The organism is Planctomycetota bacterium, assembly GCA_035384565.1.
Lineage (GTDB): Bacteria > Planctomycetota > PUPC01 > DSUN01 > DSUN01 > DAOOIT01.
On record DAOOIT010000048.1, the window covers coordinates 1 to 45,223 of the forward strand.

General features: G+C 68.5%; 33 protein-coding genes. 24 read left to right on the forward strand and 9 right to left on the reverse strand.

What is annotated here, in order from left to right; genetic code table 11:
* Positions 1–51: 51 nt before the first annotated feature.
* Positions 52–432 (reverse strand): phosphoribosyl-AMP cyclohydrolase, encoded by a 381-nt coding sequence (locus PLE19_16665; GenBank protein HPD16588.1) that lies wholly within the window; start codon positions 430–432, stop codon positions 52–54.
* 272 nt (positions 433–704) lie between these two features.
* On the opposite strand from PLE19_16665, the gene PLE19_16670 reads away from it, so the two are divergent.
* The 14 genes from PLE19_16670 (at position 705) to PLE19_16735 (ending at position 22,032) form a co-directional block, all read left to right on the forward strand.
* Positions 705–1,670 carry an RluA family pseudouridine synthase gene (locus tag PLE19_16670; protein HPD16589.1) on the forward strand — a complete coding sequence of 322 codons (966 nt, stop codon included), beginning with the start codon at positions 705–707 and terminating at the stop codon, positions 1,668–1,670.
* A gap of 89 nt (positions 1,671–1,759) precedes the next feature.
* Positions 1,760–3,973 carry a protein kinase gene (locus tag PLE19_16675; GenBank protein ID HPD16590.1) on the forward strand — a complete coding sequence of 738 codons (2,214 nt, stop codon included), beginning with the start codon at positions 1,760–1,762 and terminating at the stop codon, positions 3,971–3,973.
* A gap of 18 nt (positions 3,974–3,991) precedes the next feature.
* Positions 3,992–6,598 (forward strand): FAD-dependent oxidoreductase, encoded by a 2,607-nt coding sequence (locus PLE19_16680; GenBank protein ID HPD16591.1) that lies wholly within the window; start codon positions 3,992–3,994, stop codon positions 6,596–6,598.
* 233 nt (positions 6,599–6,831) lie between these two features.
* Positions 6,832–9,213 (forward strand): VIT domain-containing protein, encoded by a 2,382-nt coding sequence (locus tag PLE19_16685; protein ID HPD16592.1) that lies wholly within the window; start codon positions 6,832–6,834, stop codon positions 9,211–9,213.
* The gene (locus PLE19_16690) at positions 9,210–11,015 is read left to right on the forward strand and encodes a hypothetical protein (GenBank protein HPD16593.1); all 1,806 of its coding nucleotides are present in this window, start codon (positions 9,210–9,212) and stop codon (positions 11,013–11,015) included. The genes PLE19_16685 and PLE19_16690 overlap by 4 nt, the downstream gene beginning before the upstream one ends.
* 80 nt (positions 11,016–11,095) lie before the next feature.
* Positions 11,096–12,364 carry a hypothetical protein gene (locus tag PLE19_16695; GenBank protein ID HPD16594.1) on the forward strand — a complete coding sequence of 423 codons (1,269 nt, stop codon included), beginning with the start codon at positions 11,096–11,098 and terminating at the stop codon, positions 12,362–12,364.
* Between the two features lie 96 nt (positions 12,365–12,460).
* Complete coding sequence (locus PLE19_16700) at positions 12,461–13,840, forward strand: prenyltransferase/squalene oxidase repeat-containing protein (protein ID HPD16595.1); 1,380 nt, start codon at positions 12,461–12,463, stop codon at positions 13,838–13,840.
* A 59-nt stretch (positions 13,841–13,899) separates the two neighbouring features.
* Positions 13,900–15,723 carry a mucoidy inhibitor MuiA family protein gene (locus PLE19_16705; protein HPD16596.1) on the forward strand — a complete coding sequence of 608 codons (1,824 nt, stop codon included), beginning with the start codon at positions 13,900–13,902 and terminating at the stop codon, positions 15,721–15,723.
* 75 nt (positions 15,724–15,798) lie between these two features.
* Complete coding sequence (locus PLE19_16710; protein HPD16597.1) at positions 15,799–16,506, forward strand: response regulator transcription factor; 708 nt, start codon at positions 15,799–15,801, stop codon at positions 16,504–16,506.
* The gene (locus tag PLE19_16715) at positions 16,503–18,278 is read left to right on the forward strand and encodes a HAMP domain-containing sensor histidine kinase (GenBank protein ID HPD16598.1); all 1,776 of its coding nucleotides are present in this window, start codon (positions 16,503–16,505) and stop codon (positions 18,276–18,278) included. The genes PLE19_16710 and PLE19_16715 overlap by 4 nt, the downstream gene beginning before the upstream one ends.
* Before the next feature lie 198 nt (positions 18,279–18,476).
* Positions 18,477–19,157, forward strand: a complete 681-nt coding sequence (locus tag PLE19_16720) for a hypothetical protein (protein ID HPD16599.1) — start codon at positions 18,477–18,479, stop codon at positions 19,155–19,157.
* Between the two features lie 11 nt (positions 19,158–19,168).
* Complete coding sequence (locus PLE19_16725) at positions 19,169–19,597, forward strand: hypothetical protein (protein HPD16600.1); 429 nt, start codon at positions 19,169–19,171, stop codon at positions 19,595–19,597.
* A gap of 11 nt (positions 19,598–19,608) precedes the next feature.
* Positions 19,609–20,532, forward strand: a complete 924-nt coding sequence (locus PLE19_16730) for a hypothetical protein (GenBank protein HPD16601.1) — start codon at positions 19,609–19,611, stop codon at positions 20,530–20,532.
* A gap of 21 nt (positions 20,533–20,553) precedes the next feature.
* A complete protein-coding gene (locus tag PLE19_16735) occupies positions 20,554–22,032 on the forward strand; it encodes a radical SAM protein (protein HPD16602.1) in 1,479 nt (492 codons plus the stop codon).
* A 241-nt stretch (positions 22,033–22,273) separates the two neighbouring features.
* Here the strand turns inward: PLE19_16735 and PLE19_16740 are convergent, their stop codons facing one another.
* Complete coding sequence (locus tag PLE19_16740) at positions 22,274–22,828, reverse strand: phospholipase D family protein (protein ID HPD16603.1); 555 nt, start codon at positions 22,826–22,828, stop codon at positions 22,274–22,276.
* A 206-nt stretch (positions 22,829–23,034) separates the two neighbouring features.
* Here PLE19_16740 and PLE19_16745 point away from each other — a divergent pair, with 206 nt between their 5' ends.
* The 7 genes from PLE19_16745 (at position 23,035) to PLE19_16775 (ending at position 32,919) form a co-directional block, all read left to right on the forward strand.
* The gene (locus PLE19_16745; protein HPD16604.1) at positions 23,035–24,387 is read left to right on the forward strand and encodes an FIST N-terminal domain-containing protein; all 1,353 of its coding nucleotides are present in this window, start codon (positions 23,035–23,037) and stop codon (positions 24,385–24,387) included.
* 66 nt (positions 24,388–24,453) lie between these two features.
* Entirely contained in the window at positions 24,454–25,818 is a 1,365-nt protein-coding gene (locus PLE19_16750; protein HPD16605.1) for an extracellular solute-binding protein, read from the forward strand.
* A gap of 91 nt (positions 25,819–25,909) precedes the next feature.
* The gene (locus tag PLE19_16755; GenBank protein ID HPD16606.1) at positions 25,910–26,815 is read left to right on the forward strand and encodes a sugar ABC transporter permease; all 906 of its coding nucleotides are present in this window, start codon (positions 25,910–25,912) and stop codon (positions 26,813–26,815) included.
* Between the two features lie 3 nt (positions 26,816–26,818).
* Complete coding sequence (locus tag PLE19_16760; GenBank protein HPD16607.1) at positions 26,819–27,640, forward strand: carbohydrate ABC transporter permease; 822 nt, start codon at positions 26,819–26,821, stop codon at positions 27,638–27,640.
* A gap of 157 nt (positions 27,641–27,797) precedes the next feature.
* Positions 27,798–28,625 carry a creatininase family protein gene (locus PLE19_16765; protein HPD16608.1) on the forward strand — a complete coding sequence of 276 codons (828 nt, stop codon included), beginning with the start codon at positions 27,798–27,800 and terminating at the stop codon, positions 28,623–28,625.
* Complete coding sequence (locus PLE19_16770; GenBank protein HPD16609.1) at positions 28,622–29,614, forward strand: formylglycine-generating enzyme family protein; 993 nt, start codon at positions 28,622–28,624, stop codon at positions 29,612–29,614. The genes PLE19_16765 and PLE19_16770 overlap by 4 nt, the downstream gene beginning before the upstream one ends.
* 176 nt (positions 29,615–29,790) lie before the next feature.
* On the forward strand, positions 29,791–32,919 hold the full coding sequence (locus tag PLE19_16775; GenBank protein ID HPD16610.1) for a glycoside hydrolase family 20 zincin-like fold domain-containing protein: 3,129 nt from the start codon (positions 29,791–29,793) through the stop codon (positions 32,917–32,919).
* Positions 32,920–32,945: 26 nt separating this feature from the next.
* Here the strand turns inward: PLE19_16775 and cysK are convergent, their stop codons facing one another.
* The 7 genes from cysK to cysD all read right to left on the reverse strand — a co-directional run bounded on the left by cysK (position 32,946) and on the right by cysD (position 42,901).
* Complete coding sequence (gene cysK / locus PLE19_16780; GenBank protein ID HPD16611.1) at positions 32,946–33,872, reverse strand: cysteine synthase A; 927 nt, start codon at positions 33,870–33,872, stop codon at positions 32,946–32,948.
* Positions 33,873–33,951: 79 nt separating this feature from the next.
* Positions 33,952–36,459 (reverse strand): hypothetical protein, encoded by a 2,508-nt coding sequence (locus PLE19_16785; GenBank protein ID HPD16612.1) that lies wholly within the window; start codon positions 36,457–36,459, stop codon positions 33,952–33,954.
* Positions 36,460–36,532: 73 nt separating this feature from the next.
* Positions 36,533–38,362, reverse strand: a complete 1,830-nt coding sequence (locus PLE19_16790) for an alkaline phosphatase family protein (protein HPD16613.1) — start codon at positions 38,360–38,362, stop codon at positions 36,533–36,535.
* Positions 38,359–38,613 (reverse strand): hypothetical protein, encoded by a 255-nt coding sequence (locus tag PLE19_16795; protein HPD16614.1) that lies wholly within the window; start codon positions 38,611–38,613, stop codon positions 38,359–38,361. Before PLE19_16795 ends, PLE19_16790 begins: the two co-directional genes overlap by 4 nt.
* Complete coding sequence (locus PLE19_16800) at positions 38,610–40,796, reverse strand: sulfatase (GenBank protein HPD16615.1); 2,187 nt, start codon at positions 40,794–40,796, stop codon at positions 38,610–38,612. Before PLE19_16800 ends, PLE19_16795 begins: the two co-directional genes overlap by 4 nt.
* 45 nt (positions 40,797–40,841) lie before the next feature.
* Entirely contained in the window at positions 40,842–42,074 is a 1,233-nt protein-coding gene (locus tag PLE19_16805) for a GTP-binding protein (protein ID HPD16616.1), read from the reverse strand.
* A 23-nt stretch (positions 42,075–42,097) separates the two neighbouring features.
* Positions 42,098–42,901: a sulfate adenylyltransferase subunit CysD gene (cysD, locus tag PLE19_16810; GenBank protein HPD16617.1), complete on the reverse strand. Its 804-nt coding sequence runs from the start codon at positions 42,899–42,901 to the stop codon at positions 42,098–42,100.
* A 215-nt stretch (positions 42,902–43,116) separates the two neighbouring features.
* Here cysD and PLE19_16815 point away from each other — a divergent pair, with 215 nt between their 5' ends.
* The 3 genes from PLE19_16815 to PLE19_16825 all read left to right on the forward strand — a co-directional run bounded on the left by PLE19_16815 (position 43,117) and on the right by PLE19_16825 (position 45,152).
* Positions 43,117–43,374, forward strand: a complete 258-nt coding sequence (locus tag PLE19_16815) for a hypothetical protein (GenBank protein ID HPD16618.1) — start codon at positions 43,117–43,119, stop codon at positions 43,372–43,374.
* A 12-nt stretch (positions 43,375–43,386) separates the two neighbouring features.
* Positions 43,387–44,604 carry a DegT/DnrJ/EryC1/StrS family aminotransferase gene (locus tag PLE19_16820; GenBank protein ID HPD16619.1) on the forward strand — a complete coding sequence of 406 codons (1,218 nt, stop codon included), beginning with the start codon at positions 43,387–43,389 and terminating at the stop codon, positions 44,602–44,604.
* A gap of 101 nt (positions 44,605–44,705) precedes the next feature.
* Entirely contained in the window at positions 44,706–45,152 is a 447-nt protein-coding gene (locus PLE19_16825; protein HPD16620.1) for an Hsp20/alpha crystallin family protein, read from the forward strand.
* Positions 45,153–45,223 lie beyond the last annotated feature (71 nt).

Genomic DNA, 45,223 nt, shown 5'->3' on the forward strand with positions numbered 1-45,223 from the left:
ACCGTCACGGACTTCGCCCTCCGGCTTCCTGCCTGATGGCGAAAGTCGAGCCTAGTAGACCTTGCCCGGGTCGAACACGGGTTTGCCCTGCGCCTCCAGAGCGTCGGTGGCCTGGTTATAGCGGCGGTAGTAGCAGGTGTAGTAGCCTGCGTGGCAAGCCGCGACCTTCTGTTCCACGGCGATGGCCAGCGAGTTGCCCTCGCAGTCGGCAAACACGTCCACCACGCGCTGGGTGTGGCCCGAGGTCTCGCCCTTGAGCATGACGCGGCCCTTCGAGCGGCGAAAGACGTGGACGAGGCCCGTCGCGAGAGTCTCCTCGAGGGCGGCGCGGTTCATGTAGCACAGCGTCAGGGGCTGATGGTCCGCCGCATCGAAGATGATGGCGGGTATCAGGCCCTTGTCGTCGAAGCGAAGCTGATCGGCCAGAGGCATTCGGGTTCTCCTGGTTCGGCGGCCTGCTGCATTTTAGCACCTTGCCTGAACCCGCGCCAATCCGATATACTACTCTCGCCGCCAATCAGTTTGCAGTGGCCGCAACCAGCGTGTATCTGTTAGGGCCTCAAGCGTAGCTGCAAGCGTCCCTCTTGCGGGGGTCTCCGACAAGCGAGACGCTTGTAGACGCTTGCCGCTACACGGAAGATGTCAAACTGATTCGCGGCCAGAGCAGTAATTACACGCGGCATTGCGCCGAGGGAAAGGTTGCCATGGCCCTGATCGAACTCGAGGTGGACGACGCGTACGAGGGGATCATCGAGTTCCTCGCCACCGCGCTGCCTTCACTGCCGCTGACGCGCATCCGCCGCCTAGTGGCCCACGGCCACGCCACGGTAGGCGGCCGCCGCGTGGACCACCGCTGCGTGCCGCAGCCCGGCCAGGCCGTGGCCCTCGATGTGCCCGACACCCCCATCGTGCGCTACGAGCCGGCGCGGCTGGATTTCGATGTCCTTTATGAGGACGCGCACGTGCTGGCGATCAACAAGCCGGCCGGCGTGGGGGTGATCCCGGCGCCCGGCACGCTCGACGCCACGCTCATCAACGGCCTGCTCTGGCACGTCCAGCACGAGTCACCGTCGCCATGCCGCCGCGTGTTTGTGATCCACCGCCTCGACCGGGACACGACCGGAGTGCTTCTCGTGGGCAAGGACCTGCCGGCGGCCCGCCACCTCAGCGCGGCCTTTGAGGAACGGCGGGTCGCGAAGCGGTATCTTGCTCTGGTTCGGGGGGAAGTGGGCGAGGAGGAGGGCGAGATGGACATGCCCATCGCCGCGGCCTCGCGGGGCAAGATGCGCCTGCGGCGGCGCGAGGGGCGGCCCGCCAAGAGCCACTATCGCGTGCTCGAGCGCTTTCGAGGGTTCACCCTTGTCGAGGTGCGTCCCCTCACCGGCCGCCAGCACCAGGTGCGGCTGCATCTGGCCGGCATCGGGCACCCGCTGGCGGTGGACCCGCTGTACGGCGGCGCCGCTGCGTTGTTCCTCTCGGAGATCAAGCCCGGCTACCGCCGGAAGGAGGACCACCCCGAGCCGCCGCTGATGCCTCGCCTGACCCTGCACGCGAGCCGCCTGGAACTCACCCTCGCCGACAACACGCCGCTGGCGGTCGAGGCCCCGCTGCCTGCCGACTTCGAGCGTCTGTTACGCGCCCTGCGCAAGTACGCCGTCCGGCGGCGCTGAGCGGAGCGCGCCCGTCGCTTTCGCAGAGGTTGCGGGGGCGGCAGCGACGTGCTAGAATGCGCCGGGGAGGCTCGAGTGGAGCATCCGCATTGAAGATCGTCTGCGGCCGGTGCTCAGCCGAGGTGGAACTGCCCCGCAACGGGGAGAGCACGCAGGTTCGCTGCCCGTCCTGCGAGGCGGTGTTCGTGCTGCCCTCGCTGGCCGATGGCGAGGAACTGGTGCGTCCCGACACCTTTCCCGGCTACCGCGTGGTGGCACTGGTGGGCCACGGCGGAATGGGGGCCGTGTACCGCGCGATCCAGCTCTCGATGGACCGCGAAGTGGCCATCAAGGTGCTGTTGCGCAAGTACGCCAAAGTGCCGCGCTTCGTGGCACGCTTCACGCGCGAGGCCGAGGCCCTGGCGGCGCTGAGCCACCCGAACATCGTGGGCGTGATTGACCGCGGGTGCGTGGGCGACCGCTACTACTTCGTGATGGAGTACGTGCACGGCCGCACCCTCCGGTACCTGATCCGCAACGGCCAGGTGACCGTGCGCTCGGCCGTCGAGATGGCGATCCAGATCTGCCGCGCCCTGGAAGCCGCCCACGCCGCCGGCGTGGTGCACCGGGACATCAAGCCGGGCAACATCCTCACGCAGGAGGAGGGCGGCCTGGTGAAGGTGGCCGACTTCGGCATCGCGCACATGGTGGAGGAGGAGCCGACCGATGAGCGGCCGCGCCGCTCGCGCCTCGGCACCGCCAAGTACATGGCGCCCGAGCAGCGCGGCACCGGCGAGGCCGTGGACGCGCGGGCCGATATCTACGGGCTGGGCGTCACCCTGCACGAGATGCTCACCGGTGAGCTGCCCTCGGGCTCGCCGCCCAGCGCGGCCAATCGCCTGGTGCCGAAGGAGCTGGATGCGATCGTGGAGCGCGCCACGCGGCCCGACCGCGCGGAGCGCTTCCAGTCCGCCGCTGAGATGCGGCAGGCCCTGGAGGCGGCGCTCCAGGCCGTGAAACGCGAAGAGACCTCGGCCACCGAGGTCCTCTCCAGCGCCCTGGCCGAGCAGATCGCCTGTCCTGTCTGCCACCAGACGGTGTCGGCCGCCGAGTGGGCCTGCCCGGCCTGCCACACGACGCTCAGCGAGCCGTGCTACCGCCCAGGCTGCGAGGGCGTGAACCGGGCGGGGGCGGAGGTGTGCTCGCGGTGCGGGGGGCACCTGCGGATTCTCGAGCGCCAGCGGCGGGCCGAGCTCGAGGAACTCCTCGAGCGCGCAGAGGCCGAGGTGGCCTCGGGCGAACTGATCCGCGCAGGCCGCCTGCTCGAGGAGATCGAGGCCGACCATCACGCGGCGTTCGCCGACCTCCACGCGCGGGCGAAGGAGCTCGTACGCAGGCTGCTGGTCGCGCGCCCTGTCTCGCCGCTGCGCAGCTTCGCCTGGGGCCTGGCGGCGCTGGTGGCCGTTGGTCTGGTGGCCCTGGCCGCCTGGCGGCTGGCGAAGGCGCTGGCGCCGCCACCGGCGCCCCAGGGCGACCCGAGGCCGACCACGACCGAACTCGTGACTACGCGGGTCTCCGTGTCAACCGTGGTCCCGCCGCGACCCCCCCGCGCGGTGGTCACACCGCGCGAGGCGCTGAGAGGGTACCTGCTGGCCGTGACCGACCCTGCGTGGGCGTCCCGGGCGCCCGGGCTCCGCCTCGCGGCTGCGTGCGATGCCGCTCAGCTCATCGCGCCCGGCAAGGGCGAGGCGCAGGCCCAGGCAGCCGTCGCGCTAGCGAAGAGCCTGGCCGAACTCGACCGGGCCGTCGCGCCGGAACCCGAGGCGCTGCGTGTATGCACGGCCGCGGCTCTGGATGTGCTCATTGATGTGCTGGCCAGGGAACTGGCCCGGCAGCGCGCGGCAGCCCGTGTGCGCGCCATCGCGGCCGAGTATGCCGTGGCGGCGCGCGCCGCCAGCGACCCCGGGCGCAGGGTGGATCTGGCGGCCTCGGCCCTGCATGATCTGCTGGTGGAGGGGGAACGCCAGGGCAATGCGGCGCCGGACCTGCCGGGCCGCCTCCTGCTGCTGGAGGCCAGCCTCGATGCCGTGGCCGAGCGGCGCGTGCGCCCTGGGGCCGAGCGCGTGGTCCGGGCGGGCGACCTGCTGCTGCGGCACCTGCGGCGCGACGCCGCGAGCGCCGCGTTCCCCGAGATTCTCCAGGATGCCGACGGCAAGCTCGCGAGGGCGGAGCACTCGCAGGAGCCGCTCGTGCGAGTGGCGCTGGCCCTGGAAGCCATTGTGGAAGCCCTCGCCGCGCGGGCCGTCGCGCGCGGCGCCGAGTGAGCAAAGGAGCACGCTGCTTTGGCCTCCCTCCGCACCCGATATGTCGGGCTGGATCTCGATTGCCCCATCGTGGTGGCCTCCGCGGGGATCACCGAGACCGTCGAGCGCATGCGCCAGTGCCAGGAGAACGGCGCCGCGGCCGTGGTGATGAAGTCGTGGTTCGAGGAGGAGATCGCGCGCCAGTCGCCCACGCCGCGCTTCGCCGTGCTGCACCACGATCTCAGCCCGGCCGAGAAGACCTTCACCCTGTTCTCCTACGAGCAGGCCAGCGAATGGGACCTGGCGCGGTACGCGCAAGAGGTGGCCGACGCAAAGGCCAAGCTCTCGATCAAGATCATCCCGAGCATCAACTGCCTCACCGACGAGGGCTGGGCCCGGGCTGCGGCCGAGATGCAGGCCGCGGGCGCCGATGCCATCGAGCTGAACACGTCGTGCCCCCACGGTTCGATCACGTTTCGGGGCAGGGCCGTCGAGGAGACGATCTTCCACACGGTGGAGGTGGTGCGCAGGGCGGTGACAATCCCCGTCATCGCCAAGCTGAGCCCGATGATCACGTCGCCGCTGGGCGTAGCCCAGGGGGTGGAGGCCGCGGGCGCCAATGCCGTCACCATCTTCAACCGCATGACGGCGCTGGAGATTGACGTCCAGGAGGAGCGCCCCGTCCTTCACGGGGGCTATGGCGGGCACGGCGGGCCGTGGGCCATCCAGTACCCGTTGCGCTGGATCAGCGCCCTTCGACCGCAGCTCAAGATTGACATCGCGGGCTCGGGCGGCGTGGCCTCGTGGGAAGACGTGGTGAAGTACCTCCTGGTCGGAGCCACGGTGGTGCAGACCTGCACCGTCGTTGTGATGAACGGCTATGGCGTGCTCCGCGAACTCCGCGAGGGCCTCGAGCGCTGGATGGACAAGCGGGGCTACGGGAGCCTGGACGACTTCCGGGGCAAGGTGAACCCCCGCATCGTGGGCACACACGAGGTAGACCGCCGCAAGCACCGGCGCGCGGTCAAGCGCTATGAGGTGCTGGCGCCCTGCAAGGCGGCGTGCCCTCTGGGGGTGTCCGCCCAGTCCTACGTGCGTCTGGTGGCGGAGGGCCGCTATGAGGAGGCCGTGCGGGTCGTCCGGGCCAGCAACCCCTTCCAGTCCATCTGCGGGCGCGTGTGCTACGCGCCGTGCGAGGACGCCTGCACGCGCCGGCCTCTGGGCGGGCCGATCGCCATCCGCGCCCTCAAGCGGTTCGTGGACGAGTGGGGGCGCCGCCACCTGCCGCTGCTCCAACAGCCGCTCGCAGCCGTTCCGCCCACGGGCAGGCGGGTGGCCATCGTAGGCAGCGGCCCCGCCGGGCTCACGGCCGCCCACGATCTGGCCCTCGCCGGCCACGCGGTCACGGTGTTCGAGGCCCTGGACCAGCCGGGCGGCATGCTGCGCGTGGGCATCCCAGACTACCGCTTGCCGAAGGGCATCGTGGAGGAAGAGATCGAGGCGATCCGCCGCCTGGGCGTCGAAATCCGCACCGGCCAGGCCCTGGGGCGCGACTTCACCCTCGCCGCGCTGCGCCGGGATGGCTTTGAGGCGGTGTTGCTCGCCACGGGCGCTCACCAGGGCGGCAAGCTCGGCATTCCGGGCGACGACGCGCGTGGCGTGGTGGACGCCGTGGGCTTCCTGCGGCAGTTGAACCTGGGCAGGCGGCCCGATGTGGGCCAGCGCGTGGCCGTCGTGGGCGGGGGCAACACCACGCTGGATGCGGCGCGGTGCGCGCTGCGCCTCGGGGCCAAGGTGGCCTATGTCGTCTACCGCCGCACGCGCGCCGAGATGCCTGCGCACGAGCGCGAGATTGCCGACGCCGAGGCCGAGGGCGTGCGCATCCTCTACCTCTCCATTCCGCACAGCGTCGTGGTGGATGACGGGCGGGTGGTCGGCCTGAGGTGCGCGGCGGGCTATCTGGAGCCCCAGGCCGTCCGAGGCCGCCGCCCAAGCCAGGCCGTGGCGGGGGCCGAGTTCACGCTGGCCGTGGACATGGTGCTGGTGGCTGCCGGGCAGCGGCCCGATGGGCCGATGCTCGCCGGGGAGGGGCTTGCGGCGATGGGCGACGGGGTCGTGGTGGCCGACAAGGCCACGTGCGCTACGAGCATCGAGGGCGTGTTTGCCGCCGGCGACGCGGCGGGGCGGCCGGGCTCGGTCGTCGTGGCCTTCGCAGACGGGCGGCGGGCCGCCGCCGCCATCGAGCGTTATCTGGCCGGCGAGCCCCTCGAGCCGCCCAAGACCGAGCGCGAGCCGAAGCAGGTGGACGCGCGCCAGGCCTTTGCGCGGCACGTGGACAAGCCGGAGGAGCCCCGCGTCATCCTGCCTGTGCGCGAGGCGTCGGTGCGCGTGCTCGACTTCTCCGAGGTCGAACTTGACCTCGACGAGGAGTCGGCCCGACGCGAGGCCGCCCGCTGTCTTGCGTGCGGGTGCGGCGTCGGATGCGGCCTGTGCCAGAAGGTTTGCATCTACTCCGCCGTCAAGCAGGAGGGCGCCAGCTACGTGGTGGATGCCGAGAAGTGCGACGGCTGCGGCCTGTGCGCCGTGCGCTGCGCCAACCACGCCATCGAGCTGCTGCCCGTGGAAGTGCGAACCTCCCCAGACTGAGAGCTTCCGTGCGAGCCGGGCGCGCGAGGAGCAACCCTCAGTGAAGCGCTCCGAGGCATCGGTCGCGTCGCCGCGCCCAGGATGCGGCGTGCGAGTGCCACCCCGAACTCTCCCCTGATCACGCTGAGGGGGCGCGCGATACCTTGTTACAATGGGCTTACGATGTTCTGGCCCGTGGTGCGGTAGAATAGGCGCACGACGGCCGGTGTGGGGCTGGCCAGGGAGCGTGTCGGATGGGTGCATCGTCCCGGAGCGTGCTCGGGTGGTTGGCGGGCCTGGCGGTTGCCGCGCTGGCGCAGGCGGGCGGCGTCGCCCGCGGCGAGCCGTCCGGCGCGCGCCCGCTGGCATCGAACCTGGTGGTGCCGCAGCGCCGCGTGTTCGCCATCGGGGCGCGGCAGCCCGTGCACATGGCTGAGGTTGCCGTAGCGGTCGCCATCGTCGAGCAGGTGGCGACGACGACGATGGAGATCGCGCTGATGAACCCCGCCGGCGCCCGCCAGGAGGCCGAACTGCTCGTGCCTGTGCCGGAGGGGGCTGTCGTCCGCGGCTTCACCTTCGAGGGCGCGGGCCAGGAGGCCGCGGCCGAGCTGATGCCGAAGGACGACGCGCGCAAGGTCTTCACCGCGATCGTTTCGCGCCTCCGCGACCCTGCGCTCCTCGAGTTCGTCGGCTCCGGCGCCGTTCGCTCGAGCCTCTTCCCCTTGGAGGCCCGCAGCGCCCAGAAGGTGCGCCTGACCTACGAGACCCTGCTGCCTGCCGACGGATGCCGCGTGGACTACGTGCTGCCCCGCACCGAGTCGGTCGCATACATGATCCCCTGGAAGGTGAGGGTGGGCATCCGGTCGAGGGCGCCCGTTTCCACCGTGTATTCGCCGAGCCATAAGCTCGACGTGCGCCGCATCTCGCGTCACGAGGTGGCTGCCGAGATTGCCGCGGAATCGCAGGCGGACCCCGGCGCGTTCCGCCTGTCGTATCTCGTCGAGCACGACGGCATCGCGAGCACCCTGTTCGCCTGTCCTGAGCCGCAGGGAGGCGGCGGGTACTTCCTGCTGCTCGGCGGCCTGCCAGCGCGGCCAAGGGAGGGACGCGAGGTCCCTGCCATCCGGCGCGAGATCACGATGGTCCTCGACCGCTCGGGCTCGATGAGCGGGGCGAAGATCGCGCAGGTGCGCCAGGCGGCCTCGCAAGTCATCGCCGGCCTCGAACCGGGTGAGGCGTTCAACATTCTGGTGTATAACGAGCGGGTGGACCGCTTCGCGGACCGCGCGGTGCTGAAGTCGGGCGAGACGGAGGGCAAGGCTCGCGAGTTCCTGGACGCGGTGAAGGCGGGGGGCGGCACCAACCTGCGCGACGCGCTGGTGGACGCCCTGCGGCCGAGGCCCATCGAGGGCTTCCTGCCGATCGTGCTCTTCCTCACCGACGGCCTGCCCACCGTGGGCGAGACCTCGGAAGTGGCGATCCGGGACGCGGTTCTGAAGGCGAACCCCCACCAACGCCGGGTCTTCACCTTTGGCGTCGGCACCGACGTCAACACTGCGCTGCTCGAACGGGTGGCGCGGGAGACAAGAGGCACGTCCACGTTCGTACTGCCGAACGAGGATGTGGAGGCGAAGGTGTCCGCCGTGTTTCGAAGGCTGGCCGGCCCTGTGCTGGCCGACGCAGCGCTGGAGGTCGTTGGCCCCGACAAGACGTCAGCCCCCGGTCGGGTCCTCGACGTGATTCCAGCCAGGCTGCCCGACCTCTTCGAGGGCGATCAGCTTGTCGTGCTCGGCCGGTATGTGGGCGGCCAGCCCGTTACATTCTGCGTGAAGGGGAACTACCTGGGCGAGAAGCGCGCGTTCTCCTTCACGTTCGACCTATCGGGTGCGACAATCGGCAACGCGTTTGTGCCGCGGCTGTGGGCGAGCCGCCAGATCGCCGTGCTGGTGGACGCCATCCGCGCCCTGGGGGCCGACCTCGGCTCGCGGCGCGTCTATGCCAAGGCGCAGAATCCTCGCGTCCAGGAGATCGTCGCCGCGGTGAGCAAGGCGGCAGGCCTCTCCACGGAGGCGGATGAGGCCCGGCTGGGCGAACTGGTGCGCGAGGTGGTGCGCCTCTCCACCGAGTTCGGCGTCCTCACCGAGTACACGGCTTTTCTGGCGCGAGAGGGCACCGACCTCACCCGTCCCGAAGCCGTTGCGGGCGAGGCACGCGCCAACCTCGAAAACCGCGCGATGAACGAGCGGGTCGGTCTGGGCTCGATCAGCCAGGAGGTGAACCGCCAGGCCCAGCGCAGCCAGCTCACGCTCAACTACGCCAATGCCTACTACGACCCGAACATGGAGCGCGTGGCCCCTGCCGGAGTGCAGCAGATGAACGACCGGGCGTTCTTCCGCAGGGGCAATCGGTGGATTGACGCCCAGGCCGTCGCCGACCACAAGAAGGGCCTCAAGGCCGAGGCCACCATCGAGTTCGGCTCGCCTGAGTACTGGAGACTCGTCGAACGGCTGGCGACCGAGGGCCGCCCGGGGGCACTGGCGCTCCCGGGCGAGTTGCTGCTGCGGCTCGACGGGCGAAACGTCCTCATCACCGCGCCCGACGGCCGCGCGGCCAAGACGCAGGAGGCGACCAAATGAGAACGTGGCAGGGGCTGGTGGGCTTGCTGGTCTCCGCGGCCGCGATGGCGGCGGAGCCGCCGGCCACCGCGATGAAGGTGACCGACGTCACGGTGTTCAAGGACGGCCACGCGCTGGTGATGGCCCGGGGCGAAGCGACGCTCGACGCCGGCTGGTGCCGAACGCGCGACGTGCCGGCGCCCGTGCTCGGCACCTTCTGGGCCTTCGCCACGGCACCCGAGGCCAGGGTGGACCTTGTGCGGGCCGGCTTCGTGGACGCCGTCGAGACGGCCCCCTGCCTGAGCTTCGACCAAATGCTTCAGGCCAACAAGGGCAAAGAGGTCACCATTGTCGAGCAATTCAAGGACGCGCCGCCCACGCCGCACACAGGCATCCTGCGCGGCATCCTGGAGCACGAGGCCGAACGCGAGACCCCCGCCGCCCGCAACGCTCCCCCCGGCCGCGACCGCTGGGGCCGCTACGTGGAGGGCGGCGCCGTGCCCGAGACGCGCGAGGAGCGCGTGAAGGCCCTGGCCTCCTTCGTCATGCTCGAGACCAAGGAAGGCTTGCGGCTCATCCAGCGCGACGGCGTGCGCAGCGTCACCGTGGCGGGCAAGGACCCCGTCACCAGCTTGAGCGAGACGAAGAAGGTGCGCGAGATCGCCCTGCGGGTCAGCGTCAAGGGCAAGCCGGCGAGCGGGAAGCAGGAGGTGGGAGTCGTCTACCTTCAGAAAGGCATTCGCTGGATCCCCAGCTACCGCATCGAGCTGCTCGATGGCGGCAAGGCCAGAGTATCGCTCAGCGGCACGATCATCAACGAGCTGGCCGACCTGGACAATGCCAACGTGCGGCTGGTCGTGGGCGTGCCGAGCTTCGTGATGAAGGACACGCTCTCGCCCCTCGCCCTGCGCGAGGCGGGGCTGCACCTCAGCTCGTACTTCCAGCCGCCCAGCCCGACGGGGCGCGGCGGCGGGTTCGACTACCTGAGTAACGCCCTCATGGGGCAGCAGGCTGCGCAGGTGATGGAGGCGCCGCCGGCAGGTGGCCCAGCCGGCGGCCCCGACATCCCCGCCGAGGGCCAGCAGGAGGACCTGTTCCTCTACGCCCTCAAGGGCCTCTCGCTCCGGAAGGGCGAAAGTGCGGCGGTGGATATCCTCGAAGTCACCGTGCCCTACGAGGATGTGTATGTGTGGGAGGTGCCCTGCCTGCCCCCGATGGAGATGTGGCGCAACATTGACCGCAGCCAGCAACAGCAGCTCATGCGCGCTCTCACCGGCGCGCGGGCCATGCACCAACTCCGCCTCACGAACACCGGCGACACCCCCTGGACCACCGGCCCCGCCACCATCTTCAAGGGCGCTACAGCGCTCGGCCAGCAGCTCCTCACCTACACCTCCGTGAAGAGCAAGGTGGACGTGTCGGTGACCATTGCCACCGACCTGAACACGAAGAAAGAGGAGACAGAGACGGGACGGGTGCCCAACGCTATCAGCATTGACGGCAATCAGTATGCCAAGGTGACCGTGCAAGGCAAGTTCGCAGTGACGAACTTCAAGGACCGCGACGTCAGGGTCACGGTCCGCCGCAGCTTTCTGGGCACGGGCGTGAAGGCCTCGCACGAGGGGAAGCTGGTGGCCAGCAACCCGCTGGAGGCGAGCGCCGCCGAGATTGGCGCCGACCCGTACCCCTGGTGGTACTGGTGGAATTGGCCCTGGTGGTGGCTGCGGGCCAACGGCTTCGGCCAGGTGTCGTGGGATGTCACCGTGCCCAAGGGCAAGGCCGTCGAGCTGGAGTACGAGTACTTCTATTACTGGCGGCCATAGGACCCCGCGCGAACTTCCCGCACTCCGTGCGCGTCTAAGGAGTCAATGGACGCGTCGAAGGGCGCAGAAAGGAGGCGACGATGAACTGGCACAAGGCTCTGGGGGTGGCGGGGCTGGCCCTGGCGGTCGCCGCCGCGGGCTACCTGGGCGTGCTGGCCGAACCCACGACCACCCCGACCGTGGGCGAGGAGACCAAGACCGCGACCACGTGGGCGCCGGCTGTCAAGCCAAAGCCCCTCAGCGACAACGTCAAGAGGGGCCTCGAGTTCCTGGCCAAGACTCAGCTCAAGAACGGCGGCTGGGGCCAGGGCGAGGAGTCGCCGCAGATGGGCGGCGGCGCCCAGATGAGAGACGTGCCGAGCGTGGCCGACACGGCCGTGTGCACCCTGGCCCTCATCCGCTCGGGCAGCACGGCCAGCGAAGGCCCCTATGCCGCTCAGGTGCGCAGGGGCATCGAGTACCTCTGCGCCGAGATCGAGGAGGCCGACTCCCAGTCGCTCTTCATCACCAAGACACGCGGCACCCGGGTGCAATCGAAACTCGGGCAGTACGTGGACACGTTTCTGGGCGCCATGGTTCTCGCCGAGGTCAAGGGCAAGATGGGCGACGCGGCGGCCAACAAGCGGGTGCTCGCCGCACTTGACCGGGTGATGGACAAGATCGAGAAGAACCAGAAGAGCGACGGCACGTGGGCGAGCGACGGCTGGGCGCCGACCATCGCGCAGGCCATGGGCGCCAAGGCGCTCAACAAGGCCGCCCAGGCCGGCGTCGCGGTCAGCGAGCAGGCGCGGGCCAGGACCGAGACCTATGCGCGCGAGCAGTACGATGCGCCGACCGGCAGGTTCAAGGCCGCGGGCGACGCGGGCGTGGCCCTCTACTCGGGCGCCTCCAGCCTCACGGCCATCCAGGAGTCGGCCAACACCAATGCCGCGTTGCGAGCGGACTACGAGAGGAAGGTCCGCAGCGCCCCCACGGCGGCGGAGCGGCAGGTGGCCGCCGATACCCTCCGGCGGTTCGACGAGAATGAGAAGGCCCTCAAGGACGCCAAGACCGCCATCGTCAAGAGCCTGGATGACGAGCGGTTCATCAAGGGCTTCGGCTCCAACGGCGGCGAGGAGTTCCTCTCTTACATGAACATCGGCGAAGCCCTCGTTGTCCAGGGCGGACCCGAGTGGGAGAAGTGGGACAAGTCCATCACCGAGAACCTGAACCGCATCCAGAACGCGGACGGCTCGTGGACGGGCCACCACTGCATCACCGGCCGCACCTTCTGCACGGCGGCGGCGCTGCTGGTGCTCACGACCGATCGGGCGCCGGTGCCGGTGGCGGCGAAGATCAGGAGGCAATAGCCGCGGGCCGCGCGCGGTGAGCCTCGGGTTGTGGAGGATTCCCCCTCCCGAAAGCCTCCGGGCCTTCGGGAGGGAAGGCCATGAGATGGGGTTTGCATGGATTCACGATCTGCCAGCCTGTGGGTCGGAGTGCCTGGGCGTGTGCCGTGCCACGTTGCGCCATGTGTCTTCGCTCTGCTCGCCCTGTGGGTGGCAGGGTGCGGCTCGGATGGCTCGAGCCGCCCCGACAGCCCGCCCACCACACCCGAAGCCGCGGCCAAGAGGAAGACCAATGGCCTTGTCCAGCGGATTGACGCGTCGCTCGGCCAAGCCGCGCGCTTCCTGGTCGGCAAGCAGTCGGAGGATGGCGCCTGGCGCTCGGAGACCTATGGCTGCTTCCGCGACGGTCCGGAGCTGACGCCCCACGTCCTCTCGTGCCTCTTCTTCCTGCCTCAGGGGGGCGATTCCGTCCGTCCGGCCTTCGACAAAGGCGCCAGCTTCATGATGGGCCTCGTAACGAAGGACGGCAAGATCGATCCCGGACCGCACGGCCTCAACTTCCCCGTCTTCACGGCAGGCTCGGCCAGCCGCGTGGTGGTGCTGGAGAAGAAGGATGAGCCACACCTGCGCGCCCGTGCCGCCTGGCTCGCTTACCTGCGCGAGCGACAGCTCGTCGAGGCCAACGGCTGGCAGCTCACCGACCTGCGGTACGGCGGCTGGGGCTTCTCGATTGATGTGCCCAAGCTGCCTCACGTGGGCGGCGATGCCGGGCGATTCTATGAGTCGAACCTGGTGGCCACGCTCTTCGGCATCGCGGCCCTGCGCTCCGCCCAGGTGCCGTGGGACGACCCGGTCTACGAGAAGGCCCTGGTTTTCGTGACACGCTGCCAGAACTTCTCGGACAACCCGGCCAAGGGCGACCCCTACTACGACGACGGCGGCTTCTTCTTCATCCCCAGCGACCCCGCTCAGAACAAGGCCGGCATCGCGGGAACCGACAAGTGGGGCCGGCGCCGCTTCCACTCCTACGGCTCGATGACCGCCGATGGCCTGCGGGCGCTCCTCCGCTGCGGCGTGCCGGCCAACGCCCCGCGCGTGGTGGCCGCCCGCCGGTGGCTCGAGGTGAACTTCGCGGTGGACAAGAACCCCGGGACCTTCGCCCCCGACCGCGAGATTCTGAGGAACAGCACCTACTTCTACTACTGCTGGTCGCTGGCGCACGCCTTCGTGGCGCTGGGGACCGACGAGGCTGTGACCGAGAAGGGCAGCGTGCATTGGGCCGAGGCGCTGGCCGACGCCTTGCTCGAGCGCCAGCGGCCCGACGGCACCTGGCGCAACGTGTACACCGATGCCAAGGAGGACGACCCGCTGGTCGCAACGCCCTGGGGGGCGTCGGCCCTTGCGATCTGCCGGGGGGTGATCACCGGCGAGCACGTGGCGATCGGGCGGCCCTGTGTCACCGAAACCGCGCCGCCCAAGGCGGAGAACGGGCCTTGACCGCCGTCCAGCGGGCGCACATGATGAGCGGAGACCCGCAAGTCATTAGGAGACCTGCCATGAGGACCGGAGCGTGGCTGGGGATGGTTGTGGCGATGGCCGGCGTGATGCAGGCGGCAGCTCCGCCTGTCGAGCCGCCCGGCGTCAAGGGCAAGGTGGAGGCTGTGACGCTCTACCGCGGGCAGGCCCTGGTGACCCGCACCGTGCCCGTAGAGGGCGCGGCGGGTCGTGTCGAGCTGGTCGTGGCCGACCTGCCGCAACAGGTGCAGCCCGACAGCCTGTTTGCCGAGGGCGGCAACGGCATCGAGGTGCGCGCCGTGCGCTTCCGCCAGCGGGCCATCGGCGAAGAGCCCCGCGAGGAGGTGCGCAAGATTGACCAGGAGATCGAACTGGTCCAGGACAAGGCGGCGGCCAACAAGAAGCGCCAGGACCTGCTCACCCAACGCCTGGCCTACCTGGCGAAGCTCGATGAGTTCACCGCCGCCACGGCCAAGGCCGATCTGGCCAAGGGGGTGCTGAGCTTCGAGGCCCTGGAGAAGACGTCGCAATTCTCCTTCAAGCAGCGGGACGACGCGGTCACCGAGTCGCTCAAGCTGGACGTGGAGGCCCGCGAACTCGCCAAACAGCTCTCGCTCCTCCAGCGCCGCCGCGGCGAACTCACTGCCGGCGCGTCCCGCACCGTGTCGGAGGCGGTCATCTTCCTCGAGAAGCGCGATGCCCCTGCGGGGGTTGTGAGGCTCAGCTACCTGGTGAACGAGGCCGGCTGGAGCCCCGCCTACAACTTCCGCTCGGCCAAGGACGGCAAGACCGTGCGCGTCGAGTACAACGCCCTCATCCACCAGATGAGCGGCGAGAACTGGGACAGCGTGTCGCTCGTCCTCTCGACGGCCTCGCCGGCGCTGGCCGCGCAGGGGCCGGGGTTGGCGCCATTCCGCGTCACGCTGGCCCAGGTGCAGGACCCCCAGGCCAAGGGCGATGTGAGCACGAAGTTCAAGATGGCCCAGCAGCGCCGCTCCGAGGCCGGGGCCAAGCAGCAGGCCGCGTCGAGCCTGCGCGACAACCGCAGTTTCAACTGGGACATGAACGCGGCGGCCAACGACGCGCAATGGGCCGAGCTGGCCGCCGGCAAGGATGTGCTGGCCGTGCTTCGGGGGGAGTCGGGCGCCGTCACGGAGGGGCCGAGCATCAGCTACGCCCTCCAGGGCACGGTGAGCCTCGCCAGCCGCGCGGACCAGCAGATGCTGCGCATCGCCGACTCTGAACTGCCCAGCCGCTTCTACCACGTGGCCACGCCCGTCCTCGCCAGCTACGTCTACCGCGAGGCGGAGTTGACGAACAACGCGGTCGAGGTGCTCCTCGGCGGGCCGGTGAACGTGTACCTCGACGGCCGGTTCGTCGGCCGCGGCGAGCTGCCCACGGTCGCCCGCGGGGAGACCTTCGTCCTCGGCTTCGGCGCCGACCCGCAGCTCCGCGCCCGCCGCGAGATGGTGGACAAGACCGAAACCTTCCAGGGCGCCAACCGCGAGATCACCCTCAAGTACCGCCTCGTGCTCGAGAACTACAAGGACGAGGCCGTCAAGGTGCGGGTCCTCGACCGCATCCCGTACGCCGAGAACAAGGCCGACATTCGCGTGACCCTCGGCGAAATGGCGGAGAAGCTCAGCACCGAGCCGCTTTACCTGCGACTCGAACAGCCCAAGGGCATCCTGCGCTGGGACGTGGATGTCGCGGCGAACGCCGCCGGCGAGAAGGCGAAGACCATCGAGTACAGCTACAAGATGGAGTTCGCCCGCACCCTCGACGTCTCGACCCCTGCCCCTGCCGAGATGCAGAAGCTCCAGCGCGAGTTCGACGAGATGCAGGAGCGGCGCATGCTGCACTGAGGCCCAGGAGCCGCCCACGGCCTTCGGCTTGGAACCCGCGGGCGGCGGGAGCCTCAGGCCTTGGAGGACGCTGCCATGCCGCGACACCGCATCCTGGTCGTGGAAGACGACCCGGCAATCCGCCGGGGCGTCGTGGATGCCCTGGAGTTCGAGGGCTACGCCACGCTCCAGGCCGCCGACGGCCTCAAGGGCCAGGAGATGGCGGTGAAGTGCGCGTGCGACCTGGTTCTCCTCGACCTCGTGCTGCCCGGGAAGGACGGGCTGGACATCCTCCGCGAGGTGCGGGCCACGCGCCCCACGCTCCCCGTGATCATCATGACCGCGCGTGGGGAGGAGACCGACCGCGTTAAGGGCCTCCGTCTGGGCGCGGACGACTACGTTGTGAAACCCTTCAGCGTCCAGGAGCTGCTGGCTCGGGTGCAGGCCGTGCTGCGCCGTTCGCCCGAGCGGCCCACCGATGTGCGCGAGGTGGCCTTCCCCGGCGGGGTGGCCGACCTGGCGCGGTCCGAGGTGCGGCTCGACGCGGGCGGTCGCGCCGAGCTCTCGGCCCGAGAGGCCGAACTTCTCCGCTACCTGGCCGCGAACCGCGGCCGCGTGATCGCCCGCGAGGAAATCCTCGCACGCGTGTGGCGCATGAACCCCACCGGCGTCGAAACCCGCACCATCGACATGCACATCGCCCGCTTGCGCGAGAAGCTGCGCGACGACCCCGCTGACCCGAAGGTCATCGTCACCGTGCGCGGCAAGGGCTACCTCTTCGGGGAACCGCGGGAGGCAACATGAGGCGTCCCTGGCGCACCTGGATCGCCTTCGGTCTGGCGGCCGCCGTGCTTCTTGCGGCCATGGCGTCGGTGAGCCTCACCGCGCTGCGCCTGGACCGCGCCGAGGCCGAAGCCCGCCGGCAGGCGGCCCTCGAGGAGAACGTGCGCCTCGCACTCTGGCGCATGGACTCGCGCCTCGCGCCCCTGATCGCTCAGGAGAACGCCCGGCCCTATTTCGCTTACAGCGCCTTCTACCCTGCGGAACGGGCCTACACGCGCATGTTCGCCGAGATTGACCGGGACGAGGTGCTGCTGCCCTCGCCGCTGCTCACACAGCCCTCGGAACACGTGCGGCTGCACTTTCAGTTCGGCCCCAACGGCGCGCTCACCTCGCCCCAGGTGCCGACGGGGAACATGCGGGACCTTGCCGAGACAGGCTACGTAGCTGGGGAGCGCATAGAAGCGGCGGCCTCTCATCTCGCCGCGCTGGGCAGGTGGCTGAGTCGCAAGGCTCTTGCCGCCGCGCTGCCCTCCGAAGGGGGGCCGCCGCCCGCGCCGGATCGCAGAGTCAAGCCGGAGGACTTCAGCGTCCAGACCGCGGATGAGCAGGACGCCTGGCGCTCGGTGCAACAGGAGCTGCGAAACCTCAACGAATACCAGGCGCGCGCCCGAAGCTACGAGCAGGCTGCCAGCCAGCAGAAGAGTGTGCGTGGGACGGCCCGACGCCCCGATGCTCCCGAGGCGGTGCTGCGCCCGGTGTGGGTGGGGGACCAGCTTGTGCTGGCCCGCCGGGTGTCGGTGGATGGCCTGGAGTATCTTCAGGGCTGCTGGCTCGACTGGCCGAGCCTGGAGGCCTGGCTCGTGGAAGACATCCGCGACCTGCTGCCCGAGGGGAACCTCGAGCCGCTGACCGGGGATGCGGGAGACCCGCGGGCGCGCGTGCTGGCGTCGCTGCCCGTGCGGCTGCTGCCAGGGGAGTTGCGGACGCCGCCCCAGCCGTTCCTCACCCCGATCCGCCTGTCCCTGCTCATCGCCTGGGTCTGCATGGTCGTGGCGGGCATCGCCGTGGCCGTGCTGCTCGTGGGCGCCGTGTCGCTCAGCGAGCGGCGGGCGGCGTTCGTGTCGGCCGTCACGCATGAGTTGCGCACGCCGCTCACCACGTTCCGGCTCTACAGCGAGATGCTGGCTGAGGGAATGATCCCCGACGAGGAGAAGCGCCGGCGGTATCTCGATACTCTGTGCACCGAGGCTGAGCGCCTGAGCCACCTGGTCGAGAACGTGCTCTCTTACGCGCGCCTCGAGCGCGGAACAGGCCGCCGGCGCAGCGAGAGCGTGCCGCTGCACGAGGTCGTCGTGCGGGCGAGCGAGCGTCTGGCGCGGCGCGCCGAGCAGGCGGGCATGAGCTTGGTGCCAACGGTGGGGGAGGGCGCCGCAACGCTCTGCGTTCGGGCCGATCCGGCGGCGGTGGAGCAGATTCTCCTCAATCTGGTGGACAACGCCTGCAAGTACGCCGTGGCTGCCGGCGACAAGCGGATCCACCTGGAGGCGTCGTCGGATGGCCGCTCGGGCTTGATCCGCGTGCGCGACCACGGACCGGGGCTGTCGGCGGAAGGCCGCAAGCGCCTCTTCCGCCCCTTCGCGAAGTCGGCCCGCGAGGCGGCGCATACGAAACCGGGCGTGGGCCTCGGCCTCGCGCTCAGTCGCCGGCTGGCGCGCGACATGGGCGGCGACCTGCGCCTCGATGCCTCTGCCACCGAGGGCGCCTGCTTCGTCCTCGCGCTGCCGGGCGCGTGACCGGGCACATGGAGCTTGCGATGAGACGGCACGGACCTGGAGGGGCGAACGCGGATGCCTCTGCGCTACGGAGCCCCGGTCCGTCTCCGTCCGTGTTCGTCCGTGTGTTTGCCTCGACGGCGTGCCCGGGTCCCTCTGCGCTTGATTTCCGCCTGGAACGCTGTATATTCGAGGTAACAGGACATCAGGAGTTGCGCCATGAGCCAGAAATCCAGGGCCACCGAGCAGCCCGCCGTGAAGACCACCATCGTGGGCGGGCGCCCGCCCGGGCCGGGCAAGACCGTGGGCGCCATCCCACGCGGCATCGAGGTGCTCGTCAAGAAAGCCTCGGTGGATGCCGACTTCCGCCGGCTGCTTCTGGAGAAGCGCGCCGGGGCGGCCCGCGAGATCGAACTGACGCTCGAGCCGGCGGAAGCGATGATGCTGGACGCCGTGCCCGCGGCGCACCTTGAAGCCATCATCGCTTCGACCACGGTGGCGCCTGTGACCCGCGCCGCGTTCCTGGGCAAGGCCGCCGCCGCGATGCTCGCCGCACTCGCCGCCGGCGGCTGCGACGAGGTGCCGGCGCCCACCCGAGGCGTGCAGCCCGACCCGCCCACGACCAAGGGCATCCGTAGCGACCGCCCGCCGAAGGCCGACACGGCCGTCGCGACGCCGCCTCCGGCTCCGTCGCCCGGCGACGCGCCGCCCGCAGCCACAGGCATTCGGCCTGACCCTCCGCCCGCGAAGCCAAAGACAGCGACGTCCCCCGCTGGCGAGGCGCCCGCGGAGCCGGCCGCGCCGGCGATGCCGATGGCGGGCGCCGTGCGCCAGCCCATCCCGCGCGTCAGGACCGAGACCGCGGTTCCCACCCAGGGGATACGGCCCGACAAGCCGTGAGGAGTCACTGCATGCCTGCCGCGCCCGGTGTGGTGCCCCGTGGCATCGAGGTGCTGGTGAAGAAGGCGTCGGTGGACCCAGCCTTCCGCGCCATATTGCTGGAGCGGCGCGCCGGGGCCGCGCGCGAGATCGGCCTGGCGCTCACGCAGGCCGAGGCCGCGATGCTCGGCGCCATCCCGGCCGGCCAACTCGACGCCATCATCGCCCGCACCACCGTTGACCCGATGAGCCGCGGCGCCTTCCTCGGCAAGGCCGCGGCCCTCATGCTGGCCGCGCTGGGCGCGGGCGCCGGCTGCGACGGGTGTATCCCCGTCACCGGCATCGCTCCCGACCACCCGCGCGTGACCAAGGGCGAGCAGCCCGACCGCCCGGAGAATACCGCGCCCAAGAAGGACCCGGAGAACCCGCCGGGCGATGGCGCCCAACCGAACCGGCCTTGAGGAGATGAGCCATGACCGCCGCGAGCCCCCCTGTTCCTCGTGGCATCGAAGTGCTGGTGAAGAAGGCGTCGGTAGACGCCGAGTTCAAGTCGCTTCTCCTCGCGCGGCGCGCGGAAGCCGCTCGCGAGATCGGCCTCGAGCTCACGCAGGCCGAGACGGCGATGCTCAACGCTGTGACGGCGCCTCAGCTCGAGGCGATCATCGCCCAGACCACGGTGAGCCCGATGAGCCGGGCAGCCTTCCTCGGCAAGGCGGCGGCGGTGATGCTTGCCGCGCTGGGAGCCGACCTCGCGGCCATGGAAGGCCCTCCGCCCCCGGGAGGCATCGCCCCTGACGTCCCTGGCCCCAAGCCTACGGGCATCACCCCCGATCGCCCGCCGGGGCGCGAGCGCTTCGTGCTCTACAGCGAGTCCGACTACAAGGGCGAGGTGACCCTGGCCGTCGTGGAGCAGGAGGAGTACAACAAACGCCTGGCCGAGATCACGGCCACCAACCGCGTGATTCGCCAGGCCTACGCCGCGGCCATGAAGGCCTGGAGCGAGGATGAGGCGCGCAAGGGCACGCCCTTCCCCCTGAAGCCCGTGCTCCTCCTCCGATGCACGCGCGAGGCGACCTATAACGACCGCGACCGCGCGGAGGAGATGCTTAAGCGCCGCCAGGAGGACCTCGACCGCAAGGTGGCCCTGGCCAAGGAGGCGGAGGAGCGACGCGTCGCCGCCCTGAGCGCAGAGGCCCGCGCGAAGGAGGCCGAGAAGGCGAAGCTGGTGAAAGAAGCCGAAGCGCTCTTCGAGAAGAAGCTGGCCGAACTCCTCGCCGGGCCCAAGCCGCCGGCCACCGACCCAGTCACGCGCGGCACGCGGCCCGACCGGCCCATGAGCCTCGGCATCGAACCCGACAAGCCGGCCCCCGCGCCGGACGCGAACAGCCCGTTCTGACCGCCCACGCACGGAGACGCTATGAGCGCCGACATCACGCTCGTCAACCTCAACATGCTCTTCATCCGCTACGGCGAGGAGACCGAGCGTGAGCGCCACGTGCCGCTCGGCCCCCTTTACCTCACGCGCGCCCTGGAAGACGCCGGGTTCCGCGTGGACTTTCGGGACTACCAGTGCTGCCCATCTGACGATCCCTTCGACATGGCCGTGTTCCTCGATTTCCTCAAGGACCCGGCGCCGGTGATCGGCCTGTCGTGCATGGCCAACCTGCTGCCCTTCACGATCATGGCGATGAAGGCCCTGCGCGAGCGCTATCCCGACCGCAAACTCATCCTCGGCGGCGTGGGCGCCAAGTCGGTCGAAGACCAGATCCTCACCCGCTTCCCCTGGGTCGAGGTCATCTGCCGCGGCGAGGCCGAGAAGACGGGGCCCGAGCTGCTTCGCGCCCTGCTCGACGGCGCCAGCCTCGCCCCCGTGGCGGGGATCTCGTACCGCGCCAACGGCGCCGTGCACCACAACCCCGACCGCGAGCGGCTGCACGACCTCGACGCCATCCCGTTCCCCGCGTTCCAGAAGATCGACCTCAAGGAATATGCTGGCTACGGCATGATGACGAGCCGAGGCTGCCCCTATCGCTGCACCTTCTGTTCCGTGGCGCCGGTGTGGAGCTACGTGAGTTACTCGCGGTCCGCCAGGAACATCGTGGCCGAGATGAAACACCTGCACGAACAGGCCGGCGTGGACCTCTTCCTCTTCCAGGATGAGTTCTTCGTCTCGGGCAAGCGTCAGGTGATGGAGTTCTGCCGCGAGCTGCGGGCTTCGGGCCTCCCCGTCGAGTGGAAGGCATTCGGGCGCGTGAACCTCACCGACGAGGAGATGATGCGCGCGATGGCCGACTGCGGGTGCCTCGAGCTGCGCTTCGGCATCGAGAGCGGCAGCGACCGCGTTCTCCAGCGCATCCACAAGGGCTTCACCGCCGCCGAGGCGCTCGAGGTCGTGCCGAAAGCCGTCGGTATCTTCCCCCGCGTGGATGCCTTTTACGTGTGGGGCTATCCGTTCGAGACGATGGACGACTTCAACCAGTCGCTCTTCCAGATGGTCTCGTTCCGCATGATGGGGGCGCGGATCCTGCCCAGCCTCCTGTGCCTCTTGCCTCAGACGCCGATCTACCGCGAGTGGGCAGCGAAGGCGAAGCTGGAGTTCTGCCCCTATCTCTTCCCTGAGTTCGTGTTCACAGGCCACGAGGTCTGCCAGGACGGCGAGGTGGTGCTGCCCGAGCGCTATGCGGCGTACTTCGATCTCATCAAAGGGAACCCCGACATCTTCCCCGGGTTCTTCCACATTGACCTTCCCGGGAACATCCTGCCCAAGTTGGAGCTGTTGCGGCAGTTCGGCTTCTACCCCAGCCCGAAGAAGTTGGCCGAACCGACGAAGGAGAGTTGTGGGGCGCATTCGCCGCGGGTGGCTCCGCAGGAGCTGGCCACGCGAGTTGCGAGGTGAGCTAGGTCCGGCAGTTTATCATTATATGACACTGGTAAGTCAAGCGGCAGCAACATGTTAGGTCGCTACTCCGGAAAAACGCCCAGGATGGCCCAGGATGCGTCCGGAGGACCTCATTGGGCTCCTGACACCTTCAGGCGCGCCGACAGCGCGGTTGGAGTCGGCAAGTGTAATACTAGTTTTATCTTATGATGGCCGGTGCTGGGGCGGCTGATCGCGCGCCGGATGCCGCAAATCGCGTTTAAACGCGTCGGCCCTCTTTGGCGGGATCTTCGAGGGGCACGTAGCAGACGTTGGTGCGCTGGCAGTCGGCGCACCGGAGGCCGTCCCAGATCTCGTGGTACAGGCGGGCGACCCGCTCGATCAGCGCGGCGTCGGTGGTTAGAAGGCCAAGCTCGAAGTTTCGCCGGCGAGCGCTCTTGGCGCCGAGGCCCGCGCCGGTGAGGTTAGCGCTGCCAAGGTAGAGCCGGTCGTCATCCACCAAGGCCGCTTTGAAGTGCAGGCGCTGGCAACGGCGCATCGCGAAGTTCCGGTGGCCCGTGAGCCGCGCCTCCCGCAGACTGGCCAGGAACGAGGCCGACGGGACTCCTGAGTGGAGCAGCCGGACCTCAATACCTCGTGCGCACAGGGCGGCGAATGCCACGACGATGGATACGAACCGCCCATCGAGCTCGATCTGGCAGTCCTTGACGTTTGCGGTGGCGATCCAGACGGCCGACCGAGCGGTCAGAACCGTGTCCTGGATGACCCGCTGATAGAGCGCGTCGCCGTCGAGGAACTCCAGATCAATTCTCACGAGCCTGACACTCCTGCTTGCTACGGGCAGGTGGGAGAATAGCGCGGGGCCGGGCGCGCTGTCAATGAGCGCTTGACGGCGCGGGGGTCGGCAGTATCATGGGAGCAGTCGGCGGCGGCGCGCAGAGGCCATCCACCCGAGCTTGTGGCTGAAGGGGCGAGGCGGTGCGAGGGGGACTCGCGGGAATCCTTGGAGCGGCTGCGATCGTGGCCGCGGTGGGTTGCACCACAGTGACCTATGTCCCGGGCACGGGAGCGCCGCTCCCGCCGCGGACGGCTCGAGCGGGCGACCCTGTGTCGGTGGCGTTCGCCGTGGCATGGTGCGCGGATGCCGACCCGGCAAAGGCGGGGGAGTCGGCGGCCGGGAATGCGCTCCGGGCGCTCGGCTGCCCGGCCAAGGGGCTCGTATTCTTCGAGTACTTCCCCAGAGTGGCGAAGGACAAGGCGGGGGAAGCTAAGGAGGTGCCGGACCCGGACAAGGAGAGGAAGGCGCTGGCCGGCGTGCGTGCCGCTGCGGGGAACGTCCCCATGGTCGGCTGCCGCGCGCGTTCGCTGGTGAACGGGGGCACTCAGCTCGGCAACTCGGTGGCCGTGCTGGCCATTGGCGGCGAGAGGGCCGCCTGCAAGGCTGTCAAGGAGCCTCTGGCCGAGGCCCGCTACGCCGTGGGGCGCAATGTTGCCCAGAACCTCAAAGGGGTGGATGGCCTCGGGATGATCCTGGCTCTCTCGGAGATGAACCTGTGCTTCGACACGAATCCGAGAGTCTCCGTGGACGACTTCATCCGCGGCGTGCAGGAGACGGCGGGCCGTGATGTGGTGCTCTTCGGCGGCAACTGCATGCCCAACGATTACGAGAGCGACAAGGGCGGCGTGCAGTTCTTCAACAACGAAGCGCTGGCGGGCCACGTGGTGGCCTTGGGAATCGGCGGGCCGGTCAGGGTCGTGGCTGGGCACTACAATGAGTTCGAGCCCTCGCACGAGATCGTCACGGTCACCAAGGCCGAGGACAAGTGGGTGTACGAGTTCGATGGGAGGCCGGCGGGCGACGTCTACCGCCGCATCCGCGGCATGGCCTCCGACGACGAGTTCACGAGCGACTGGCAGCACCCGATCGGGGTGGTCGTGGCGCCGTTCAGGGTCTACCTCCGCATGGTGCTCGAGGAGGACAAGGAGCGGAAGGCCCTGCGCTTCGTGGCCCCGGTGCCGGTGGGGACCCGCGTGAAGATTCTCAAGGGCGGAGCCGATGCCAACGCCATCCTCAGGTCGGCGGCCAAGGGCACAGCCGAGATGCTCAGGAGGGCGGGGGATGCGAAGCCGTTGGCCATCTTGCTCTCGAGTTGCTGCGCCCGGGGGATGCGCCTCGCCGAGTTCGGGAGACCTGGCGACTGCGAGATCGCCGGCGGCGTGGTGCCTGCTCTGGGCAGGAGAAACGCGGGGGTACCGATTTTCGGCTTCTACGCCTGGGGCGAGCTGGGGCCGATCGCAGGGCCGTTCAATGGCCTCACGTGCATGTACCAGCAGCACACGTTCGTATCCGCCATGATCTGCGAGAGAAAGTAGCGTCGGTCGCCGGAGGCATGCCCGAGTCGCCTGGGGGCGGTGGGCCGCGACCCACGGAGGTCCAGCGTGCTGCCGAAGCTCCTCGACAAGCTGCACTCGCCGGAGGACTGGTTCCCGTTCGGCCTGGCCCCCTTCATCATTCTTGTGATGGCCGTCGTCGCCACGGTCTGGCAGTTGCGCAACCCGGTCCGCACCGAGGAGGCCACACTGCGCCTGTGGACCTTCGCCGATATTCACGCCACGGCCTACGAGAAGGCCCGCCCCGCTTTCGAGGCGGCCCACCCGGGCACCAGGATCAACGTGCAACTCGTCCACTGGACCGCTGTCACGAGCCGGCTCCGGGCCGCCTTCTGGGGCGACCTGGACGTGCCCGACCTCGTGGAGGTCGAAATCAGCGCCGCCGGCACATTCTTCAGGGGACGCGAGGAGGACATCGGCTTCATTGACTGGACGCCCTGGCTCAAGGAGACCGGCTACTATGACCGCATCGTGAAGAGCCGGTTCGCCCCGTACACCCACCGCGGCAAGATCTACGGTCTGCCGCACGATGTCCACCCTGTCATGCTCGCCTACCGCCGCGATCTGTTCGAGGAGTTGGGCATAGACGCGGACAAGATCGAGACGTGGGACGACTTCATCCGCGAGGGCCGCCGCATCACGATTCCCGACAAGCGCTACCTGATTCAGCTCTCCGACACGAGCGGCTGGAGCATGGAGCCGTTCCTCTTCCAGCGCGACGGCGGCTATTTCGACCCCGAGGGCAAGCTGATCATGGACAACGAGTTGGCCCTCGACACGCTGAAGTGGTACACGCGGCTGGTGGCCGGGCCGGATAAGATCGCCAACGACATCGGCGGGCGCGACGTCTTTACCCAGGCCGTGGAGCGCGGGTACCTGCTCAGCTTCATCTGCCCTGACTGGCGCAGCAAAGGCACCGAGACGCATGTGGGCTCGATGAAGGGCAAGATGGCGTTGATGCCGCTGCCCGCCTTTACGAGGGGCGGGCGGCGTACCAGCACCTGGGGCGGCACGATGCTCGGCATCACCAAGAAGTGCCGCGACAAGAAGCTTGCCTTCGAGCTGGCCACCCACCTCTATCTGAATGCCGAGGACCTCGCCGAACGCTTCCGCGAGCTCAACATCCTGCCCCCGCTCAAGGACTCCTGGAAGCTGCCGCAGTTCGATGAGCCGCGCCCCTACTGGTCGAACCAGCGGCTGGGCAAGCTCTACGCCGATCTGGCCGACCAGGTGCCGCCGCAGTACACCAGCCCGTTCATCAACCTGGCGAAGGTCAAGATGGGCGAGGCCATCTCGGCCTGCGCCGCCTACTACAACTCCAACGGCGAGGCCGGCTTCGACGCCTACGCGCGCGCTCGGCTCAAGGAAGCCGCCGACTACGTACGACTGCAAATGACGAGGAACCCGTTTTGAAGGGAGACACGGACACACACGGACAGACACGAACGCCCAGGCGCGTCCGTGGTTGTCCATTTGCGTTCGTGCCGCCTTGCTGGGGTGCGAGATGATCCGAGGCGGCTCATTCTTCCGCTGGCAGCACCGCAATGCGCCGTACCTGTTCGTGGCGCCGTTCGTCGCGATGTTCTGCGTGTTCGGGCTGTATCCGCTCGTCAAGAGCCTCTGGCTATCGTTCTACATCACGAGCGGCCCGAAGTCGCGGGTCTTCGTCGGCCTCGGGAACTTCAGTTTCCTCCTGTCCGACCCCGATTTCCACAAGGCGGTGTGGAACACGGCCGTCTTCGCCTTCTTCTCGGTGTTTCTCCAGCTCCCGCTGAGCCTGGGCCTCGCGATGCTGCTGAATCGCAAGGCATTGCGGGCACGGAACTTCTTCCGCCTCGTGTTCTTCTCGCCCCACCTCGTGGGCATGGTGTTCGTGGCGGTGATCTTCATGGTCATCTTCCAGCCCCAGTTCGGGCTGCTGAACAAGGTGCTGAACTGGGCGTTCGGCACGCCGCTCGACACGAAGTGGCTGGGGAACCGCGCTCTTGTGATGCCCGCCCTGGTGCTGACCTCGCTGTGGATGTACGTGGGCTTCAACATGATCTACTTCCTGGCCGCGCTCCAGGCGGTGAACCAGGACCTCTACGATGCGGCGAAGGTGGACGGCGCGAACGCCTGGCAGCAGTTCCGCCACGTGACGCTGCCCAGCATCAAGCCTGTGGCCGTGTTCGTCGTGGTGCTGAGCACCATCGGCTCGTTCCAGCTCTTCGAGCTTCCGTACCTGCTGCTGGGCAACTCGGGCGGGCCGGAGAACGCCGGCCTCACCGTCGTGATGTACCTCTTCCAGAATGGGTTCGAGACGGGCGACCTGGGCTATGCCTCGGCCATCGGCTGGACCCTTGCCCTCGGCGTCCTCGTGGTGTCGCTCGTGCAGATGAAGCTCACCGGCGCCTGGAAGCGGGGAGACTGACGCATGGGCCGCACAGTCCTGCGCCTCCTGCTCTACGTCGCGCTCGCCCTGTGCTCGGTCGTCATGCTCACGCCGCTCGTGTGGCTCGTGTCGGCCTGCCTCAAGAAGCCCGACGACCTGTTCTCGTACCTCTTCTTCCCGCCGCCGGGCGACCTGTCGCTGCGCAACTTCCACGACCTGTTCACCGACATCGAGTTCACGCGCTTTCTGATGAACAGTTGCTTCGTGTCGGGTGTGGCGGTGATGGTGCAGCTCTTTTTCGCATCGCTGGGCGGCTTCGCCCTGGCGAAATACGAATTCCGCGGCAAGAAGGCAATCATGATCCTGATGCTGGCGACGATGATGATCCCGGGCCAGGTGATGCTCGGGCCGCTCTACGAGCTGATCTATCATCTGGGCTTCATGGACTCCTACCTTGGCCTCATCGTGCCAGGATGCGTGAGCGTGTTCGGGATGTTCCTCTTCCGCCAGTCCATGCTCCAGATTCCCGACGACCTGCTCGAGGCGGGGCGGATAGACGGGTGCAGCGAGTTTGGCCTCTACTGGAACGTGGCGTTGCCCGTGTCGCGGCCGATGGTTGGCGCCTTCTGCCTCATCTCGTTCATGGGCACCTGGAACAGCTTCCTCTGGCCGCAGATCGTGCTCCACACTAGCCAGCGGTTCACCCTGCCCATCGCGCTGAACCAGATGGTCGGCCTCTACAGCCAGAAGTACGGCGTCCTCATGGCGGGCACCTTCCTCTCGATCCTCCCCGTCGTTATCCTCTTCTTCATCCTCCAGAAGGAGTTCATCAGCGGCCTCACGGCGGGCGCCGTGAAGGGGTAAACTCGCAGAAGCGGTATTAGGTGTCAGGTGCTGGGTGTTGGGGTACGGATTGGAGCCGGTCGTCTCTCACCCCCAACACCTAACCCCCAACCCCCAACATCCGGCACCTCACACCGCTCCTCCGACGCGCCCAGCCATTGTCTCAGGAGGAACCTGCATGACGGAGGAAGTGCGCTACCACATGCTCCGCCCCGCTCAGATCGTGGCCAGCCGCAAGGCGTGCCCCGTGGCCTACGTGCCCATCGGCACCATCGAGTGGCACGGCGAGCACAACCCCGTGGGCACCGACACGCTTCAGGCCGAGGGCATCGCCAACCTGTGCGCCGAGAGGGGAGGGGGCCTCGCCTTCCCGCCGCTCTACTACGGCGAGAGCCGCCTCGAGGCCTTGATGGAGGCCAATGCCGCCGACCGCGACCAGATCGCCGCGAAGATGGAGCTGTCGCCCGAGAACTTCGCTCCCGAGCACTTCCCATTCCCAGCCACCGAGCAGGCGCTCAACTACCACAAGCTCCTCCTCCACGTGCTCGCGGAGGTCGAGACTCTGGGCTTCAAGGTGGGCGTCCTCGTGGCGGGGCACTATCCGCTCATTGACCACGCCCGCGCGGCCTGCCTCCAGCACAACCAGGGCTATCGCGGACGCAAGGGCAACACCATGCTGGCCTGGGCCTTCGTGGACTACCTCCTCGTCCGCGACCGCTACGACTGCGCCGGCGACCACGCCGGCGGCTGGGAGACCTCGCACATCATGGCCCTGCACCCGCAGACGGTTGACCTCAGCGTCCTGCCGCCGAAAGGCGAGAAGCTCATCGGCGCCGGCGGCCGGCTGGCCCCGCAGGACGCTACCGCTGCCTTCGGCTGCGAGACGCTCGACGCGGCCATCGCCGTCGCCCTCCGCGAAGTTCGCCACCGCCTCGACAACCCCCACCTCTATCGCGGCCACGGCAACAGCCTGCGCGAGGGGCTCTGGAAGGGAGAGAAGCAATGAAGCGGGCCGATCGGCGCCTCATTCTCAGTGCGCTCCTCTGTGCGTTCTGTGGCTGTGCGCGGACGCTGCCGCCGGGCATCGAGCACTCGGGCGACGTTTGGGAGAACAGCCTGCGGATGCGCTTCGTGCTGGTTCCCCCGGGCGAGTTCGTGATGGGCAGCAGCACGGCGGAACTCAAGGCGCTCGTCGCCCGCTTCGGCGAAGGCAAGATTCGCCCGGAACGAATCGCGCCCGAGAAGCCCGACCACCTGGTGCGCATCACGCGCCCGGTGCTCTTCGGAAAGCACGAGGTCACGGTGGGCCAGTTCCGCCGCTTCGTGGAGGCCACGGGCTACAAGACTGATGCCGAACGGAGCGGCGGCTCTCACGTGAACGGCGGGCTGGACACCTGGGAGAAGCGGGCCGAGGCCAACTGGCGAAAGCCCGGCTTCGAACAGGGCGACGACCATCCCGTCGTGTGCGTGAGCTGGAACGACGCCCGGGCCTTCATCGCCTGGCTCAACAAGGCCGACCGCATGCGGCCGGCGGGCTGGCGCTATCGCCTCCCGACCGAGGCCGAATGGGAGTTTGCCGCCCGCGGGCCCGACCGCTTCGAGTGGGCCTGGGGCAACGACTGGGATGGGAGCCGAGCCAACTTCGCCGACAAGCGCTCGGGGCTGCCCTGGGGCGATAAGGACGCCGACGACGGCCACGCCCGCACCGCGCCCGTCGGCTTCTACAGCCCCAAGGGCGACACGCCGCTCGGCATCGCCGACCTGACGGGCAACGTCTGGGAGTGGTGCCTGGATTGGTTCGACCCAGCCTATTACGAACGCTGCCCGAAGGACGACCCGGTGAATACGAGGCCGGGCAACCGCCGCGTGGAGCGGGGCGGGAGCTGGGCCTTCACGCCGGACTACTGCCGCACGGCCTTCCGCTTTGCCCTGGAGCCGAACGAGAGCTATGACACGCTCGGCTTTCGCGTGGTGCTGGCTCCCGCCGGCCGCTGAGCTACTCCGCCGGGCGCGAACCAGTTTGCAGTGGCCGGAACCACGTTGCGTCGGCCAGGGCATCAAGCGTAGCCGCAAGCGTCCCGCTTGCGGTGGTTCTCGACAAGCGAGACGCTTGTCGCGACACGGAAGAAGGCAAACTGATTTGGGGCCGGAGTAGTAAGAGGAGGCGCCCGATGCGTTGCCTGTCATTGGTGGTGGTTGCCATGCTGACGAGCGCCCTGGCTGGTGAAGACGCTTCATCCCTCCGCCTCGTGCCGTTCCCCAAGGAGGTGAAGCTGGTCGAGGGCCGCTTCGCCTTTGATCGAGAGCTGGTGCTCACGGGACAGGTCGGCGTTGTGCAGATGTACGGCAAGGCAATCGGCGATGAGCTGGCGCGACAGGGCCTCAAAGAGCTCAAGGTGCATCCTGCGGAGTTGGCCAGGGTGCCCGGAGCCCCCGTGGTCCTCTACCTCGCGCTCGGCGAACCAGGCAAGGTCCCGGAGCCGTCGTTCCGCCAGGAGGCCACGGAGGAGGATTACAGCCTGGATGTTCTGCCGGACTGCGTGAGCATAGCGGGGAAGGGCGGTTCGGGACTGTGGTACGGCGTTCACACCCTCTGCCAGCTCATTCGCGCAAATCTCAAGGACAAGGGGCTTCCCTGTCTGAGCATCCGCGATTGGCCGTCGCTGCGGTGGCGATGCTTCCAGGACGACCTGACGCGCGGGCCAAACTCGACGCTCGACGAGCTCAAGCGCGAGGTCGCGCTTGGCGCTTATCTGAAGATGAACCTGTTCACCTATTACATGGAGCACCAGTACGCCTTCGCCAAACACCCGGCCATCGGCCCCAAGGACGGCTCGCTCCTGCCCGACGAACTGAAGGCCCTCGTGGCCTACGCCAAGCCCCTCGGCGTGGACATCCTGGGCAACCAGCAGTCCTTCGGCCACTTCGGCCACATCCTCAAGCACAAGGAATACCAGCACCTCCGCGAGATGGGCGATGTGCTGTGCCCGACGAAGGAGGAGAGCTACAAGCTCCTTGACGACCTCTACTCCGAGGTCGTGCCCCTCCTGCCTTTCCCCTTCTTCAACGTCTGCTGCGATGAGACGTGGGGCCTCGGCACCGGCCCATCGAAGGAACTCGCCGACAAGATCGGCGTCGGCAAGGTCTACGCCGGCCACATGCGCCGCGTCCACGACCTGCTCAAGACCAAGTACAAGAAGCGAATGATGATGTGGGGCGACATCATCCTCCAGCACCCGAAGGACCTGGCCGACATCCCGACCGACACGATCATGCTCACATGGGGCTACGACCCGCGGGCGAGCTTCGAGGGGCAGATCGTCCCCTTCGCCAAGTCGGGCTACGAGTTCTTCGTCTGCCCCGGCGTCAACAACTGGAGCCGCATCCTGCCCGACTTCGAGGCGGCGGTCGTGAACATCCAGAACTTCGTCCGCGACGGCGCCAAGCACGGCGCGCTCGGCATGCTGAACACCGCCTGGGACGACGATGGCGAGAACGTCAACGCCCCCAGTTGGCACGGCCACGCCTGGGGCGCCGAATGCGCCTGGAATGCCTCGACGACCTCCTACGCCGACTTCAGCCGCCGCATCGGCGCCGTCCTCTTCGGAGAAACGACCGACCACTTCGGCCAGGCCATTGACCTCCTCGCCAAGACCCATCGGCTGCCGGGTATGGGCGGCATGCACAACGGCCGCTTCTGGCAGGACGACCTCGGCCCGATGAAGACCACCGTGGCAGCGGAGAAGGCGAACGCCCAACGGCTCATCGAGATCGTCAAGCCCGCCATCGAGCACCTGGAAGCGTGCAAGAAGGAAGCCACCGCTAACGCCGAGCTTCTGGACGCCTTCCTCTTCGGCGCGCGCCGCATGGAGCTCATCGGCCAGCGCATGCTCGACCGCCTCGATGTTGCCTCGCTCTACGCCTCCGCCTACGAGGGCGCCGTGAAGGAAGCGGCCCCGCTCTTGGCAAAGGCCGAGGCGATCATCGAGAAGAACCGTGCCGCGTTTGAGGCCCTCGGCAAGCAATTCGCCGACCTATGGATGCGGGAGAACCGCCCCTATGCTCTCGACGGAACGATGGGGCGCTACAAGGCCGCCGTCGGTCGCTACGACGCGCTGGCGAAGCGCCTTGCCGCCATCCGAAAGGACGCCGAGGCCGGCAAGCCGCTGCCGCCCCCGAGCCAGGTTGGACTAGGCCTCCTCGAACTCGGCGTCCGCAGGACCCGGGCCGACCGGGTGAGCCAGGAGGCCCTGAAGGCCGATGCGCCGTGGCTCGACGGCAGAGCCACGCACCGGCTGGGCATTATTGTGGGGGCGGGCGCCGCCGACCGCTCCGACCTTCCCGTTGAGCTTGAGATCCGGGTTCCTCCCGATCTGCCCAACCGCAAGGTCAAGCTCTTCCGCACCGATGGCGAGAAGCCCGTGGAACTTCTCGCACAACTGGACACCTCTGACACGCCGGGCCAGGCACGCCTGGCCTTCATCCTTGAAGGCACATGCGCCAGAGGCCAACAGGCCGTGCTCCATGCCTATCTCGGCCTGCCGGCTGAGGAGGCAGAGAGGCCGTCGCCTCGCGCCGTTCTTACCAGCGATGGACCGAGAGGGATGAAGTGGCTGGAGAACGACAAGGTAAGGCTGCTGCTCGGCCCGGAGGGCGCGCACATCTACCGCTGGGAAATCAAGGCGATGGGCAATCGCGACGTGACGATGCCCGGTGAGACCGGCTGGGCCGGCTTCGGCGATGTGGGCGGCGAACATCGAAGCTCGCCGAACAAGCTCCAGTGCGTCGCCCGCGGCCCGGCGCTGGTGAGCTATGCATGCACGGACGAGCACGGACTGACGAAGACCATCAGCCTGTTCGCGGGGGCGTCGTGGGCCGAGGTGACGCTGAACTCGCCCGTCGGCTACTTCTGGGCCTTTGACGACCCGAAGAACTTCGCTGCCGACGGCCCGTCGCCTGGCCAGTACCTCTTCTCGACCGGCGCGACAGGGCCGGTGGGCAGGGAAGCCGATGGTGTGAGCGCCCAGGTGCATGCGGGCGGGGCGCACTGGGGCGCCAAGTTCCTTCCCGACAAATGGCTTCTGGGGATGCTCACGCCTGAGGTGGCGACGACCCACGTCATCGCCCCCGGCGCGGGCGCCGGCGGCGTGGGCATCGAGCGGGGAGGCGGCGCCAGCCACTTCATCATCTACGCGGGAACGCTGAACGACAAGCCTGCCGACCTCATGAGCCGCCTCCAGCGTACCCTTGACTTCCGCAATCCGCCCGAGATCACCCTCCAGGCGGCCCAGGCACGCTAGGGCGTGCCTACCTGCACGCGGAATGCTCATCCCTCGGCCAGAGGGGTGCTGAGGTAGCGTTCGCCGGTATCGCACATGAAGGTGACGATGATCTTGCCGCGGTTCTCGCGGCGTCGTGCCACCTGAAGGGCGGCCCAGGCGTTGGCCCCCGCGGAGATGCCCACGAGGATGCCTTCCTTCTTCGCAAGGAGCCTCGCGGTGGCGAAGGCATCGTCGTTCGAGCAGGTGATGACCTCGTCAATCAGGTCGCGGCGCAGGATTTCGGGGATGAAGTTAGCGCCAATGCCCTGAATCTTGTGCGGCCCGGCCTTGCCGCCCGAGAGCAGCGGCGACGCCTCGGGCTCGACGGCGATGGCCTTGACGGAGGGCTTGCGCGCCTTGAGCACGTCGGCACAGCCGCTGATCGTGCCGCCCGTGCCCACGCCAGCGACGATGATATCCACTGCGCCCTCCGTATCGCGCCAGATCTCCTCGGCCGTGGTGCGGCGATGGGCCTCGACGTTGGCAGGATTCTTGAACTGCTGGGGCATGAAGCTGTTGGGGGTGCTGCTCGCGATCTCGGTGGCCCTGGCGACCGCTCCTTCCATGCCCTCCGAACCGGGCGTGAGAACAACCTGAGCGCCCAACATCTTGAGGAGCGCCCGGCGCTCGATAGACATGGTATCGGGCATGGTCAGCACGAGGCGATAGCCGCGGGCGGCGCACACGAACGCCAGGCCCACGCCGGTGTTGCCCGAGGTGGGCTCGACAACGGTCGTCCCGGCCTTGAGCGTGCCCTCGCGCTCGGCCGCCTCGATCATCGAGACGGCGATGCGGTCCTTCACGCTGTGCAGCGGATTGCAGAACTCGCACTTGACGAGCACCGTGGCTACGCAGCCCTCGGTCACACGGCGCAGGCGCACGAGGGGGGTGTTGCCGACGGCCTGAGTGATGTCGTCGCAGATCCTCGGCATGGGCATCTCCTGGTTTGCTGACGCGAATCGAATCGGCCCCGGGGGGACCCGTCGGACGGGCCGGACCGGGTCTTGCGTGCTACGGGCTCCCGCGGTGCTTCGCGCCGCGGGTGATGGCCAGGCGCGCCTCGGCCTCGGCCTGGCGGAGGCGCAGATACTTCTCCTCGCGCTCGGCCTCGATGCCCAGGAGCCTGGCCCCTGGCATGTCCTCGCGCGGCGCCCGGGCCAGCATGGCGGCGCCGGCCTGGAGGATCGCGAGCGCCTCGGCATACCGCGGGTCGCTCTTGTCGGGGATGCGCGCGAGGCACGGGCTCCTCTCGGGCCGCGTGAGGCTCACTTGGTCCGCGTTCTCGCGGCGCTGAAGGTCCAAGCCGACCAGCCGGCTCAGCGCGGCGAGCTGCTTGCCGTCCAGCGGCGAGCGTCCGTACAGATTGGCTGGGTACGAACTAGCGTAGGAGGGATAGTAAGGGGCGTTGATGTCAATCCAGGTGACCACGCGGTCGAATGCCTCTGCGTCGAGCGTGCCCTCGTCGCGGTATTTGCGCAGCCTCTCGACGAGCCGGCTCTTGTGCGAGCCCCAGGAGTAGGGCGGCAGGATGTCGGCTGGGCCGGCGCCGACTACCCGCACGTGGCCCTTCTTCCTCAGCTCGGTGTACGAGGCGTTGAAGCACAGAGTCAGGTCGCCGGCGAGCAAGAGCTTCTTGCCGCCCTCGGTGCCGTAGTCGTGGCAGCGGACGCAGTGCTTGTCGAAGACAGGCTGCACCTCGGCCGTGTAGCTGAAGAGCCTCGGCGGACCATGCCAGGGCTTGAGAGGGGAGGGCGGGCGGCTCATGGCGGCCTTGAGGTGATTCGGCGTTCCGCCGAGGCGGTTCTCGTGACAGCCGATGCAGCCCGTCGTCTCCCCTGGGCGGGCGATGGTGCCGCTGCGCATGGTCTGCACCATCATGCCGTCCGCGTCGAGAAGCTGGAAGTACACGAACGTGTCGGCAGGCACCGAGAAGTACGCCGAGCCGTCGGTCTCCACCGGCGCCGTGCCGAGGATACGCTTGTTGTTGAAGTCGTCCCACGCCATGCCCGGCGCCTGCTGGCCCGTGCCGCCGTCCCAGGCTGAGTTCGTCCAGTAGCGTTTCTCGGGGGATTCGACGACGCGGATGGCCTTCACCGTGCCGCGCGGCACGTTCTCCATCCCGGTGCCGATGTAGACGTCGTAGACGTAGAAGGCGCCGTCGCTCCTGGCGAAGTCGGAGCGGTCGGGGATGACGCGCGGCTTCGGGCGCGGCGCGAGCGGCATGGGGTCGAAGCAGCCGGGGGCTTCGGTGCGGAGGAGCACCTCGTTGCCGAAGAGGTCGAGGAGCACGATGCCCATTTGCTCCCCCTCGAGTTGACGCGAGGCGAGGAAGTACGTGTCGCTCAAAGGATACGGGTCTTCGTACTTGGGCTTCGTGGAGGTGAAGCGGTCGTAGTTGCCCTGCATCACCATGCCGATTGCGCTGGGGGGCCAGGTGCGGAGCACAGGCGCCCTGCCGTCCACGCCGATGCGCCGGTCCACGAGAGCGATGGCGCCCCAGGGGCGGTCGTGGCAGGACGAAAAGGTGGCGATGAAGCGCTCGGGCGCGCCGGGAAGGATGCGCGCGTCGAGCACGGCGCCCGGCGATGGCGTGTTGTTGCCCCAGAAGACGGCGTGATTCGTGCCATCAGGGTTGGTGGTCCAGAGGCCCTGGGCGTCGCCGAAATTGCGGTCCACGTACTCCCAGCGGTCGTAGAGGATACGGCCGTCGGGGGTGAGAGCGCCGTGGCCCTCGTGGAGGGTCGAGTGGCCGATCTGGTGGATGTTCGCGCCGTCGGCGTCCATGCGGAACAGGTTGCCCATGATGTGGCGGTTGCACATGCAGTACTTGGGCTCGCGGGTGGAGGTGAAGGCGATGCGGCCGTCGGGCAGGTAGAGCGGGTCGAAGTCGGAGACGCCGGCGCCGAACGTGAGTTGCCGCAGGCCGGAGCCGTCGGCATCGATCTCGTAGAGGTGATAGTCGTCCTTGATGTGGTGGCGCAGCGCGAAGAGGACTCGCTTGCCGTCGAAGCTCACGTCAGGGTCACGGGCGACGCCGTTGGGCACGTCGAGCAGGGTCCTGACCTCGCCGCCTCTGGCGAAGTCAATAGCCTTGAGGGCGCCTGGACCTTTGAACTTGCTGGTGCAGATTTCACCGGTCTGGAACATGGTCTCGGTGTTGTGGTGATCGGGAGCGTACTGGTGGCGCACGACGAAGAGGATCGGCTGGCCGCTCACGAGGGGGTTGGCGATGAGGGCCTCGCGCCGGAGGGCATCCAACTCGGCGCGTAGCCTCTCGCCTTGGGCAGGCGTGGCGGCGGCCGTCGCGCGTTCAATCGCATCGAGGCGGGTAAGGAACTCCGGCGCCCTGGAATAGCGTGAACCAAACGCCTGATGCAGGTCGTTGATGGCGAGACGGAGCGAGCGCGCAGTCTCCTCGAAGGAACCGGGCTCAAGAGCCTTGGGCGGCTGACCGGCGAGCGCACAAAGCGCCTGGGCAGCGAACATGGCGACCGCGGCGCAACGACGGCAAAAGGCCATCCTCATCCTCTCTTGCGGGCCGGCAGCGAGAGCCGCCTCCACTCTCCCTATGATAGCGGATGCAGCGATTGGGTCAAGGGAGAAGCGAGCGGCCTTCCAGTTCCGCAGCGAGGGGGAGGCGCAGGAGCCGCAGGATGGTGGGCACGACATCGGCGACGCAGGCCTCAGGCGCGGCAAGGGGACGGCTGGCGAACAGTACCCCCGGCACGTGGGCGGGGTCCACCAGGTGGTCCCCGCTCCAACTTTCGCGGTTGTCCTCGATCAGGCCCTCGGGATAGCCGCCGACGGCCGTCTGCCACGACGTGCGGTAGCCAGGCTTGAAGCCGACGACCAGGTCCGGCCCATCCCCAGCGTGGGGGCCGTGGTAGAGTTCGTCACGGGTGTACACGCGCTCGATGGCCGGCTGGCCCGCGTCGGAAAACGCGGCGAGCCTGTCCGCAATGTGGCGCTGAAGCCGCGGCGCGTCGCCTGGCCGGACCTTGCCGAGGCCCTCACGGCCCTGGAGGTTGAGGTAGATGCTGGAAAAGCCGACGGCGTAGGCAACAGTCCGTGCCCAGTCCACGTTGCGGAACAGGGTTCCGCGACGGTCGGTCGTCTTCAGGGCCATGAGGCCATTCTCGATCAGCCACGAGTTCAGATGCACGGCGCGGCGGAACGTGGTGAAGCCATGATCCGAGAGAACGAACAGTGCCGTGTGATCGCCCGCCGCATCCAGCATTCGGCTGAGGAGGCCGTCCATCCTTCGGTACCAGTCGTCCACCAGCGTGGCGTAGCGGGCGGTGAATGCCGCGTTGCCGGCGGGGTGGGTCGGGTCGAGGGCGCCCCAGAACACGTGCTGGACGCGGTCGGTGGTGTCGAACACGAAGGCGAGCAGCCCGCGGTGGAGGCGACCCAACTCGTGCCAGAGCATGCGCTCGCGCTCCGCCATCACCATGTCACACTGCTCGAGAAAGGCGTCGGGGCTGAGGGACCCGTCGGAGAGGGCGTTGGTGTCCTCGGGCGCTCCGAGGGTGTGGTAGTCGCCGATCGCCTGCGCCAGGTCGCCTGCATAGCCGCTGGGGTGCGAGAGTACGAAGGCCGGATCCCGCGGGTCGGGCTGAAGGGGGGTAACGTACAACTCGACCGAGGGCGCCAGCGAGCGAAGGTGGAAGCGGAGGACGGCCGCCACGCGGCGGACGAAGTGGACGGTGAATCTCACGCGGGCCCAGCCGCTCCAGCCGTTCAGCTTCACCTCATGGCTCTCGCCATCGAGGTTGACCACGACGCGGTTCGCCCCCTGCTCCACGCGCACCTGGAGCGGAACGCTGGAGCGTTCGGGGCCGCTCAAGCGCGCCTGCAACACGCCGCGGACGGGGAGGAGCCGGACGATGTCGCCCTTTCGCCCCTGCGCGTCAGCAGGGGCGAGAGGGCGCGTCGTGAAGAGCGTGTAGCGGCCGAGGTTGGCCTTCAGGTCGGGCACGCCGAGTCCCGCGAGCATGTGGCCCGACACTTCGTCGGGCGGCAGCGTGAGTGGCCAGCGGATCACCGACGTGGGGATGCCCGCGGCCGAGGCCAGGTTCCAGAAGGCCGGGCACTGCCGCACCGGCAGGAACATCGCGTCGCGCCGCCCCGTCAGGTTCCGCTGGTTCACTCTGAGGATGGCCAACTCGGGCGTGTACGTGCGCGGGTCGCGGCGCAGGAAGTCGAAGACCCCGTGGCGTCCCGGGTTGCAGCCGGTGGCGATGGTGGACCAGGCGACGGGGCTCTGCGCGGGGTTGCTCGTGGCGAGGCGGCGATAGCCGCCGCGGTCTCGCAGAGTGGCAAATGCCGGCAACTGCCCTGCGGCCATCAGCCGCTCGACGATCGAGGGGGTCAGGCCGTCCATTCCCAGGACGATGAGCCTGTCGGGGGCAGAGGGGGTCATTCCGGCTTCGGCGGCTCCTCTGAGGCGGGTGGGGGCGCGTCGCTGGGCGGCTTCGCCTTGCGGAACAGGTGAAAGATCGCATAGCGAAACGGCCAGAGCACATAGCCCAGGAAAACCCCCAACAGGGCGAAGACTGGCGCGAGGAAGGTGAAGAGCGACTGTGTGGTCCCCGGGTCAATGTAGGCCTCGGCCGCTCGCGGGGCAAGGAGCATGCCAAGCAAGGCGATGGCGATAAGGGGCCTGTGCGTCACGGTGCCTCCAATGGCGGAGCCGTTGTCTCGCCGCGGCCGGCTGGGGGAGATGGGAACTCAGCCGCCAGGGCCTCCTTCAGCTCGCGAGCGTCCTCGGGGCGCTGGGCGATCACGTTCTTCGTCTCGCCAGGGTCGGAGCGCAGGTCGAAGAGCCGCTCCTCGCCATCTGAAGCCCAGACATACTTGAACTCTGTGCTCTGTACGCAACGGAGTCGCCGCCAGAGCGGCACGCCGCTCCACCGCGGGAATCGCTCCATCAGACCCGCGGCCCAGGGCGTCGAAACGTAGCGCTCGGCGACGGCGTAGCGCAGGCCTGCCTGGGGGGCGGCGAGCAGGGTGCGTCCGTGAAGGCCTGCTTGCCGAGGCACGGGCATGCCGATGGCTTCGAGAATGGTCGGAAAGAGGTCGGTGGTATGGACGGTTTCCGAGCGGCGGGAGCCGCGCGGCCCGGCGCCCGGGTAGCGGATGATGAGCGGCACGTGGAGCATCGTGTTGTAGAGCTCGAAGCAGTGGTCGAGGAGGCCGTGCTCGCCGAGCTCCTCGCCATGGTCGGAGGTGACGATGATCAGTGTGTGGTCGAGGACACTGCGGCTGCGGAGTTCGGCGATGACCTCCGCGATCCGTTCGTCGAGGTAAGTCATATCGCCGTCGTAGAGCGCGCGCAATGCGGCGTAGTCCTCGGGTGTGCCGGCCCGCGCTCCGGCGGCATAGGCCAGGTAGTCCTGCGACACGCCCAGAGCGCGGTCGAGGGCCTTCTGGTCGGGGAGCCAGCGGTCCTTGGCCGGAGTGGAGCCATAGGGATTGTGGGCCTCCATGTAGTTCAGGAAAATGAAGAAAGGCTGCTTCGCCGTGGTGCAATCGGCGATCCATGTGCGGGCGAGACGGGTGGCGGTATGGCCCCCGTGGTCGGCGCGAGACAGGGCATCGAGGAGCTGGTGCACGAGGAGGCGCCGCTTGCGGCCTTCGCTGAAGGTGCTCACTTGGACATAGGTATCGAAACCTCGCGCCAGGTTGTACTTAGGTGAGACGAACGGGTTGGCGGTGCAGCAGAAGGTGCGATAGCCTTGCCGGGCAAGAAGCTCGGCGATGGTGACATGGCGGCCATCGAGCCAAGGGCGCTCGTCGGTGCAGCCGTGACGACAGGCGAGCTTGCCCGTGAACATCGAGGCATGCGAGGGCAGCGTCCAGGGCACCACGGTGAATGCGCGTTCATAAAGCGTGGCATCGGCAGCCAAGGCGTCCAGGTGAGGCGTGGTCTTGCGAGGGTTGCCATAGCACGAGAGGGCGTCGGCGCGCGCCGTATCCATCACGATCCACAGCACGTTCGGCAGATCGCGTTGCGGTGCAGGCTGCGGCAGATCGGCGCTCTTGCCCTGTCGAGCGGCCCGGCTCAGATGCGGCTTATTGCGGGGCAGCCCCAGCGTGCCGCCTGCCAGGCAGGCGGCCGACGCGACGGCCAGTGCACTCCCCACAAGCACTTGGCGTCGCCTGCCGCGCGTCGCCGCAGCGACGAGGAGGTATATGCCAAGCGCAATGCCGCCGGCGGCGAGGGCGAGCGCCGTGGCGGGCCAGTTGCCCGACACCCGCAGGGGCTTGGTCTGGCCATCGCCGGCGAGCCACAGCGACCAGGTGGACCACACGAACGCCGCGCCCAGAAGCCCGAGCGCCAGGCCCGCAACTCGCCGCCCGCACCCCGGTCGTCGGGACGCCGCCCACACCCCGGCTCCCACCCCCACGGCCGCCAGCACGCTGATGAGCCAGACCTCGGTGGAGACGAACTTACGTCCGGCCCGCACGAAAGCCTGCTTGGCGGGTTCCTCGACGATGTCCCATAGCCCCACCCGCACGAGGATGAGCGTGAGGGCAGCGGCCGCAACGCCGAGCAAGGCCGGCGGGTCGAGCGCCCTGTGGCGTGAGCGGGCCGCGGCCCAGATGGCGGCCCCCACGAGCGCGAGGAAGAGTCCCATTGCCGCGCCGTCCAATGCCACCGCCTGCGCCGTGCTTGCCACGAGGCCGGACAGGTCGAGGCGCTGGGGGGCCATCTCGCGGCTGGCGAGAATGCGCACATTCTCCGACACGCCGTAGAGCATGCCGCCCAGTGCGCCCACCGAGGCGGCGAGGAGCATAGCTCCCCAAAGCCCGAGAGGCCGCGACCCGTGCTGCGGCGCCGCGTTTGACTCCATCGCCTGCTCTCCTGTTCGTCCGAGCGCCGCGCGTGGCGAAGCCCGCTAGCGGGCTTCCACGACGAGTCCTGCCCCCACGATCTGGGCGTCTGATTCGAGGACGAGTCTGCCAAACGCCGGGTTTTCGCTGGCGGGCTCCACCACAAGGGCCGTCGGTGTCTCAAGGCTCACGTCGGCCACCTCCGCGGCTGCCAGCTCGCGCGCCTCTTGCTCCAGGATGTCGAGGGATGAGGAGTCCGTCCGCCGCGCGATTGCCGTGACGCGGCACGGCGTCTCCTGGGTTGAGAGCCTGAGCGTGAGGCTGGCACCGCGCTCGAGGGGGCGAGGGGCCAGCCAGAAGAGGCGCGCCGTCAGCGATCTCGCCAGCCGCGGTGGGCGATTGGGGGCGCAGAGGACCTGGCCGCGTTGCACGGCGAGCTCGTCGGGCAGTGTCACGGCGATGGACTCGCCTGCCTCCGCTGCCGCGCGGTCGCTCATGAACCGCTCAATGGTCAACACCTGCGCCTCGGCATGCTGCGGCAACAGCAGGACGCGGCCGCCAGCCTCCAGGGTGCCGCTCTCGACGCGGCCGGCGATGTAGCGTCTCCCGTCGAAGTTGTAGACGTCTTGCACACAGAAGCGCATCGGCCGTTCGGCCGCGTGAGCCCCCGGCAGGCCGTCGAGCGCCTCGAGCACCGTGGGGCCGCGGTACCAGGGCATGCGGTCCGAAGGTATGGCCACATTGTCGCCCTGCCGGGCGCTGATGGGGACGGCGGCTGCCGGCGTGACCCCGACTCTGGCGACAAGTGCCAGCGCTTGGCCCCGCGCGGCCTCGAAGGGTTCGGCAGCGAAGCCGACCAGATCCATCTTGTTGACTGCCACGAGACAGCGGGCGATGCCGAGCAGGGAGAGGAGAAAGGCGTGGCGTCGGGTCTGGTCGTCGGGGCCCTCCTGGGCGTCCACGACCAGCACGGCAGCCTGCGCCTCCCAGGCCCCGGTGAGCATGTTCCTGAGAAGTTCGCGGTGGCCTGGGGCGTCAATGGCCACATACTCGCGGTCGCCCGCGTAGAAGAAGGCCTGGGCCGTGTCCAGCGTCATCGCGTCGTCACGCTCCTCGCGGAGGTGGTCGAGGAGGAAAGCGAACTCAGTGTCGAGGCCGCGGGCGGCCGAGTCGGACTGAAGCTGTTCGAGCTGGTCGGGCGGCACGGACGCCGTGTCGTAGAGCAGGCGGCCGATGAGGGTGGACTTCCCGTGGTCCACGTGGCCGAGGAACGCGACCTTCAACCGATCGTTGGGCATTGCGGGTCGTGCTCCATGGCGACTCACAGGTAGCCGAGCGCGCGAAGCTGCTGCATCGTGCCGGCGCGCTCCTTGTCCTGGGCGCGGCCCGCCCGTTCGGAAATGTCAGTCGTTGCGAGTTCCGCGATGATCTCGGCAACATCCGCGGCCCCGGAGTCTATGGGGGTGCAGCAAGGCGCACAGCCGATGCTGCGGAAGCGCTGGCCGTTACGCGCGAAGTAGAGTTCGACGACGGGCAAGCTCTCGCGCTGGATGTAGCGCCAGACATCCAGCTCGGACATGTGGAGCAGCGGGTGGATGCGAATGTGCTGGCCATCGTCGGAGAGCGACCTGTAGTGGTCCCAGAGTTCGGGGGGCTGATTGCGATAATCCCACTGGAAATCCTCGTTGCGCGGGCTGAAGTAGCGCTCCTTCGCGCGGATGCCGTGCTCATCGCGGCGGATGCCCACAAGCACCGCCTCGAACCCGTGCTCCTCGATCACCTGGCGGAGGGCCTGGGTCTTGAGGGCGGTGCAGCAGTCGAGCCTCGAGCCCTTGGCCGGCCCGACCCCGGCGTCGCGCGCGGCGCGGTTGGAGGCGACGACCAGGCTCAGGCTCCACTCCCGGACGTAATGGTCGCGGAAGCGGTACATCTCGGGAAACTTGTAGCCCGTGTCAATGTGCACTACCGGAAACGGTACCCGGCCGAGGAACGCCTTGCGGCACATCCAGAGGAGCGCCGTGGAGTCCTTGCCTACCGACCAGAGCAACGCGATGCGGCGAAAGCGGTGATAGGCTTCGCGGATGATGTAGACGCTCTTGCTTTCCAAGTCGTCGAGGGGTTCCATTGGGCGAGTGCTCTTCCCGCGTATCGCGGGCGTGGGCGTGGGCGTGGGGGCCCCAGAGTGGCCGGATAGCAGAGGGGCCGGCGAGTCGGCTTCGGCCGACGGCGCCGCCAAGTATAGCATGCGCCGCATCTGGCTTCAACGATTTCGCTGGGTTCGGTGCTTGACACGTCTGCCCGGACGGGTACTCTGTGGAGCGGGGCGGAGTGAGGAGCCGAATGGCCAGAAGGAGGCCCAAGACCAACCCGCTGCCGCGTCGAAGGCCGTGGCTTGCCACGCTGCTGGCCTATGGCATCGGAGCGGCCTGCGCCGGCGCGGGGGTGCTGGTGCTGGTCTTCGGCTCCACCGAGGCGCTCACGGAGGGGGAGAAGCCGGTCGCCGGCTCGGTCACGCGGCTGGGGGTGAGCCTGATCGTGTTGGGCCTGCTGGCTACCGCGATCATCGGCTACATGCACTGGCTGAAGCGCAGGAGTTGAGGAGGCCATGCGATGGCCATGCTCGCCATCAAAGGCGGCCCGCCCGTGCGCACGAGGCCCTTCCCGCCACGGCGGCCCTTTGGCGACCGCGAGGTCGAGTTGACGGCCCAGGCCATCCGCTCGCAGAACCTCTTTGGCCCGGGCGGCACCATGGTGCCCGAGCTGGAGCATCGCTTCGCCGCGCTCTATGGCATGCCGCACGCCGTGGCCTGCACCTCGGGCACGGCGGCCATCCACACGGCACTCGGCGCGCTGGCCCTCGAGCCTGGGGATGAGGTGATCACCGCGCCGATCACCGACGCAGGCACGGTGGCGCCGATCCTGTTCCAGAATTGCGTCCCTGTGTTCGCCGATACCGATGCCACCCTCAACATCGCCCCCCGCGACGTCGAGGCGAAGATCACGCCACGCACCCGCGCCGTGCTGGCGGTGCATCTGTTCGGCAACCCGTGCGACCTCGACGCTCTCGCCGACATTGCCCGACGGCACGGCATCGCTCTCATCGAGGACTGCTGCCAGGCCCACCTGACCGACTACAATGGGCGGCTGTGTGGCACGGTCGGCAACATTGGGTGCTTCAGCCTCCAGCAATCGAAACACATGACGTGCGGCGATGGCGGCCTCACGATCACCCGCGATCCGGCGCTGGCCGAACGGATGGCCCTGTTCCGCGACAAGGGATGGCCTCGGAGACCCGGAGCCCGCGGGTACGTGATGCTCGGCCTCAACTACCGTATGACCGAGCTTCAAGCCGCCGTGGCCCTCGCCCAGCTCGAACGGGTGGGCGACGTGGTCCGCCGCCGCAACGAGCTGGGCAGCCTGCTCACGGAACGGATCCGCCACGCCCCTGGCGTCGCCCCGGCCCCCGTGACGTCGGGGGGCCGCCACACGTACTGGCTCTACCCTTTGCGCATCACGGGGCACGACCCCGCGCGGTTTGCCGAGGCGCTGCGGGCCGAGGGGATTCCGTGCGGGCACGGCTACACCGGCAAGCCGATCTACCTGTGCATGGAAGCGCTCGTGTCGCGGCGCACGTTCGGCGCCTCCGCGCATCCCCTCGATGGCTGCCACGGGGGCCGCCGCATTGACTACGTCGAAGGGTTGTGCCCGCACACCGAGGCGGCACTGCGCGAGGTCGTGACCCTCGGCCTTCACGAGCAGATGGAGCCGGCGGACATCGCGGACATGGCCGCCGGGGTCATCAAGGTGGCCGAGGGTTTTGACAGGTGACCGGGCATGTGATATAGTGCGAGGGACAGTTGCCTGGGTTCGCCCCGGGGCAGTGCTCCCAGGGCTTGGTGCGACCGTGGCCTGCTGTTGAGGTGCCCCCTATGGCGTCGGAAAGCCTCAAGTTCCTCGGACGCCTGAAGAGGCTCGAGGGGCAGCTCTCGCGCCTTGCCAGCGAAATGTCCGTGAACTTCTCGTTCAGCAACAGTTGCGCAGCGCTGTGGCGGCCGCCGACCGACGTGTACGAGACCGAGTCGGAACTGGTCGTGTGCATTGAGGCGCCCGGGCTGCACGTGGACGATATCTCGATTGAGCTGCACCCCGACACCCTGGTGGTCCGCGGCGTTCGCCGCGAGCCGCGACGCGACGAGAAGTGCGTCTATCACCAGCTCGAGATCCGCTATGGCCTCTTCGAGTGCGTCCTCCACGTGCCCAGGTGCGTCGCCCCGGAGGGCGGGGTGGCCACATACCGCGACGGGTTCCTCTTCATCCATATCCCCAAGCGCAATGAGCGGATCGAGCACACCGAGGTGATCCGGCTGCGAATCTGACGCCGCAAGCCGATGGCCGCCGCGGGCGACGCGTCGCGGAGGCGTGCGCCGCCTGCGTCGCCTTGAACCGG

What these genes read in the sequence shown, in the direction of transcription:
- cysD (HPD16617.1), bottom strand. Translation starts at nt 42,901, where the DNA reads ATGGAACCCCTCGACGACTTGGAAAGCAAGAGCGTCTACATCATCCGC.
- PLE19_16755 (HPD16606.1), top strand. Translation starts at nt 25,910, where the DNA reads ATGATCCGAGGCGGCTCATTCTTCCGCTGGCAGCACCGCAATGCGCCG.
- PLE19_16760 (HPD16607.1), top strand. Translation starts at nt 26,819, where the DNA reads ATGGGCCGCACAGTCCTGCGCCTCCTGCTCTACGTCGCGCTCGCCCTG.
- PLE19_16725 (HPD16600.1), top strand. Translation starts at nt 19,169, where the DNA reads ATGCCTGCCGCGCCCGGTGTGGTGCCCCGTGGCATCGAGGTGCTGGTG.
- PLE19_16720 (HPD16599.1), top strand. Translation starts at nt 18,477, where the DNA reads ATGAGCCAGAAATCCAGGGCCACCGAGCAGCCCGCCGTGAAGACCACC.
- PLE19_16800 (HPD16615.1), bottom strand. Translation starts at nt 40,796, where the DNA reads ATGGAGTCAAACGCGGCGCCGCAGCACGGGTCGCGGCCTCTCGGGCTT.
- PLE19_16770 (HPD16609.1), top strand. Translation starts at nt 28,622, where the DNA reads ATGAAGCGGGCCGATCGGCGCCTCATTCTCAGTGCGCTCCTCTGTGCG.
- PLE19_16815 (HPD16618.1), top strand. Translation starts at nt 43,117, where the DNA reads ATGGCCAGAAGGAGGCCCAAGACCAACCCGCTGCCGCGTCGAAGGCCG.
- PLE19_16805 (HPD16616.1), bottom strand. Translation starts at nt 42,074, where the DNA reads ATGCCCAACGATCGGTTGAAGGTCGCGTTCCTCGGCCACGTGGACCAC.
- PLE19_16715 (HPD16598.1), top strand. Translation starts at nt 16,503, where the DNA reads ATGAGGCGTCCCTGGCGCACCTGGATCGCCTTCGGTCTGGCGGCCGCC.
- PLE19_16765 (HPD16608.1), top strand. Translation starts at nt 27,798, where the DNA reads ATGACGGAGGAAGTGCGCTACCACATGCTCCGCCCCGCTCAGATCGTG.
- PLE19_16735 (HPD16602.1), top strand. Translation starts at nt 20,554, where the DNA reads ATGAGCGCCGACATCACGCTCGTCAACCTCAACATGCTCTTCATCCGC.
- PLE19_16670 (HPD16589.1), top strand. Translation starts at nt 705, where the DNA reads ATGGCCCTGATCGAACTCGAGGTGGACGACGCGTACGAGGGGATCATC.
- PLE19_16690 (HPD16593.1), top strand. Translation starts at nt 9,210, where the DNA reads ATGAGAACGTGGCAGGGGCTGGTGGGCTTGCTGGTCTCCGCGGCCGCG.
- PLE19_16775 (HPD16610.1), top strand. Translation starts at nt 29,791, where the DNA reads ATGCGTTGCCTGTCATTGGTGGTGGTTGCCATGCTGACGAGCGCCCTG.
- PLE19_16730 (HPD16601.1), top strand. Translation starts at nt 19,609, where the DNA reads ATGACCGCCGCGAGCCCCCCTGTTCCTCGTGGCATCGAAGTGCTGGTG.
- PLE19_16705 (HPD16596.1), top strand. Translation starts at nt 13,900, where the DNA reads ATGAGGACCGGAGCGTGGCTGGGGATGGTTGTGGCGATGGCCGGCGTG.
- PLE19_16685 (HPD16592.1), top strand. Translation starts at nt 6,832, where the DNA reads ATGGGTGCATCGTCCCGGAGCGTGCTCGGGTGGTTGGCGGGCCTGGCG.
- PLE19_16790 (HPD16613.1), bottom strand. Translation starts at nt 38,362, where the DNA reads ATGACCCCCTCTGCCCCCGACAGGCTCATCGTCCTGGGAATGGACGGC.
- PLE19_16700 (HPD16595.1), top strand. Translation starts at nt 12,461, where the DNA reads ATGGATTCACGATCTGCCAGCCTGTGGGTCGGAGTGCCTGGGCGTGTG.
- PLE19_16820 (HPD16619.1), top strand. Translation starts at nt 43,387, where the DNA reads ATGGCCATGCTCGCCATCAAAGGCGGCCCGCCCGTGCGCACGAGGCCC.
- PLE19_16825 (HPD16620.1), top strand. Translation starts at nt 44,706, where the DNA reads ATGGCGTCGGAAAGCCTCAAGTTCCTCGGACGCCTGAAGAGGCTCGAG.
- PLE19_16665 (HPD16588.1), bottom strand. Translation starts at nt 432, where the DNA reads ATGCCTCTGGCCGATCAGCTTCGCTTCGACGACAAGGGCCTGATACCC.
- cysK (HPD16611.1), bottom strand. Translation starts at nt 33,872, where the DNA reads ATGCCGAGGATCTGCGACGACATCACTCAGGCCGTCGGCAACACCCCC.
- PLE19_16710 (HPD16597.1), top strand. Translation starts at nt 15,799, where the DNA reads ATGCCGCGACACCGCATCCTGGTCGTGGAAGACGACCCGGCAATCCGC.
- PLE19_16785 (HPD16612.1), bottom strand. Translation starts at nt 36,459, where the DNA reads ATGGCCTTTTGCCGTCGTTGCGCCGCGGTCGCCATGTTCGCTGCCCAG.
- PLE19_16695 (HPD16594.1), top strand. Translation starts at nt 11,096, where the DNA reads ATGAACTGGCACAAGGCTCTGGGGGTGGCGGGGCTGGCCCTGGCGGTC.